The 54,127-nt window shown below is 73.3% G+C and carries 59 protein-coding genes, 1 tRNA gene and 2 pseudogenes (2 of these 62 only partly in view); 32 read left to right on the forward strand and 30 right to left on the reverse strand.

Annotation, left to right across the window (positions count from 1 at the left end; genetic code table 11):
• On the forward strand, positions 1-535 hold the end of the coding sequence (locus tag OG767_RS25955; protein WP_405090899.1) for a transglycosylase domain-containing protein. It extends 1,598 nt beyond the left edge of the window; 535 of the gene's 2,133 nt are visible here — the last part of the coding sequence; the start codon falls outside the window, past its left edge; the stop codon is at positions 533-535.
• A 128-nt stretch (positions 536-663) separates the two neighbouring features.
• Here the strand turns inward: OG767_RS25955 and OG767_RS25960 are convergent, their stop codons facing one another.
• Positions 664-1,233, reverse strand: a complete 570-nt coding sequence (locus OG767_RS25960) for a GNAT family N-acetyltransferase (protein ID WP_107162677.1) — start codon at positions 1,231-1,233, stop codon at positions 664-666.
• Positions 1,230-2,600, reverse strand: a complete 1,371-nt coding sequence (locus OG767_RS25965) for a cobyrinate a,c-diamide synthase (RefSeq protein ID WP_405090900.1) — start codon at positions 2,598-2,600, stop codon at positions 1,230-1,232. Before OG767_RS25965 ends, OG767_RS25960 begins: the two co-directional genes overlap by 4 nt.
• Before the next feature lie 139 nt (positions 2,601-2,739).
• Here OG767_RS25965 and OG767_RS25970 point away from each other — a divergent pair, with 139 nt between their 5' ends.
• Positions 2,740-3,570 (forward strand): SURF1 family protein, encoded by an 831-nt coding sequence (locus OG767_RS25970; protein ID WP_405094313.1) that lies wholly within the window; start codon positions 2,740-2,742, stop codon positions 3,568-3,570.
• A 16-nt stretch (positions 3,571-3,586) separates the two neighbouring features.
• On the opposite strand, the gene OG767_RS25975 is transcribed toward OG767_RS25970, so the two are convergent.
• From OG767_RS25975 to OG767_RS25990, 4 genes and pseudogenes are all read right to left on the reverse strand, one after another.
• Positions 3,587-5,170 carry an ATP-dependent DNA ligase gene (locus OG767_RS25975; protein ID WP_396777430.1) on the reverse strand — a complete coding sequence of 528 codons (1,584 nt, stop codon included), beginning with the start codon at positions 5,168-5,170 and terminating at the stop codon, positions 3,587-3,589.
• A gap of 234 nt (positions 5,171-5,404) precedes the next feature.
• On the reverse strand, positions 5,405-5,611 hold the full coding sequence (locus OG767_RS25980; protein WP_091571646.1) for a hypothetical protein: 207 nt from the start codon (positions 5,609-5,611) through the stop codon (positions 5,405-5,407).
• A 316-nt stretch (positions 5,612-5,927) separates the two neighbouring features.
• Complete coding sequence (locus OG767_RS25985) at positions 5,928-7,289, reverse strand: dipeptidase (protein WP_405090901.1); 1,362 nt, start codon at positions 7,287-7,289, stop codon at positions 5,928-5,930.
• Positions 7,264-7,964, reverse strand: a pseudogene (locus OG767_RS25990) (uridine kinase); the annotation flags it as partial. The pseudogene OG767_RS25990 and the gene OG767_RS25985, both read right to left, overlap by 26 nt.
• A 110-nt stretch (positions 7,965-8,074) precedes the next feature.
• Between OG767_RS25990 and OG767_RS25995 the strand changes: the two are divergent.
• Positions 8,075-8,476: a rhodanese-like domain-containing protein gene (locus tag OG767_RS25995; protein ID WP_405094314.1), complete on the forward strand. Its 402-nt coding sequence runs from the start codon at positions 8,075-8,077 to the stop codon at positions 8,474-8,476.
• Positions 8,477-8,562: 86 nt separating this feature from the next.
• Here OG767_RS25995 and OG767_RS26000 read toward each other — a convergent pair whose 3' ends face one another.
• The 3 genes from OG767_RS26000 to ssb form a co-directional block, all read right to left on the reverse strand.
• Positions 8,563-10,107, reverse strand: coding sequence for a cobyric acid synthase (locus OG767_RS26000; protein WP_405090902.1), 1,545 nt, complete (start codon positions 10,105-10,107; stop codon positions 8,563-8,565).
• Positions 10,104-11,174, reverse strand: a complete 1,071-nt coding sequence (locus tag OG767_RS26005) for a cobalamin biosynthesis protein (protein ID WP_405090903.1) — start codon at positions 11,172-11,174, stop codon at positions 10,104-10,106. The genes OG767_RS26000 and OG767_RS26005 overlap by 4 nt, the downstream gene beginning before the upstream one ends.
• Positions 11,175-11,288: 114 nt before the next feature.
• Positions 11,289-12,137, reverse strand: coding sequence for a single-stranded DNA-binding protein (gene ssb, locus OG767_RS26010; RefSeq protein WP_405090904.1), 849 nt, complete (start codon positions 12,135-12,137; stop codon positions 11,289-11,291).
• Positions 12,138-12,422: 285 nt separating this feature from the next.
• On the opposite strand from ssb, the gene OG767_RS26015 reads away from it, so the two are divergent.
• Positions 12,423-12,833 (forward strand): HPF/RaiA family ribosome-associated protein, encoded by a 411-nt coding sequence (locus OG767_RS26015; RefSeq protein ID WP_107162685.1) that lies wholly within the window; start codon positions 12,423-12,425, stop codon positions 12,831-12,833.
• Between the two features lie 171 nt (positions 12,834-13,004).
• Complete coding sequence (locus tag OG767_RS26020) at positions 13,005-14,030, forward strand: alpha/beta hydrolase (protein WP_405090905.1); 1,026 nt, start codon at positions 13,005-13,007, stop codon at positions 14,028-14,030.
• 57 nt (positions 14,031-14,087) lie between these two features.
• Here the strand turns inward: OG767_RS26020 and OG767_RS26025 are convergent, their stop codons facing one another.
• Positions 14,088-14,822: a hypothetical protein gene (locus OG767_RS26025; RefSeq protein ID WP_405090906.1), complete on the reverse strand. Its 735-nt coding sequence runs from the start codon at positions 14,820-14,822 to the stop codon at positions 14,088-14,090.
• Between the two features lie 169 nt (positions 14,823-14,991).
• Between OG767_RS26025 and OG767_RS26030 the strand changes: the two genes are divergently transcribed.
• A tRNA-Arg gene (locus OG767_RS26030) sits at positions 14,992-15,064 on the forward strand.
• Between the two features lie 107 nt (positions 15,065-15,171).
• Here OG767_RS26030 and OG767_RS26035 read toward each other — a convergent pair.
• Complete coding sequence (locus tag OG767_RS26035; RefSeq protein ID WP_405090907.1) at positions 15,172-15,948, reverse strand: hypothetical protein; 777 nt, start codon at positions 15,946-15,948, stop codon at positions 15,172-15,174.
• Positions 15,949-16,681: 733 nt separating this feature from the next.
• On the opposite strand from OG767_RS26035, the gene OG767_RS26040 reads away from it, so the two are divergent.
• The 3 genes from OG767_RS26040 to OG767_RS26050 all read left to right on the forward strand — a co-directional run bounded on the left by OG767_RS26040 (position 16,682) and on the right by OG767_RS26050 (position 19,932).
• Complete coding sequence (locus OG767_RS26040) at positions 16,682-17,497, forward strand: superoxide dismutase (protein ID WP_405090908.1); 816 nt, start codon at positions 16,682-16,684, stop codon at positions 17,495-17,497.
• Positions 17,498-19,022: 1,525 nt separating this feature from the next.
• The gene (locus OG767_RS26045) at positions 19,023-19,385 is read left to right on the forward strand and encodes a hypothetical protein (RefSeq protein ID WP_405090909.1); all 363 of its coding nucleotides are present in this window, start codon (positions 19,023-19,025) and stop codon (positions 19,383-19,385) included.
• A 160-nt stretch (positions 19,386-19,545) separates the two neighbouring features.
• Complete coding sequence (locus tag OG767_RS26050) at positions 19,546-19,932, forward strand: hypothetical protein (RefSeq protein ID WP_405090910.1); 387 nt, start codon at positions 19,546-19,548, stop codon at positions 19,930-19,932.
• 4 nt (positions 19,933-19,936) lie between these two features.
• On the opposite strand, the gene OG767_RS26055 is transcribed toward OG767_RS26050, so the two are convergent.
• A complete protein-coding gene (locus OG767_RS26055; protein WP_405090911.1) occupies positions 19,937-20,335 on the reverse strand; it encodes a pyridoxamine 5'-phosphate oxidase family protein in 399 nt (132 codons plus the stop codon).
• A gap of 79 nt (positions 20,336-20,414) precedes the next feature.
• Between OG767_RS26055 and OG767_RS26060 the strand changes: the two genes are divergently transcribed.
• The 5 genes from OG767_RS26060 (at position 20,415) to OG767_RS26080 (ending at position 25,291) form a co-directional block, all read left to right on the forward strand.
• On the forward strand, positions 20,415-21,248 hold the full coding sequence (locus tag OG767_RS26060) for an alpha/beta fold hydrolase (RefSeq protein ID WP_405090912.1): 834 nt from the start codon (positions 20,415-20,417) through the stop codon (positions 21,246-21,248).
• 154 nt (positions 21,249-21,402) lie between these two features.
• Positions 21,403-22,581, forward strand: a complete 1,179-nt coding sequence (locus OG767_RS26065; RefSeq protein WP_405090913.1) for a sensor histidine kinase — start codon at positions 21,403-21,405, stop codon at positions 22,579-22,581.
• On the forward strand, positions 22,571-23,791 hold the full coding sequence (locus OG767_RS26070) for a hypothetical protein (RefSeq protein WP_405090914.1): 1,221 nt from the start codon (positions 22,571-22,573) through the stop codon (positions 23,789-23,791). Before OG767_RS26065 ends, OG767_RS26070 begins: the two co-directional genes overlap by 11 nt.
• Positions 23,761-24,477 (forward strand): response regulator transcription factor, encoded by a 717-nt coding sequence (locus OG767_RS26075; protein ID WP_107157094.1) that lies wholly within the window; start codon positions 23,761-23,763, stop codon positions 24,475-24,477. Before OG767_RS26070 ends, OG767_RS26075 begins: the two co-directional genes overlap by 31 nt.
• Positions 24,478-24,550: 73 nt before the next feature.
• The gene (locus tag OG767_RS26080) at positions 24,551-25,291 is read left to right on the forward strand and encodes a hypothetical protein (protein WP_405090915.1); all 741 of its coding nucleotides are present in this window, start codon (positions 24,551-24,553) and stop codon (positions 25,289-25,291) included.
• A 614-nt stretch (positions 25,292-25,905) separates the two neighbouring features.
• Here the strand turns inward: OG767_RS26080 and OG767_RS26085 are convergent.
• Positions 25,906-26,658 (reverse strand): lysophospholipid acyltransferase family protein, encoded by a 753-nt coding sequence (locus OG767_RS26085; RefSeq protein ID WP_405090916.1) that lies wholly within the window; start codon positions 26,656-26,658, stop codon positions 25,906-25,908.
• 99 nt (positions 26,659-26,757) lie between these two features.
• Here OG767_RS26085 and OG767_RS26090 point away from each other — a divergent pair, with 99 nt between their 5' ends.
• Together OG767_RS26090 and OG767_RS26095 are read left to right on the forward strand one after the other, a co-directional pair.
• Positions 26,758-27,417: an alpha/beta hydrolase gene (locus OG767_RS26090; protein WP_405090917.1), complete on the forward strand. Its 660-nt coding sequence runs from the start codon at positions 26,758-26,760 to the stop codon at positions 27,415-27,417.
• A gap of 10 nt (positions 27,418-27,427) precedes the next feature.
• Entirely contained in the window at positions 27,428-27,820 is a 393-nt protein-coding gene (locus OG767_RS26095) for a VOC family protein (RefSeq protein ID WP_405090918.1), read from the forward strand.
• 11 nt (positions 27,821-27,831) lie between these two features.
• Here OG767_RS26095 and OG767_RS26100 read toward each other — a convergent pair whose 3' ends face one another.
• From OG767_RS26100 to OG767_RS26130, 7 genes are all read right to left on the reverse strand, one after another.
• Positions 27,832-29,892 carry a glycogen debranching N-terminal domain-containing protein gene (locus tag OG767_RS26100; protein ID WP_405090919.1) on the reverse strand — a complete coding sequence of 687 codons (2,061 nt, stop codon included), beginning with the start codon at positions 29,890-29,892 and terminating at the stop codon, positions 27,832-27,834.
• Positions 29,892-30,263, reverse strand: coding sequence for an SCP2 sterol-binding domain-containing protein (locus OG767_RS26105; protein ID WP_405090920.1), 372 nt, complete (start codon positions 30,261-30,263; stop codon positions 29,892-29,894). The genes OG767_RS26100 and OG767_RS26105 overlap by 1 nt, the downstream gene beginning before the upstream one ends.
• Before the next feature lie 156 nt (positions 30,264-30,419).
• A complete protein-coding gene (locus OG767_RS26110) occupies positions 30,420-30,836 on the reverse strand; it encodes a CBS domain-containing protein (protein WP_107157087.1) in 417 nt (138 codons plus the stop codon).
• Between the two features lie 66 nt (positions 30,837-30,902).
• On the reverse strand, positions 30,903-31,586 hold the full coding sequence (locus tag OG767_RS26115; protein WP_281937444.1) for a TMEM175 family protein: 684 nt from the start codon (positions 31,584-31,586) through the stop codon (positions 30,903-30,905).
• A gap of 108 nt (positions 31,587-31,694) precedes the next feature.
• The gene (locus tag OG767_RS26120) at positions 31,695-32,717 is read right to left on the reverse strand and encodes an aspartate-semialdehyde dehydrogenase (RefSeq protein ID WP_405090921.1); all 1,023 of its coding nucleotides are present in this window, start codon (positions 32,715-32,717) and stop codon (positions 31,695-31,697) included.
• 97 nt (positions 32,718-32,814) lie between these two features.
• On the reverse strand, positions 32,815-34,158 hold the full coding sequence (locus OG767_RS26125; RefSeq protein WP_405090922.1) for a M16 family metallopeptidase: 1,344 nt from the start codon (positions 34,156-34,158) through the stop codon (positions 32,815-32,817).
• Complete coding sequence (locus OG767_RS26130) at positions 34,155-35,447, reverse strand: M16 family metallopeptidase (protein ID WP_405090923.1); 1,293 nt, start codon at positions 35,445-35,447, stop codon at positions 34,155-34,157. The genes OG767_RS26125 and OG767_RS26130 overlap by 4 nt, the downstream gene beginning before the upstream one ends.
• A gap of 80 nt (positions 35,448-35,527) precedes the next feature.
• Between OG767_RS26130 and OG767_RS26135 the strand changes: the two genes are divergently transcribed.
• Positions 35,528-36,238, forward strand: a complete 711-nt coding sequence (locus tag OG767_RS26135; RefSeq protein WP_405090924.1) for a phosphodiesterase — start codon at positions 35,528-35,530, stop codon at positions 36,236-36,238.
• Here OG767_RS26135 and OG767_RS26140 read toward each other — a convergent pair.
• Positions 36,213-36,428 carry a hypothetical protein gene (locus tag OG767_RS26140; RefSeq protein WP_281937453.1) on the reverse strand — a complete coding sequence of 72 codons (216 nt, stop codon included), beginning with the start codon at positions 36,426-36,428 and terminating at the stop codon, positions 36,213-36,215. The two genes, OG767_RS26135 and OG767_RS26140, sit on opposite strands and share 26 nt — an antisense overlap.
• A gap of 252 nt (positions 36,429-36,680) precedes the next feature.
• On the opposite strand from OG767_RS26140, the gene OG767_RS26145 reads away from it, so the two are divergent.
• Genes OG767_RS26145 through OG767_RS26155 form a run of 3 tightly spaced genes read left to right on the forward strand, consistent with a single transcriptional unit; the run spans position 36,681 to position 38,281 of the window.
• The gene (locus tag OG767_RS26145; RefSeq protein ID WP_405094315.1) at positions 36,681-37,778 is read left to right on the forward strand and encodes a 3-deoxy-7-phosphoheptulonate synthase; all 1,098 of its coding nucleotides are present in this window, start codon (positions 36,681-36,683) and stop codon (positions 37,776-37,778) included.
• Between the two features lie 40 nt (positions 37,779-37,818).
• The gene (locus OG767_RS26150; protein WP_374709203.1) at positions 37,819-38,052 is read left to right on the forward strand and encodes a hypothetical protein; all 234 of its coding nucleotides are present in this window, start codon (positions 37,819-37,821) and stop codon (positions 38,050-38,052) included.
• A gap of 25 nt (positions 38,053-38,077) precedes the next feature.
• On the forward strand, positions 38,078-38,281 hold the full coding sequence (locus OG767_RS26155) for a hypothetical protein (protein WP_107157081.1): 204 nt from the start codon (positions 38,078-38,080) through the stop codon (positions 38,279-38,281).
• A gap of 56 nt (positions 38,282-38,337) precedes the next feature.
• Here the strand turns inward: OG767_RS26155 and OG767_RS26160 are convergent, their stop codons facing one another.
• From OG767_RS26160 to OG767_RS26170, 3 genes are read right to left on the reverse strand one after another with little or no spacing between them, the layout of a single operon-like run.
• Positions 38,338-38,898, reverse strand: coding sequence for a DUF1360 domain-containing protein (locus OG767_RS26160; protein WP_405090925.1), 561 nt, complete (start codon positions 38,896-38,898; stop codon positions 38,338-38,340).
• An 11-nt stretch (positions 38,899-38,909) separates the two neighbouring features.
• Positions 38,910-39,227 (reverse strand): SRPBCC family protein, encoded by a 318-nt coding sequence (locus OG767_RS26165; protein WP_281937457.1) that lies wholly within the window; start codon positions 39,225-39,227, stop codon positions 38,910-38,912.
• Entirely contained in the window at positions 39,227-39,526 is a 300-nt protein-coding gene (locus OG767_RS26170) for a DUF6158 family protein (RefSeq protein ID WP_405090926.1), read from the reverse strand. The genes OG767_RS26165 and OG767_RS26170 overlap by 1 nt, the downstream gene beginning before the upstream one ends.
• Before the next feature lie 122 nt (positions 39,527-39,648).
• Between OG767_RS26170 and OG767_RS26175 the strand changes: the two genes are divergently transcribed.
• Positions 39,649-40,068, forward strand: a complete 420-nt coding sequence (locus OG767_RS26175) for a hypothetical protein (RefSeq protein WP_405090927.1) — start codon at positions 39,649-39,651, stop codon at positions 40,066-40,068.
• Between the two features lie 25 nt (positions 40,069-40,093).
• Positions 40,094-40,423 (forward strand): DUF3817 domain-containing protein, encoded by a 330-nt coding sequence (locus tag OG767_RS26180; RefSeq protein WP_343445474.1) that lies wholly within the window; start codon positions 40,094-40,096, stop codon positions 40,421-40,423.
• A 7-nt stretch (positions 40,424-40,430) separates the two neighbouring features.
• Here the strand turns inward: OG767_RS26180 and OG767_RS26185 are convergent, their stop codons facing one another.
• Positions 40,431-40,940, reverse strand: a complete 510-nt coding sequence (locus OG767_RS26185) for a DUF6232 family protein (RefSeq protein WP_405090928.1) — start codon at positions 40,938-40,940, stop codon at positions 40,431-40,433.
• Between the two features lie 285 nt (positions 40,941-41,225).
• On the opposite strand from OG767_RS26185, the gene OG767_RS26190 reads away from it, so the two are divergent.
• A complete protein-coding gene (locus tag OG767_RS26190; RefSeq protein ID WP_405090929.1) occupies positions 41,226-42,191 on the forward strand; it encodes an NlpC/P60 family protein in 966 nt (321 codons plus the stop codon).
• A 69-nt stretch (positions 42,192-42,260) separates the two neighbouring features.
• Here the strand turns inward: OG767_RS26190 and OG767_RS26195 are convergent, their stop codons facing one another.
• The 3 genes from OG767_RS26195 to OG767_RS26205 form a co-directional block, all read right to left on the reverse strand.
• Positions 42,261-43,250 carry an RNA polymerase sigma factor RpoD/SigA gene (locus OG767_RS26195; RefSeq protein ID WP_405094316.1) on the reverse strand — a complete coding sequence of 330 codons (990 nt, stop codon included), beginning with the start codon at positions 43,248-43,250 and terminating at the stop codon, positions 42,261-42,263.
• A 454-nt stretch (positions 43,251-43,704) separates the two neighbouring features.
• Positions 43,705-44,652, reverse strand: a complete 948-nt coding sequence (murQ, locus tag OG767_RS26200; RefSeq protein WP_405090930.1) for an N-acetylmuramic acid 6-phosphate etherase — start codon at positions 44,650-44,652, stop codon at positions 43,705-43,707.
• The gene (locus OG767_RS26205) at positions 44,649-45,563 is read right to left on the reverse strand and encodes a MurR/RpiR family transcriptional regulator (protein ID WP_107157071.1); all 915 of its coding nucleotides are present in this window, start codon (positions 45,561-45,563) and stop codon (positions 44,649-44,651) included. The genes murQ and OG767_RS26205 overlap by 4 nt, the downstream gene beginning before the upstream one ends.
• A gap of 591 nt (positions 45,564-46,154) precedes the next feature.
• On the opposite strand from OG767_RS26205, the gene OG767_RS26210 reads away from it, so the two are divergent.
• Entirely contained in the window at positions 46,155-46,844 is a 690-nt protein-coding gene (locus OG767_RS26210) for an SDR family NAD(P)-dependent oxidoreductase (RefSeq protein WP_405090931.1), read from the forward strand.
• Here OG767_RS26210 and OG767_RS26215 read toward each other — a convergent pair.
• Positions 46,829-47,557 (reverse strand): dTMP kinase, encoded by a 729-nt coding sequence (locus OG767_RS26215; protein ID WP_405090932.1) that lies wholly within the window; start codon positions 47,555-47,557, stop codon positions 46,829-46,831. The two genes, OG767_RS26210 and OG767_RS26215, sit on opposite strands and share 16 nt — an antisense overlap.
• A 73-nt stretch (positions 47,558-47,630) precedes the next feature.
• On the opposite strand from OG767_RS26215, the gene OG767_RS26220 reads away from it, so the two are divergent.
• The 5 genes and pseudogenes from OG767_RS26220 to OG767_RS26240 all read left to right on the forward strand — a co-directional run bounded on the left by OG767_RS26220 (position 47,631) and on the right by OG767_RS26240 (position 50,113).
• Positions 47,631-48,278 carry a nucleotidyltransferase gene (locus OG767_RS26220; RefSeq protein ID WP_405090933.1) on the forward strand — a complete coding sequence of 216 codons (648 nt, stop codon included), beginning with the start codon at positions 47,631-47,633 and terminating at the stop codon, positions 48,276-48,278.
• A gap of 56 nt (positions 48,279-48,334) precedes the next feature.
• On the forward strand, positions 48,335-48,544 hold the full coding sequence (locus OG767_RS26225; protein WP_281938565.1) for a hypothetical protein: 210 nt from the start codon (positions 48,335-48,337) through the stop codon (positions 48,542-48,544).
• Positions 48,545-48,554: 10 nt separating this feature from the next.
• Positions 48,555-49,332 (forward strand): annotated as a pseudogene (locus OG767_RS26230) (metallophosphoesterase).
• Positions 49,323-49,469: a GPGG-motif small membrane protein gene (locus tag OG767_RS26235; RefSeq protein WP_013288160.1), complete on the forward strand. Its 147-nt coding sequence runs from the start codon at positions 49,323-49,325 to the stop codon at positions 49,467-49,469. Before OG767_RS26230 ends, OG767_RS26235 begins: the two are co-directional and overlap by 10 nt.
• Before the next feature lie 146 nt (positions 49,470-49,615).
• A complete protein-coding gene (locus OG767_RS26240; RefSeq protein WP_405090934.1) occupies positions 49,616-50,113 on the forward strand; it encodes a TspO/MBR family protein in 498 nt (165 codons plus the stop codon).
• A 42-nt stretch (positions 50,114-50,155) separates the two neighbouring features.
• On the opposite strand, the gene OG767_RS26245 is transcribed toward OG767_RS26240, so the two are convergent.
• The gene (locus tag OG767_RS26245; RefSeq protein WP_405090935.1) at positions 50,156-50,932 is read right to left on the reverse strand and encodes a peptidoglycan DD-metalloendopeptidase family protein; all 777 of its coding nucleotides are present in this window, start codon (positions 50,930-50,932) and stop codon (positions 50,156-50,158) included.
• Positions 50,933-51,169: 237 nt separating this feature from the next.
• Between OG767_RS26245 and OG767_RS26250 the strand changes: the two genes are divergently transcribed.
• The 3 genes from OG767_RS26250 to OG767_RS26260 form a co-directional block, all read left to right on the forward strand.
• Positions 51,170-52,510 carry an ABC transporter substrate-binding protein gene (locus OG767_RS26250; protein ID WP_396777355.1) on the forward strand — a complete coding sequence of 447 codons (1,341 nt, stop codon included), beginning with the start codon at positions 51,170-51,172 and terminating at the stop codon, positions 52,508-52,510.
• Between the two features lie 73 nt (positions 52,511-52,583).
• Positions 52,584-53,633, forward strand: coding sequence for a carbohydrate ABC transporter permease (locus OG767_RS26255; protein WP_405090936.1), 1,050 nt, complete (start codon positions 52,584-52,586; stop codon positions 53,631-53,633).
• A gap of 1 nt (position 53,634) precedes the next feature.
• Positions 53,635-54,127, forward strand: partial view of a carbohydrate ABC transporter permease gene (locus tag OG767_RS26260; protein WP_405090937.1) — the 5' portion only. Its footprint extends 467 nt past the window's final position; 493 of the gene's 960 nt are visible here — the first part of the coding sequence; its start codon is at positions 53,635-53,637; the stop codon falls past the right edge of the window.

Genomic DNA, 54,127 nt, shown 5'->3' on the forward strand with positions numbered 1-54,127 from the left:
CGTCTCCGACGCCACCCCGCTGGAGATGGCGAACGCGTACGCGGCCGTCGCCGCCGACGGACGTTACTGCGAGGCGATCCCGGTCAACGCGATCATGAACCGGGACGGCACGCCGACCACCTGGTCCACGCCGGGCGGGGTGCAGCGCGAGGTGGCCAAGCCCCGGTGCCGCCAGGTGGTCAACGCGGACGCGGCCCGGGCCGCCACCGACGCGGCCCGCTGCCCGACCGGCGACACCCCGGCCAAGGGGAGCTGCGGCGGCTGGTCGACGGCGGACAGCGTACGGAAGACGGTCGGCCGGCCGGTCGCCGGGAAGACGGGCACCACGGACAGCACCCGGTCGGCGTGGTTCGTCGGCTACACCCCGGAGCTGGCCGCGGCGAGCTTCATCGCCGATCCGGACAACCCGTTCAACGCGGTGGGTGACGGGCAGTCCCAGATCCCGGTGAACGCGGTCGCCGAGACGCTGCGCGACGCCCTGAAGGGCCAACCGACGCGCCAGTTCACCCCGCCCTCCGACCAGATCGTCGGCTGACCGCCCCACCGACCGCCCGGGGGTGCGCCCGGGTTAGTTGATCAAGGAGTTTGCGCCCGGGATCGCCCGATCCCCGACGCGAACTCCTTGATCGACGTCGGGCGTGCGGGGCGGGGGCGGGTGGGGGCTCAGTGGAGGTCGGCGGCCACGAAGGACCACAGTTCCAGGTCGACGCGGGCGCCCCGGACGAAACCCGCGTTGCGGAGCAGGCCCTCGTAGCTGAAGCCGGCCTTCTCGGCGACCCGCCGGGAGGCGACGTTGCCCGGTGCCACCCGCAGCTCCACCCGCTGGAAGCCGTGCTCCAGGATCAACGCGATCGCCACCGCGTCCACCGCCTCCACCGCCAGGCCGAAGCCCCGGGCGTGCGGCGCGAGCGCGTACGACACCTCGGTGAGCCGGGCGCCCCAGTCGGTGCGCCGGGTCCAGAGGCAGCCGACCACCCGCTGGTCCTCCCGCCGCACCACCGCCCAGTGGTCACCGTCGCCGCTGTCCCGCCGCTGCCGGGCCAGCTCGGTGCACCAGGCCCGCCCGTCGATCTGCCCGGCCGCCTCGGCCAGCGGCAGCCAACGCTGGGTCTGCCGGTCGGCGAACACCTCGTCCACCGCCTCCGCGTCCGCCGCGACCAGCCGGCGCACCTCGATCCGCGGGGTGGAGACGGTCAGCGCCGGGAACCGGCGTACCGCCACCTGACCGATCACGCCGGAGCCGCCACGGACGCCCGGGCGGCGGCCACCAGCCGCTCGGCGACACCGGGAAGCGCGGCCCAGTGCGGCACGAGCTGCGAGGCGTGCACCCCGTGACGGACGAAGCCCTCCGGCGTGCCTCCGCCCCACTGCCAGGCCGGCCGGTCACCGGCCCGCGGCGTGAGCACCGCCGCGTGCTGCTTGTGCCCGGTCACCGTCACGCCGGCCGACGCCACCACACTGCCGGTGACCGCGGTGGCCTCCCGGTAGCCGACCACCAGGCCGTCCCGGACCGTGCCGACCGCGTCGAGCACCCCGCACATGGGCAGACCGTCCAGCTCACGGGCCAGCCAGAGCAGGCCGGCCCCCTCGGCGACCACCGGCCGGCCGGAGCGGGCCAGCTCGGCCACCGCGATGCAGAGCCGCCGATTGGCGGAGAGCTGCTCCGCGTACGTCTCCGGGAGCGCGCCGCCGACGACCAGCGCGCGGGCCCCGGCGGGCAGCGCCTCGTCGCGCAGCGGATCGAGCGTGACCACCTCGGCGCCGGCGGCGCGCAGCAGCTCGACGGTCTCCGGATGGCTGTAGCTGCCGGCCGGGCCACCGGCCAGCGCGACCACCGGCCGCTCCGCGGCGTCCGACGGCCCGTCCGCCGGGTTGGGCGACCAGGGCTCGACGGTGAGCGCGGGGGCGGAGCGGGCCAGCGTGAGCAGCCGGTCGAGGTCGACGGTGGCGGCCACCGCCTCACCGAGCCGGCGCACCCCACGCTCGGCCTCGGCGTCGCCGCGCACCACCGGCGCGGCCCCGTGCCGGCGGGCGGGCAGTACCGGGGGCAGCTCGTGCCGGCGCAACGCGCCGTAGACCGGCACCCCGACGTCGTCCAGCGCCTCCCGCAACAGCGTCTCGTGCCGGGGCGAGGCCACCCGGTTGAGGATCACGCCGCCCAACCAGAGCTGCTCGTCGTACGCCCGGAAGCCGTGCACCAGCGCGGCCACCGACTGGCCCATCGCAGCCACGTCCACCACCAGCACCACCGGGCTGCGCAGCGCGGTGGCGACCGCGGCGGTGGACTCACTCTCCGGCCGGCCGGCGACCGAGTCGTAGAGCCCCATGGTGCCCTGCACCAGCGCGAACCCGGCCCCGGCCGCCCCGTGCGCGAAGAGCGGGCCGACCCGCTCCGGGCCGACCAGCCGCGGATCCAGCGTGCGCCCCGGCCGGCCGGCGGCCAGCCCGAGGTACGCGGCGTCCACCTGGTCCGGGCCGACCTTGAACCCGGCCACCGCAAGCCCTCGGTCGGCGAGGGCCGCGAGCAGGCCGAGGGAGAGGGCACCGGTGCCGTGCCCCGAGGAGGGCGCGCTCAGCACGACGCGCGGCACGTCGGTCATTATCGACTCCTGGATCCTCCGGGGTGATTTCCGCCCGCGTGACCATACCCGTCCGGTCCGCTCCACGACGGCCGCCCGCCGCCCCGATCACGGCCGGCAACCGCGAGTGGCCCCGCTCATACGGGTAGCCTTGACCACCGTGTACCGGTTCCTGCTGACCCCGCGCTGGCTGGGCTACCTGGCGCTGACCCTGGTGGCCGCCGCGGTGATGGTGTTCCTGGGCAACTGGCAGCTGGACCGCTACCACGGGCGGACGGCGGTCAACGAACGGATCGACGCCGGCGCCACCATGACGCCCGCGCCGCTGCGGAACGCTCTGCCCGCGCCGACCGGCGGCCCGGGCAGCGTGGGTCCGGCCCCGGCGGGGCGCCTCACCTGGAGCCGGGTCACCGCCACCGGCCGCTACGACACCGCCAACGTCGTCCTGATCCGCGGCCGGACCGTCGACAACACGGTCGGCTTCGAGGTGCTCACCCCACTGTTGCTCGCCGACGGCACCGCGGTGCTCGTCGACCGCGGCTGGATCCCGCCCGTCCCGGGCGCCGGCGCGACCGTCCAGCCCCCGGTGCCGGTGGCGCCGACCGGCGAGGTGACCGTCACCGGCCGGGTGGTCGGCAGCGAGAGCGGCGGCGGTGGGGTGGCCCGCCGCGACGGCAAGCTGGAGGCCCGTCGCATCGACATCTCCCGCCTGGCGAAGCAACTGCCCTACCCGGTGACCGGCGGATACGTGCTGCTGGACGGTCAGACGCCGGCCGCCGACCCGGCGTTCCAGGCGGTGCCGATCGGGCACACCAACAACTGGCAGAACTTCGGCTACGTGTGGCAGTGGTGGATCTTCGCGGTGATGAGCCTGGTCGGCTACGGCTGGGTGGCGCGCCGGGAGGCCCGGCGACGGGCCGGCCTGGACGGCCCGCGCATGCCGGTGGACCGGGCTGCCGAACCGGCAGCCGCCGGGCCCGCCGCCCCCTGAGCCCCGGCCGGCCGGCTCAGCCGGTGACCCGGCCGGCGTGGATCGCCCGGACCGCGTCGATCGTGTCCGCCTCGGCGGCGGTCTTGTCGTCCCGGTAGCGCACCACGCGGGCGAAGCGCAGCGCCATCCCGCCCGGGTAGCGGCTGCTGGTCTGCACCCCGTCGAACGCGATCTCGACCACCTGCTCCGGCCGCACCCGGACCACCCAGTCGCCCTTCTCCACGGCCAGTGCCAGGAACCGCTCGGTCTGCCAGCGCAGCAGCTCGTCGGTCAGCCCCTTGAACGTCTTGCCGAGCATGACGAACTCGCCGGTGCCCGGATCGCGGGCGCCGAGGTGCAGGTTGGACAGCCAGCCCTGGCGCCGACCGCTGCCCCACTCCACCGCCAGCACCACCAGGTCGAGCGTGTGCCGGGGCTTGACCTTGACCCAGGCCGCGCCGCGCCGCCCGGCGTCGTAGGGCGCGGCCGGGTCCTTGACCACCACACCCTCCTGACCGGCGTCGACCGCCGCGGCGAACGCCGCCGCGGCCTGCGCCGCGTCGTCCACCTCCACCCGGCCGACCAGCAGCGCCGGGTCGACCGCGCGGGCCAGCGTCGCCCACCGCTCCCGCCCGGGCAGGTCGATCAGGTCGGCGCCGTCGAGGTGCAGCAGATCGAAGAAGTACGGCGTGAGCACCGGCTCGCCGGCACGCTCGGCGGCGGCGAGCACGGCCGGCGCGACCGGGGTGCGGCCGGTGGTGCTGGGCGTGGTGCGCCGGGCCGCGTGGCTCGACGTCTGCTGGAACGGCAGCGGTCGCCCGGCCGCGTCCAACCCGATCGCCTCGCCGTCGAGCACCAGCTCCCGGGCGGGCAGCGCGCGGACGGCGGCCACCACCTCGGGCAGCCGGCCGGTGATCTCGTCGAGGCTGCGGGTGAACACCGCGATGTCCTGACCGGAGCGGTGCACCTGGATGCGGATGCCGTCAAGCTTGACGTCGACCACCGCCGGCGTGCCGGTGGCGGTGAGCGCCTCGTCGACCGAGGGCGCGCTCTGGGCCAGCATCGGCGCGAGCGGGCGGCCCACCTGGAGCCCGAACCCGGCCAGCGCGGCGGCGCCGCCGGTGAGCGCCGCGACCGCCACCGCCCGCAGGTCGCCGGCGAGCAGCAGGGCCCGGCGGACGACCGTGACCGGCACCTCGGCGGCCCGGGCCACCGCCTCGGCGAGCAGGCCGGCCTGGGCGCCCTGACGCAGCTCCCCCCGGAACAGCCCGACCAGCAGGCGTTGCTCGTCGGCGGTCGCGGCGGCGAAGAGCCGGCCGACCAGCTCCCGCCGCCGGGCCTGGGAGCCGGTGCCGCCCACCCGGGAGATCTCCTCGATCGCCGCGTCGACGCCGGACACGGTCAGCGTCGGGGCGGCGGCCGGCGGCGGCAGGTCACGCAGCCCCGCCCAACCGACGCCGGTCTGCCGTTGGCGCAGCTCACCGGCGAGATAGCCGGCGCCGGCCGCGATCTCGGCCGGGTCGAGCCCGCGCAGCGCGGCGGCCAGCAGCTCCACCTTGGCCCGTCGACCACCGGTGGCACCGACCGCGGCCGAGGTGGCCGCCAGCTCCGCGAAACGCACGCCCACATCCTGCCAGTCACCTGCGACAGCGGGGCGCTTCCGGCGGCCCGGCCCACCGCATCGGGTGCGCCGGGCCGGCCGGATCGTCCCGCCGAGCCGATCGCGCGGTCGGTCGGATCGCGCGGTTCGCGCAGCCGGCCGGATCGCGCGGTTCGCGCAGCCGGCCGGATCGCGGGGATTGCCCAGCCGGTCGGATCGCGCCACGCGGGCGGATCGCGCGGCCGGGCGGGAGGATCAGGCCGAGACCGGCTCCTCCACGCGCAGGCCGCGCCCGCGCACGCCGTCGGCGACCCGGGTGAGCAGCGCGTCGAGCGTGACCAGCGTGGCGGAGAGCTCACCGAGCTGTTCCTTGAGCGTGGCCTCGGGCCACGCGGAGACGTCAACGTCCCCCAGAGCACGGACGGCGGCCTGGAGCCGCGCCATCTCGTCGTTCGTACGCATGTTCGAAAGGCTATAACACCCGGCCTCCCGACACACCGCAAACTCCGACATCCGTCCCGAAGTTACGGTTTCGACACCGGGCGCGGCGCGACCGGGCGATGAGGTTGGTCGGAGGCGATATACCGCAGAGGCATAATTATGACCGTCAGGCATATCGCTTCCGACCGCATCGCCCCACCTTCCCGTCACCCACCGTGACGGAGTCGGGCGCCGTGAGTCAACCGGGTGCCGTGACCGAGGGCGCCGTGACCGGGCCAGGCACCCCGACGGCGCCGGCCACCGTGCCGACACCGGCCGCCGTGGCGACGGCCGCCGGTCAGGCGCGGCCCGCCTCGGCCACCTTGGCCAGCAGCAGCGCCTCGGCCAGGCAGACCCGGGCGAACTCGCCCAGGTGCAGGCTCTCGTTCGGGCCGTGCGCCCGGGCGTGCGGGTCCTCCACGCCGGTCACCAGGATCGCCGCCCGCGGGAACATCTCCTGGAACGTGGCGATGAACGGGATCGAGCCACCCACCCCGATGTCGACCGGGTCGGTGCCGTCCCAGGCGCCCCGGAACGCGGCCCGCGCCGCGTCGAACATCGGCCCGCTGGCGTCGATCACGCACGGCGCGCCGTCGTGCTCGAACGTCACCGTCACCTGCGCGCCCCACGGCGCGTTCCGCTCCAGGTGCGCGGTCAGCGCGGCGTACGCCTTCTTCGGGTCGTCGCCCGGCGCCAGCCGTACGCTCAGCTTCGCCTTCGCGGCCGGGACCAGCGCGTTCGGTGCCTCGCCGGTGGCCGGCGCGTCGATGCCGAGGATCGCCAGCGCCGGCTTCGTCCAGAGCCGGTCGGTGATCCGGCCGGTGCCGAACAACCGCGCGCCGTCGACCAGGCCGACCTCCGCGCGGAACCGGTCCTCCGGGTAGTCGACGACGGCGCCCTCGCGGCCGGCCAGGCCGTCCACCGCGACGTCGCCGGCGTCGTCGTGCAGCGTGCCGAGCAGCTTCACCAGCGCGGTCAGCGCGTCCGGCACGGCGCCGCCGAACATGCCGCTGTGCACCGCGTGGTCGAGCGTGCGCACCTCCACGAAGCAGTTGACGATGCCGCGCAGCGAGGTGGTCAGCGCCGGCACACCGACGTCCCAGTTGGTGGAGTCGGCGATCACGATGACGTCCGAGGCGAGGTCGTCCCGGTGCTCGGCGAGCAGCCGCTCCAGCGAGTCCGAGCCGTACTCCTCCTCGCCCTCGATGAACAGCACCACGCCCACCGGGAGCCGGTCGCCGAACGCGCGCAGCGCGGCCACGTGCGCCATGATGCCGGCCTTGTCGTCGGCGGCGCCCCGACCGTAGAGGCGGCCGTCGCGCTCCACCGGCTCGAACGGGTCGGACTCCCACAGCGACAGGTCCCCGACCGGCTGCACGTCGTGGTGGGCGTAGAGCAGCACGGTGGGCGCGCCGGGCGGGGCCGCCTTCGTCCCGATCACCGCCGGCTGGCCGCCGGAGCGGACGATCCGGGTGTCGAGGCCGCAGCCGCGCAGCAGCTCCGCCACCGCCTCGGCGGAGCGCTCCACGTGCGAGTGGTCGAAGCCCTCGAAGGCGATGCCCGGAATGCGGACGAGTCGGTCCAGGTCGGCACGGACACCGGGCAGTTCCCGCTCGACGGCGGCCCGCACGTCGGACTCGGAGATGATCGGAGTGGTCATGACCGGAATCGTATGCCGGCCTTACCCGGCCACGCCCTCCCAGCCCGGTCGCCGGCCGAAGCGCACGTAGTAGCGGTCCGCGTCGTGCGGCAGGTCGGGCGCACCGTTCACCACCAGGTCCACCGCCGCCGCGGTGCCGTCCGCGGTGAAGTGCGCCCGCTCCCCGGCGTGCCAACGACGCAGCTCCGGCAGCACCTGGGCGCCGTCGCGGGCCAGCGCCCGGGCCAGCCGCAGCTCGGCCGGCGCGGTCACCAGCACCGACAGCGTCAGCTCGGGGCGCACCGCGGCACGCGCCGCGCTCACCCCCTCGATGATCAGCACCGCCCCGGCCGGCACCGGCACCACCCGGTCCAGGAAGCGACGGCGGACCCAGCTGTACCGGCGGTGGCCGCCCGCCCGCCCGGCCCGTACCGGGCCGAGCACCCACTCCTCCAGACGGGGCCAGAACGTGAGCTGGTCGTCCCAGCCGTCGAGCAGGTCGTCGGTGCGGACCAACGGCGGCCGGACGCCGCCCGCAGCCGCCGCGAACGCGTCCGCGAGGCGCGTCGCGAACACGCTCTTGCCCGCGCCGCTCGGCCCGTCGACCGCCACCAGCCGGGTACGCCCCAACCGCGCCGGCCCGGCCAGCACCCGGCGAGCCAACCCGGCGTACGCCTCGACCACCTCGACGTTCACCCGACCGACGCTAACGTTCCCCCGTCCGCTGGATCCTGCGACCCGGCGGGCCGTTTCACCGGGCGGCGCGGCGGCCCGGTGGGCATGATCTGGGGGTGCTCCATGACGTGATGTGTCCGGGCGTCGACGCCCTCCTGGAACAGGCCCGCGCCGGTCTCCGCCGGCTCACCCCGCACGAGACCGTCGAGGCGGTCCGCAACGGGGCGCTGCTGATCGACACCCGCACCGAGACGCAACGTCGCGAGGAGGGCGAGCTGCCCGGCGCGATCGTCATCGACCGCACGGTGCTGGAATGGCGGCTCGACCCGGCCAGCGCGTGGCGCATCCCGGAAGCCACCGGGTACGACCGCGAGATCGTGGTCGTGTGCCGCCAGGGCTACAGCTCCAGCCTGGCCGCCGCCAGCCTCCAGACGCTCGGGCTGCGTCAGGCGACCGACATGATCGGCGGCGTGCAGGGCTGGCGGGAGGCCGGGCTGCCGATGTCCGACCATCCGGCCGACGTACGCGTCTGAGTCACCCCGCCGCCCGTTCGCGGCGGCCGGCTGCCGTTGTGGTCGCCCGTTCGCGACGGCCGGTTCCGGCGGCCCGACGCGGCGGTTCAGTCGGGTGCGCCGGGTGGCACGAACGGCAGGCCCGGCGGCGGGCCGGACTCGATCAGTCGCCACAGCGCGCCGGTGTCCAGGTGCTCCTCCACCAGGTCGCCGAGCAGGTCCAGGGTCCGTTCCCGGGCCGCCGCGAACGACGTGTCCGGGGCGACCTTGAAGCCGGTCCGGCCGGCCACGCCGGCGACGTCGGTGAGGAACCGGCGGCGGAACGCGTCGGATTCGAACGCGCCGTGCCAGTGCGTGCCGTACACCGCGCCGAGCCGGGCGCCCTCGCCAGTCCCGTCGGCGTACCGCAGCAGCGGCGGCAGGCCCGGGTCGGCGGCGGAGACCCGACCGTGGTGGATCTCGTACCCGTCCACCGGCACGTCCGTGTCGCCGGCCGCCGTGCCCTCGGCCCGGCGGACCGTCTTGCGCCTGTCGAACGTGACCTCGACCGGCAGCAGGCCGAGGCCGGGGACGCTGCCCCGACGACTCTCCACCGGGTCGTGGATCGCCCGGCCGAGCATCTGGAACCCGCCGCAGATGCCGAGCAGCGGACGGCCGGCGGCGGCGTGCCCGAGGACCGCGTCGGCCAGGCCGGTCTCCCGCAGCCAGGCCAGGTCGGCGACCGTCGACTTCGAGCCGGGCAGCACCACCAGGTCCGCGGCGGCCAGCTCGGCCGGTTCGACGGTCAGCCGCACCCGGACCCCGGGCTCGGTGGCGAGCGCCTCCACGTCGGTGGCGTTGCTGACCCGGGGCAGCCGGACCACTGCCACGTCGAGCCACTCGGTGCCGCGCGGCGCCGCCGGCCGCCCGAGCACCCGCCCGTACGCGAGCGAGTCCTCCGCGTCCAGCCACAGGTCCAGCGCCCAGGGCAGCACCCCGTACGTGGGGCGGCCGGTGACCCGGTGCAGCATGTCCAGCCCGGGGCGGAGCAGCCCCAGATCGCCCCGGAACTTGTTGATCACGAAGCCGGCGACGAGCGCCTGGTCGGCGGCGTCCAGCAGCGCCACGGTGCCGAACATCGAGGCGAACACGCCACCCCGGTCGATGTCGCCCACCACGATCGCCGGCAGGCCGGCCTGTCGGGCCAGCCCCATGTTGACGTAGTCGCCGGCCCGCAGGTTGATCTCCGCCGGGCTGCCCGCGCCCTCGCAGATCACCACGTCGTACTCGGCGCGCAGCTCGGCCAGCGCCGCGTACGCCGTGGCGGCGAGCCGGGGGCGCAACGCGTGGTAGTTGCCGGCGGTGACCGTGTCGACCGCCTCGCCGAGCAGCACCACCTGACTGGCGAGGTCGCTGCCCGGCTTGAGCAGCACCGGATTGAAACGCAGGTCGGGGGCGAGCCCGGCGGCGGCGGCCTGCATCGCCTGCGCCCGGCCCAGCTCGCCGCCCCGGCCGTCCGGGCCGACCACCACCGCCGAGTTGTTGGACATGTTCTGCGCCTTGAACGGGGCGACCCGGACGCCCCGGCGGCGCAGCCAGCGACAGATGCCGGCGGTGAGCACGCTCTTGCCGGCGTCGGAGGTGGTGCCGGCGACCAGCAGCCCGCCGCTCACCGCCCACTCCCCCGGTCGGCGACCGATCCCGCCGGCGAAGCCTCGGCCACCGCCCGGCAACCGGCCACCGCCCAACAGCCGGCCGCCGCACGCAGCGCGGCCCGGCCGGCGGCGCCGGCCAGCCGGCCCACCGTCACCGGGTAGAGCGCGGCCAGACCGAGCGCGGCCAACCCCACCGCGCCGGAGACCCGGGCGGCCCGCTTCAGGTGCCGCGCCTCCGGTCGAGGCCCGTCACCGAGGAACGGCCGCGTCTCCGAGCGGCCGAAGTACACGTTGCGCCCGCCCAGCCGGACGCCGAGCGCGCCGGCCATCGCCGCCTCGCACTGCCCGGCGTTCGGGCTCGGATGGTCGGCCCGGTCCCGCCGCCACACGTGCCACGCGGTGGCGCGGTTCCCGTGCGCCACCGGCGCGACGGCCACGGTGAGCAGCCCGGTCAGCCGGGACGGCACCAGGTTGAGCAGATCGTCCAGCCGGGCGGCCGGGGTGCCGAAGCGGGCGTACCGGGGCGAGCGGTGGCCGACCATGGCGTCGAGCGTGTTCGCCGCCCGGTAGCCGAGCAGACCGGGAAGCCCCGCGACCGCGCCCCAGACCAGCGGCGCGACCACCGCGTCGGAGGTGTTCTCGGCGACCGACTCGACGGTGGCCCGGGCCAGCTCCGGTTCGTCGAGCGTCGACGGGTCCCGTCCGCAGAGATGACCGAGGCGGGCCCGCGCGGCGGGCAGGTCGGCCCGGCGCAGCGCCCGCGCCATCACCCGGGACTCGTGCCGCAGCGTCCGCCCGCCGAGCACCGTCCAGGTGCCGGCGGCCACCAGCGCGGCCCGTGCCACCGGATGCCGTCGGGTGACGCGCCCGGCGGCGGCCCCGAGCAGCACCGGCGTGCCGACCGCGAGCGCGGTGAACACGACGCCGGCCGTGCGGTCCGGGCGGTAGACCCGCCGCTCCAGGGCACCGGCGGCGCGGCCGAAGCCGGCCACCGGATGCCACCGGCGCGGGTCGCCGAGCAGCGCGTCGAGCGCGTAGCCCGCCACCAACCCGGTCGCGTTCGCCATGGCGGTCGCCTGCCGCACCCGTCACCACCTCCGGCCGGCCAGCCTAGCCGTACCGGCGGTTCGGAGGGGGCCGTGCCGCGGGGTGGCAGCGCCGACGCCGCCACCCCGCACCCCCGTTGCCCGGCCGGCCGCTCAGGCAGGCACCGGCGTGCGCCGTCGGCCGCGACGGCCCGGGGCAGCCCCGCCGCCGGACGCCGCGCCGGCCGACCCCGCACCGCTCGACCCGTCCTCGGTCGGCAGCTCGATCTCGGCCAACTCGTCGTCCTCGGCCGGGGCCGGTCCGTCCCCCTCCTCGGCGGCCAGCTCGTCGTCCTCGCCCATCTCCGGTCCACCGAGCCGGGTGTCCCAGCCGCCGGTCGGGCCGCCGCCCTGCCGCGTCCCGCCGCCGGTCCCCGGACCGGCGGGCCGGTCGTCGAACGGATCGAGTTCGATCACCCGGTCCGGCGCGCCGGTGAGACCGACCCGTGCCGACCCGAACTCCGGCGGCGGAAAGTCGTCGTCGAGCGGCCGGTCGTCGAACCTGGCCGGCACCTGCTCGTCGGGCACCGGCTCGGTCGCCTCGCCGTGCACCCGCTGCTCCGCCTCGGCGTCCTCGACCGAGCTGGTGGCCGCGCGCGGCTGGTTGCGCAGGAAGCGCGACCGGCCCCGGGACAGGTCGTGCCCGACCGCGACCGCCTCCAGTTCGTAGAGCGTGCGGTGGTTACCGGCCTCGTCGGTCCAGTCCCGGGTGTAGAGGCGGCCGGCGACGATCACCGGATCTCCCACCGCCACCGAGGCGGCCACCCCCTCGGCCAGGCGTCGCCAGCAGTTGACGCGGACCCGCAGGCTGTTGCCGTCGACCCAGCGGCCGCTGTCCCGGTCGAGCCGGCGGGCGGTCGAGGCGACCTTGAAGTTGGCCACCAGCGTTCCGCTCTGCGTGGTCCGCCGCCACTCCGGCGCGGTCAGCACGTTGCCGACGATCGTGACGTAGGTATCGAACATCGCCCCTCCCAGGGATCGGCTTGTCCGGGAGAGCGTGGGCCGGGACGACCCGCCCGGGCCACCCGCCGGCTCCCGCCTGTGGATGACGGACCGCCTTGTGGACAACCGCCTGATCAAGGTCCCGATCTGCTAGGCCGATGGCCTCTACGGCGTCGACCTGCGGGGACACATGGTCGGAAAGTGACCGGCGCGAGGCGTTCCGGAAACACGCCGGCTGGGTAAGTAATGATCAACCGAGAGAAAGGGAGCGCCGATGCTTCTCCGAGACGTCCGCGAGGCAGCGCGATGAGCGCCGTGGCGAACCCCGCGACCGTGGCCGAGTGCCTGCGGGTCGGCGCCGGGTTCTCCCAGGGTGACCGCAACTGGATCGCCGAGCAGTTCGGGACGCTTGACGCCCGACTCGCCAGCTTCCACGCCGACGCCACCGAGCTGGAGGTGTCGGTCAAGGACCGCGAGGCCCGGGGCCAGAAGGTGACGCTGGAGTGCTGGGTCGCCGGCCGGCAGAAGATCGTGACCACCTCGACCGAGGAGGACCTGCACGCCGCGCTCAACGACGTCCGGGACGATCTGCGCCGCAAGCTCAACGACGCGAAGACCCGGCAGGAGCCGCGCAGCAACAAGCACCTGCGCCCGACGGAGCAGCCCGCGGCCGTCCCGCTCCAGGTGGGCGAGCGCGAGGACGCCGAAACCGCCTGATTCCGCTACGCCCGCCCGCACGGTGCCGCCAGGCGGACCCCCGGTGTAAGGAAGGGCCCCCTCTTAACAGGTCTCTGTTAAGAGGGGGCCCTTCCTCTACCGAATGCGTTAAGAAGGGCCCCCTCCTTACACCCCTACCGCCGGGTAGCTCGGCGGCGTACCGTCGCGGTCGTGGAACCGGACGTGCTGGGGGCGCCCTACGAGCGGCGCACCATCGAGTTGGGCACCGACGACGAGGGGCCGGTGGTCGCGACCCTGGTCCGGCGGCGGGCCGACCGGCCGACCGGCCGCGCCGTGCTCTACGTGCACGGCTTCGTCGACTACTTCTTCCAGACCCACGTGGCCGACTTCTTCGCCGAGCGCGGCTGGGACTTCTACGCTCTCGACCTGCGGAAATACGGTCGCAGCCTGCTGCCGCACCAGACCCCGAACTTCTGCCGCGACCTGAGCGACTACTTCCCCGAGCTGGACGCCGCCGCGGAGATCATCCGCGCCGAGGAGGGGCACGAGACGCTGCTCGCCATGGGCCACTCCACCGGCGGGCTGATCATCTCGCTCTGGGCGGACGCCCGCCGCGACGCCGGCCTGGTCGACGGCATCGTGCTGAACAGTCCCTTCTTCGACATCAACGCCCCCTGGGTGGTCCGTCGACCCCTCGCCGCCGCCGTCTCCCGCCTGGGCCGTCGGGCGCCGCAGCGCATCCTGCCGTTCGGGCTCGGCACCGTGTACGGCGAGAGCCTGCACGCCGACCACCGCGGCGAGTGGCGCTACGACCTGGAGTGGAAGCCGCTCGCCGGGTTCCCGGTCCGGGCCGGCTGGCTCAACGCGATCCGCACCGGCCAGCGCCGGCTGCGCGCCGGCCTGGACATTCCCGTGCCGGTGCTGCTGGCCTGCTCCACCCGCACCTTCCGGGGCACGAAGTGGCACGACAGCGCCACCGGGGCCGACGCGGTGCTCGACGTGGAGCACATGGTCCGCTGGGCGCCCCGGCTCGGCCGGCACGTCACCCTGGCCCGCTTCGACGGCGGGTTGCACGACCTCACGCTGTCCAGTCCCGCCGTACGCGAAAAGGTCTTCGCGGAGGTCGGGCGCTGGGCGGAGGGTTTCCTCCGGGTGGGCCCGACCGAGCCGGAGGCCGCGCCGCCGGCCCCGCGCCGGCCGGCCGACGAACCGGCCGGCGCCACCGCCGAGGGCTGAACCGGCGGCCGACCCGACAATCCTGTCGCCGGCTCGGCGCGGGCCCGGCCGTACCGGTCAGCCGTCGACGACCTCGACGAGCGCGGACCGGATCCGGTCGAACGTGGCGACCGGGTGCCCGCCGTCGCGGGCCGGCAGCAGCACGCCCAGGCAGTGCGGCACCGGCTCGCCGTCCGGCCCGGCCTCGACCGCGAAGACGGGCGCCCCCACGTACCCGGCCGGCAGTTCGGTGGTCACCCGCACCGCGTCGTCGTGCCGGGCGACCCGCTCGGCCACCGCCTCCAACGGCCGTGACCCGTCCTCGGCGACGCCCAGAGCCAGCACGAACGCCGAGCCGGGCGTCGCGCCGACCCGGGCCACCGCGTCGGCCGGCGCGGCGATTGCCTCGGTCACCTGCTGGGTACGCCAGCGCCAGCCCCGGTCGTCGGCGTAGCCGTGCAGCCCACCGGTGGGCATCGCGGCCAGCCCCAACTCCGGCAGGTGCAGCCAGTGGTCGGCGAAGCCGGCCAGCTCGATCGGCTCGTCCGCGCCCTCGGCCGGCTCGGTGACGCTGGGCCGCAACCCGATCTCCCCGTACGCCCGGTCGGTGAGCGCGTCGGCGGTGAGCAGCCACTCGTGCGCGATCTCCCCGTCGTCTGTCGCGCCGACCAGCTCGCTGTAGAAGAACGCGGTACCGACCGTGCCGGCCGGAGCCCCCGGGCCTGTCGCCCCGGAGACGGGCAGGATGGCCCGCCCGAGGTGCTGGCACAGCGCGAAGATGATCTCGTTTTCGGTGTCCTGGTCGAGCAGCATCCGCCGAGGGTACGGATCGGGATGCGGTCGCCGGGCCGGGACCCGCCGGAACGGGGATGCCGGTCCGGGCACCGGCGTGGCACGCTGGGCGGCGACGTGGACGCGCCGACCCGTACCCCCGGGCGGGCCAGGGCCGGCGGTACCCTCTTGGCGCGACGATCGTCGACGCGCGCCCGTAGCTCAGCGGATAGAGCAGGGGACTTCTAATCCCAAGGCCGCAGGTTCGAATCCTGCCGGGCGCACAGGCACTTTGCCCTCCTGAGCGGCTCGCGTGGGGCTATTCGTGGAGCCATCGGGCTGCTGTCGGCCTCGTGGCAGGTGTGAAGCGGTTGCCTGCCCCTTGGCCGCCTTAACGATTGGCCCGAGCCAGAAGAGACACCCCAAGGCCGACGAACGTGCCGACACAGGCGGCTGCGGCATGTCCGAAAAGTGAAGAATCCTGCACCTTGAAGGCTAGGCCGAACAGGCAGGAGAACTCACCGGCAGCAGCTACGGCAATAAATAAGAGAAGATTTTTGGTGGTCGAATCACTTGTTCGCTTGAGGTCGACCAGCGCAGCCAGTAGCAGCACCGGAAGCACCTGCCCAACGGTTGAGAAGAAATCTGTCTCGATATCCCTGTCCGAAAGTACGGCATACCAGTACCAGTACGGGAAGGACAGCACGTAGGCAATTGCGGCGAGAACGCCGAAATGAGGTGAGGCGAATTTCCAAAAACTGTAGGGCAGGAAGAAGCTGCCAACTCCAACAGTTGCAGCCAGCTCTATCGCCATAAAAACGGCTACCGAAGGGACCGCTCGGCCAATCGGCACCGCGCCCGGTGGGAACTGCCGGCTGACCCACCCCCACAGGACAAGGGAGAAAGAAGCCGCCACAACAAGAGAGAGAAATAAGTAGCAGCCGCCGGCAACGGCAAGGTCTCTTCTCACCCCCTGCCATGAAAGAGCTCTTATTGCCGCAGCCGGATTGCGTCTCGCGAGGATTCCAAAGCGCAGCGTCAGCCGAAGCGCAGCTCGGATCCTACCGGCCATCAGAAGCATCCCCGCCACCCGCGAACTGCAGATCGATACAGCATGAGGTAGCTGCTGACGAAGCACGGTCGAATGTAGACAGTCATAGCTGATCATTATTGCTCGGCGACAGCCCTTCGCCTAGAGCTTCCTTCTGGCCGACTCACATCGTGCGGAGGGAGCCAGCGTCAGGGGCAACAAGGGGAAGAACCCCACCGGAAGATTCTCAACCGCGATTGTCCCTGATCAGCCCGCCTTTCGTTGTCGGGCAGCATCGGTGCCAATGGGTGGCGTGGGCTGTACGGATATCTGCACCCGGGCGGATGGCGCCAGCGCGCCGTCGTCGCCTCGGACCTCCACTGGAACGCCGCTGTCCGGTTGCTGACATCATCACGGCCCGTCCCACTCATCGAAGTGGCATGGACGTCGACGCGGTGCAGACAGCAGCGATGATGCCGTACGTCACCGCTGCGCTAGCCGCGTATGGCAAAGACACGGTGGACAGGATCCGCGACTTGGCCATCGGCCGGACCTCCGACGCAACCGTCGACCCCTGTTGCCTCGGCGCGACCACGCCGGGACGCAGGTTCGAATCCCGCCGGGCGCACGAGAGGCATCGCCGCCGATCTGCGGGGTCGACAGGCGGGCTCGCTGCGGCCACCTGTCGAGCAACGGTGAGGTGGCCGTACACCTGATCCACAGACTTCCATATATGTGTTCGCTCGCCTAGCGAAGGAGCACGACAGTGCACAGACGAACGCTCTTGGCCGCGGCCGTTGCCGCGCCCGTCGGGGTCGCCATCGGCGCGGCGCCGGCCTCGGCCCACCATCGGAACGGCCGATATCCCTCGGTGATCAACCTGCCGAACGGGTTCTGCCCGGAGGGCATCGCCCGCGGCGCCGGCACGAAGATCTACGTCAGCTCCATGGCCGACGGTTGTGTCTGGTGCGCCGACCTGCGCACCGGCCACGGGATGCTGCTCGTGCCGCCGGTGGCCGGCACCCAGGCGACGGGATTGGCCGTCGAACGGGGCCGGATCTGGGCGGCCTGCGGCAACATGGGCGGCGCGGCCGTCTACCGCGAGTCGACAGGCGAATGCCTGGCGACGTACGACTTCGGCGGTGGGTTCATCGACGGCGTGGCCGCCACGGACAAGGCCGTATTCTTCACCGACTCGGAGAAGGCCAAGGTCTACTGCGTCGAGTTCGGCCGCCACGGGTCGCTGCCCGGGCAGTCGGCCGTACGCGCGCTGCCGCTGCCGGCCGGGCTCGGTGACCCCGACGCCTGCAACACCGGCATCGTCGCCGCCTGGGCGGGCAAGCTCATCGTGGTGCAGGCCAGGACCGGCCGGCTCTACTGCTTCGATCCCCGCGCGGGCATGGCCGCCCGGATCAGCACGGGCGGAGTGTCGGTCGCCAACGGCGACGGTCTCCTGCTCAGGGGGCGCACGCTGTACGTGGTGCGCAACCGGAACAACGTGATCGCCAAGTTCCGTCTCAACGAGCAGCTCACCCGGGCCACGCCGGTCGACGTGATCCGTGACTGCGACCTCGACGAGCCGTCGGCTGTGGTTTCCTTCGGCTCGAGCCTGTACGCGGTCAACGCGCGGTTGTCCGTACCGGCGACTCCCGACACCACGTACTGCGTCGTACGGGTGCGCGACTGATCATTCCTTTGGACATCCGGCCGGGCCATCCCCGGCCGGATTAAAGGTGCGTATCCCGCCGGCAACGGGGAGCCCGTGGCGACGGGACAGCGCCAGGCACTGACGCATGCGGTCTATTCAGGGCGGCCTTGAAGACATCTGGAAGGCTGGCACGGCGGGTCAAGTCGGTGTGCCTTCTTCGAACCACGCCCACCGACGCAGCAAGGACATTTCTCCGCCAGAAGTGACGCATCCCGTTGGCTAGGCCGAGCCCGAAGGCTTACGCCGACCTCCGCTATGGTGGATCGGCAGTCCACCGCTACGACCACCCCTGATCGAGGATCAGATGTGCCAGCCGAGGACGCATCTGAGGAGCCAAAGCGGAATTGTCACGGGACACCAAGATTTCCTAGTCGGCGGAGCGTCCCCAGAAGTCGGCAATAACACCGGCGAGACGAATCCAACGCGCGCTCACAAGAGGGTTACGCGACCCTTTCGCTGACTACGTATGCGCTTGTCTTGTAAGGCCGACTGAACAGGCCGAGCACCAGGGCCGCCAGTCGGTGGACTTTGCCCGGGCGGAACGAGCGAGTGGCAGCCAGAAACGTACCCGGCCTGCGGCGGCGGATGGCGGGCACGAGTGCCCACCATCCGCCGCCGCCAGCCAACCTGGGCGACGTCGAGGGGTCGAGGCCGCGAGGTGGTCCGGGTCATTCAGACGACGGGATGCCCACCTTGTCACCCTGGCCTCGACCAGATCCATGGCTTGAGGGCGCGACGGCAAATAGCTGACGCCGACTGGCGAAGCAGTGAGCTTTACCGCCTGCTATCGATCCTCAGCAGTCCGCCGCACCATCCGCATTCGGCTCGTAGAACAAACCGACCCGCACAGTTCCATAACCATACCCAGCAACAGTGATACAGCTCGAGTCGGGGTAGTTGTTGACCACGGCCCTCATACTCCGGGCACCGGAGCACGGGTTGTACAGCTGCGCCCAGTTATACCCACCGCTGGTATACGTCTTGTTGAGCGTGGCGCAGCCCAGAGTGTGGAAATCATCACTCGAAGCGGACGCCGGAGACGCCACGACGACCGACATGGAGCCGACGAGCGCGACTACCGACAGAGCTTTGGCTACCTTGCTTTGCAAGATGTTCCTCCCCGATCCGATTAGGTGCAGATGACATTAGACGAGCTATTCAAACCCTTCAACGTCTTGGCGTGTCAGGAAGCTGACAGTGAAAGATATTTGCTTGCGCGGGAAGCAGTGCTACCCACGAGAACCAAATCGGGAAAGCCGTCCGCGTGTTCAACCGCTGCGACGGCTGGTGGGGCTGCGTCCCTTCGACGACACCGACGGGAACGACCTCTTCGCGCTGCATAGCAACGCTCACTTCCGGTGCTGCTGGGACTCGCCGCCGTGGCGCGAGCCCCGCGCGCCGAACGGTTCGTCGCGGCGTGCCGGCGGATGGCGGAGGAGGGCACCGACCACGACGGACGCGCTAATCGGATGCACGCCCATGGATCCGCCGACATACTGCCCGGATGAGCTTTGATGCCGCCCGGGACGAGTGGCTGAGCCACGGATTCGTCACCCTGCCCGGCTACCTCCCGGCGGCGGACCTGGCACCGGCGCTCGGCGAGCTGGACACCATGTTTCCGTCCGCCGACGGCTTCCAGGACGGGACCGACCCGCGACGGGATCGCTACCTCGGAGACGAGTTCGCCGGCATCCGGGGCTTTCCCTTCGAGAGCTTGGAACTCAGCCTACTGGCGGTGGGCGACCGCCTGGTCCGGCTGGCCCGCGAGTTGCTCGGCGAGGAGATCTGCGGATCTCCTCGGCCAAGGCGTGGGCGAAGTTCACCGGAGCGGCCGACTACGACCAGGAGCTGCACCGCGACTACCTGAACCACACCCTGCTGGTGCCGACGGACGCTCCCGGGTACCGGCAGGTGGAGATGTTCGTCTACCTCGTCGACGTGCCCGAGGCCTCGGCCCGCCGCACCTGCTGTCCACGCGGCACACCCGGGACCTGCCGGCCAAGCCGAACTGGTACCCCCGGACGGACGTGGGCGGAGGGTTCGGCGACTTCGTCGCGCCGACCGGCAGCCCGCATCTCTACGAGGCGGAGGTGTCCGGCGCCGGTCCGGCGGGCACGGTGGTCGCGTTCCGGCCCGGCACGTTCCATCGGGGCACCGCCACGACCACGCCACGCGGGGCGCGCTACACCATGCATCTCTGCTTCCGGCCGGCCGCCGTCGGGTGGGGCGACCGGCACGCCTGGGCCGGGCGGAGTCACGAGCCCGGCTGGTACGGCTTCGTGAGCCGGGCGACCCCGACGCAGCTCGCGTTGTTCGGTTTCCCGCCACCGGGTCACCCCTACTGGACCGCCGAGACCGTCGGCGGTGTGGCCCAGCGTTACCCGCACCTGGACATGACGCCCTGGCGGGTCTGAGGCGCTAGCGTGCCGTGCCGGCGAGCAGCCACCGCCGGACCGGGATCTCCAGCAGGACCCGTGCCCCGTCCGGCGTGACGGGTTTCCGGATGTCCCAGCCCGCGTACTTGTCGGCGAAGGCGGCGACGACGGCGGGTGGGAAGTCGCCGTGGTGCAGCCGGGCGGCGCCTTCCGCGACGACCGGGTGGTCGCCACCCTCCAGCGCCAGCGAGACGCGCGGGTCCGCCGCCACGTTCCGGGCCTTGACGCTGCCGGCCTCGCAGCCGACCCACCAGACGCCGTCGGCGTGGACGAACCAGACCGGCGTCAGGTGCGGGGAGCCGTCCGGGCGCAGCGTGCACAGCCAGACGTTCCGCTCGTGGGCGAGTCGCGCCTCGACGTCGGGCGGAAGAGGTGCCGGCATCGGTCGGGCCATCCGGGAAGTTCACCACATCCGCATCCACGCGGGCGGGAGTGTCGGCGGTCGCCGCTAGGGTCCGTCCATGGTGACCGAGACGGATGTCCGCCTGCCCGACGGCCGCGTCCTGCACGTCTACGACACCGGCGGGGCGGGCCGGCTGCCCGTGTTCTGGCACCACGGCACGCCGAACGTCGGCGCCCCACCGGCCCCGCTGTTCGCCACCGCCGACCGCCTCGGCCTGCGCTGGGTGTCGCACGACCGGCCCGGCTACGGCGGCTCCACCCCGCTGCCGGATCGCGACGTCGCGTCGGCGGCGTCCGACGTGGCCGCGGTGGCCGACGCGTTGGGTCTCGACCGGTTCGCCGTGATGGGTCACTCCGGCGGTGGCCCGCACGCGCTGGCCTGCGGCGCGCTGCTGCCGGAGCGGGTGGTCGCGGTGGTGGCCGGCGCCGGGCTGGCGCCATACGGCGCGGCCGGGCTGGACTGGTTCGCCGGCATGGCGCCGTCCGGGGCGGCGTCGCTGCGCGCCGCCGCCGCGGGACGGGCGGCCAAGGAGGCGCACGAGGCCGCCGACGAGTCGTACGATTTCGGGTTCACCGACACCGACCTGGCCGCGCTGCGCGCCGAGTGGTCCTGGTTCGACAGCGTGGTCGGCCCGGCGGTCGCGTCCGGCCCGGGCGGGCTGATCGACGACGATCTGGCGTACGTGCGGCCGTGGGGTTTCGATCCGGCTGACGTCGCGCAGCCGGTGCTGCTGCTGCACGGCGACCGCGACGGCATCGCGCCGGTGGCGCACTCCGAGTGGCTGGCCGGCCGCTGCCCGTCGGCCGAGTTGCGCCGTTTCCCCGAGGACGGGCACATCTCCGTGCTCCGGCACGCCGGGTCGGCCCTGGAGTGGCTGCGCCGGCACGGCTGACCCGAAAACCGGACGGTCCAGCTCCGCTTTCACCGTCCGGGTAGCGACGCACCGCGTACCGAGGGTGACGGTTTCTGACAAAGCGTGTTATTCTCCGGCGTCAATCTTTGCCGCGCGGACCCGGACGGGTCGCTGCCGGAAGGACACCTCCCCGATGCCGGTGGCTGCCGCCACGACCCTGCCACGGTCCCCGTTGGACCGTCCGGCCGGCGGCGCGTTCACGCTGATCTTCACCACGCTGCCGGCGCTGCTCCGGCTCACCTGCGGGCTGGTCGGCGCGGTGGTCGCCCTGTCCGTGCGGACGGCGCCGGTGCGGGTGGCGCTGCTGGTCCCGGCCGTCGTCGCGCTCACCGCATGGTCCGGCTGGTACGCGGTCCGCGCGTTCCGGCACGGCGTCGGCGGCGCGTTGGTGGCCGGCGACGTGGCGCTGACCACCGCCACCGCGCTGGCCGTGCCGTGGCTGGTCGCGCCGGAGGTGCTGCCCGGCGAGGCGAGCTGGGTGGCGGTGCTGGCCAGCACCACCGTGATCAACGCGCAGGCCACCGCGCCGGCCCGCTGGTCGGTGCCGGCCGGCCTGCTGGTCACCGCCGCCTACGCGACCGGCGCCACGCTGGCCGGGAACCCGGTCGAGGCCCGCGCGCACACCGGCACGCTGCTGGTGCAGACCGGCTGCGCGGCGGTGATGACCGCGGTGATGCGCGGCTGGCTCGGCCGGGCCGACGCCGCGTTCGCCGGCTACCAGCGGCTGTCCCGCGAGGCGGTGGTGGCACGCGCCGCCCGCGAGGCGGAGCGGCGGCACAACCGGGACCTGCACGACACCGTGCTCGGCACGCTGACCATGGTCGGGCTGGGCGCGGTCGGAGGCAGTTCCGTGGCGCTGCGCGAGCGGTGCGCGGCGGATCTGCGTACGCTCAGCGCCCTGGCCGGGGCGCGGACCGGGACCGCACCCGGCGAGGTGGACCTCGACGAGCGGCTGCGCACGGTGCTGGCCGGGCTGCCGGATCTGGCGGTGACCGCGACGCTGCCGCCGTGCCGGCTGCCGGCGGAGGTCGCCGCGGCACTCGCCGACAGCGCCGCCGCCGCGCTGGCCAACGTGGCCCGGCACGCGCCGGGCGCGGCCACCACGCTGCGCCTGGCCCGCGCCGGCGGCGCCGTGGTGGTCGAGGTGGCCGACGACGGTCCCGGCTTCGACCCGACCACGGTCCCGGCCCACCGGTACGGGCTGCGCGAGTCGATCCACGGGCGGATGGCCACCGTGGACGGCCGGGCGGTGGTGACTTCCGCCCCTGGCGCCGGCACCCGGGTCCGGCTGGAGTGGTCCGATGGCGACTGAGTCGGGGACGACCCTGACCGGCGGGACCGCGGTGCACACCGGCCCGGCGGTGGACGCGGCCCCCCGGTTCCGGCCGGTGGCACGCGCCGGGACGGCCGGGGCGGCGCCCCAGGCGCACGCCGTGGCGGACGCGTCGGACCGGGGCGCCCGGCTCGTGGCGGTCGGCATCGCGTTGGCCTGGCACCTGGCGGTCAGCCTGCCTGCGGTGCTGGCGGCGGGGCCCGGCATGGCCGCTCCGGCGGTGGTGGCGGCCGGCTGGCTGGTGACCGCGCTGGTCGGCGTCGCCACCGGCGTACGTCTGCTGGGTGGTGGGTTGCCCCCGGCCCGGCGGCTGGCCGCGGTGCTGCTGGCGGTCGACGCGGCGGTCTTCGCGGCGGCCGGTGAGCGGTTCCTGTTCACCACCGCCAACTGGGTGTGGGGCGGGCTGGCCTGGTTCTTCCTGCTGGTGCTCTGGCAGCGGCCGGTGCGCTGGCTGCTGGCGCTGCTCGCCGCGCACGCGACGATCGCGCTGGTGGCGGTGGTGCTGCACGGCACGACCGCGCCGACTGACCTGAGCCGGTACGCGATGTACGTCTACGGCACCTCCACGTTGCCGGTGGCGGTCTTCGCCGGCGCGGCGGCGCTCACCGCGCTGGCCCGGGACCGGGCCGGCGCCGCCGCGGCGACGCTGGCCGTGGCCGCCGAACGGGAGGCCGCCGAGCGGGCCCGGAGCGAACGGCAGGCCCGGCTCGCCCTGGTCAGCGGCACCGCCGAGGAGGTGCTGGCGGCGCTGGCGACCGGCGACGCCGACCCGGCCGACCCGGCGGTACGCCGCCGCGCGGTGCTGGCCGCGGCTCGGCTGCGCCGACTGATCGCCGAGTCCGACGACGTGCCCGACCCGCTGCTGCACGAGTTGCGGGCCGCCGCCGACCTGGCCGAGCGGAACGGTCTGCCGATCGAGCTGGTGGCGGTCGGCACGCCGCCGGAACTGCCGGTCGACGTGCGCCGGGCCCTGGCCGACCCGCTCACGGCGGCGCTCGCCGGTGCCCGCGGCGGGGCGCGGCTGACGGTGGTCGCCGGCCCGGACGAGGTGGTGGTCAGCCTGGTGACACCGGATCACGACGGCCCGGACGATCCGCTGCCGCCGCCCGACGGGGACGGACCGGTGGCGTACCTGCACGAGCGGGACGGGGAGATCAGATGGACGCAGACCCGCTGGCGGCAGGCGTGAACGCCGGGCAGCCGGTCGGGGTGGCGATCGTCGACGACCACCCCGTGGTGATCGACGGGGTGCGCGCCTGGCTCTCCTCGGAGCCGCGGTTGCGGGTGCTGGCGACCGGCGACGATCCCGACACGGTGCTGCGGGCCGCGCCGGGGGCCGAGGTGGTGCTGCTCGACCTGCGGCTGCACGGGCGGATGGTGCTCGACAAGCTGGCCGAGTTGAGCGCCGCCGGGCGGCGGGTGGTGGTCTACTCCGAGCACACCGACCCGCAGACCATGCTGGCCGCGCTGGACGCGGGCGCGGTCGCGTTCCTCGCCAAGCACGAGGGGCGGGAACACTGCGTGGCCACCGTGCTGGCGGCGGCGAGCGACCGCCCGTACGTGCCGCCGGCACTGGCCGGCGCGATGGTCGGCGACGCCCGGCCGGACCGGCCGTCCCTGTCGGACAAGGAGCGTGAGGCGTTGCTGCTGTGGTTCCAGTCGATGTCGAAGGCGTCGGTGGCGCGCCGGATGCAGATCAGCGAGCACACCGTGAAGCAGTACGTGGACCGGGCCCGGATCAAGTACACCCGGGCCGGGCGTCCGGCGGCCACCAAGGCGGCGCTGCTCGCCCGCGCGATCGAGGACGGCCTCGTCCGACCGGAAGAGATCGGCATCTACCGGTCACAGGCGTCGGCCGACCGGCCGACCCCCTAACGGGTGTCATGACAGCCGCCCCGGTGATCGGTCAGGCTCACCGGTACCGCCAACCGTCCCGGGAGGTCGTACCGTGCCGGAGGACGCCGCACCCTTCTTCATCGGGCCACACCGCTTCGACACCGACGACGACCCCAGCCGTCCCCTGCTCGACCGGCGCTACGCGCTGGTGCTCGACCCCGGTGAGCGGCTGCTCGCCCAGCACCGGCTGCCGGTCACCGGTCACCTGCTCGGCCCCACCGAGGACGTCCGCTGCTGGGCGTTGCCCGACGCGGCGTCGGTCACCGTGACCGACCGGCGGCTGGCGTACCTCTGCACCGGCTCCGAGCTGTCCCTGGTCCCCGGGCGGGACAGCCCGACCGGCGCCCGGCACCGGCGTCCGGTCCGGCTGTCCCGCCTGGTCAGCGGTCAGATCCGCTGGCAGTGGCCGTCCCGGCTGGAGCTGGTCGAGATCGACGACGACACGGCGGAGCTGCGGGTGGTCTGCGACGCGCTGCGCACCATCCGGCAGCCGGCGCTGGCACTCACCGGCCCGGTCGCCCTGGTCACCGCGCTGGCCCGGCAGGTACGCCGCGCGGTGGCCGGGTTCCGGCTGGCCCACTCCGATCTGGTCGACCTGTCCCCGCCGGAGCGGGACGCGCTCGCCACCCGGGTCGCTGCCTCCCCCGGCCCGACGGTGGGGGTGGTGACGCTGCCCGGTTCGCTGCCGGTGGAGTTCCTGTCCCGCGAGGACTACTACCGTCAGCCGGCGGCGGAGGCGCTGGGGCCCCGGTTCGACTTTCTGGCCCGGGACCGACCCGGCTCCGCCTGCTGACCCTCGCCGGTCGTCGTGCCCCCGATGCGGCCCGGGGCCGCGCAGGGCCGCCCGACCGCAGGGCGGCCCAACCGCCGGGCCGCCCGACCGCAGGGCGGCCCGACCGCCGGGCCGCCCGACCGCAGGGCCGCCCGACCGCAGCCGCCCGCCTGGTCCTGCCGATCGGCGCCCGGGTAGACCCGACGCGGCCCAGTCAACGTGTTCGGGCGGCCTACGAACTTGATGGCATGGATGACTCATGAGCCTCGCGCCGCGAAGCCGGGACCGGGGCCGGGGCCGGAGGGCAGGCCCGCGCGAAGCCGGAGCCGGGGCCGGAAGGCAGGTCCACACGCGAAGCCCTGACCGGAGTCGACGCGCGAAAGCCCGGGCCGGGAAGCGAGCCGGGCTCGGCGCGGCCTCGTCCGGTCCGGCCCGCCGTGCTTTCGCCCCACCGAACACCGCGGGCCGTGACCCATTCTCGCCATCAAGTTCGTAGGCTGCCGGGATTGCTCTCCCCCGCCCGCGCGGCAAGCGTGGCCCGACCCGCGCGGCAAGCGTGGCCCGACCCGCGCCGCAAGGCGTGGCCCGACCCGCGCGGCAAGGCAGGCCACCTGCCCGCCGCGCGGGCGGCGCGGTCAGGAGGTGCTGCGGGAGCGGCGGTCGGACCGGTCCAGCTCGACGGCCTGCTCCGGGGTGGGCGCGCCGCCGCCCAGGTGGGCCGGCTGCCACCAGGCGTCGTCCGGGCCGGCCGGCTGGTCCGGGTAGTCCCGCTGGGCGCGGTCGACGAGCGCCGACAGCCGGGTGCGCAGGTCGGCGGTGAGGGCGGTGGCGTCCGGGTAGGCGGCCGGGTCCATCGGCTCGCCGACCAGGATGGTGATCGGGGTGTGCCGGCGGGTCAGGGTGCGCGGGCGCCCCTTGGTCCAGAGCCGCTGGGTGCCCCAGAGCGCGACCGGCAACAGCGGCACGCCGGCCTCCTGCGCCATCCGGGCCGCGCCGTTCTTGAGGTCCTTGACGGTGAAGGACCGGCTGATCGTCGCCTCCGGGAAGACGCCGACCACCTCGCCCCGGCGCAACGCGCCGACCGCGCTGGCGTACGACCCGGCGCCGGCGGCGCGGTTGACCGGGATGTGCTTCATGCCGCGCATCAGCGGGCCGGAGACCCGGTGCCGGAAGACGCTCTCCTTGGCCATGAAGCGGACCAGCCGGCGGGACTCGTGCGCGCCGTAGCCGCAGAAGATGAAGTCGAGGTAGCTCACGTGGTTGGACGCGAGCACCACCCCGCCGGTGCGCGGCACGTGGTGGCTGCCCCGCACGTCCAGGCGCAGGTCGAGGGCGCGGAACATCGTCTTGGCGGCGGTGATCACGGGCGGGTACACGAGTTCCGGCATCCGGCAACTTTACCGCGCGTAGGTTACCCGACCGTAGCGCCACTCTGCCCTGGGCAGAGCCGGGTCGCGGAGCGGTCCGGCCGCGACCACGATGGGGGGATGACCGAACGCGGCGTGCTGCTCTGGATCCACGGCGGCGGCTGGCGGGCCCGCTCCTCGGAGGACGGCGCCGCGCTGGCGTCGCTCGGCCTCCGGGTGGTCGCCGCCGACTACCGCTTCTCGCACGAGGCCCGCTGGCCGGCCCAGCTCGACGACGTACGCGCCGCCGCGCGGGCGGCCCGGGCCTCCGCGGGCGGCCGGCCGCTGCTGGTCGGCGGCGACTCGGCCGGCGGGACGCTCGCCCTGCACCTGGCCCTGCGCGGGGTGGACCGGCCGGGCGACGTGACGGCCGCGCTGGCGTACTGGGCGCCTGTCGACCCGCTCGACGACGAGCAGCGGCGCCGCCGGCCCTCGGGCGACGACCCGTGGGCCGACCTGCTGGGGCACCCGCCGGCCGCCGGTGATCCGGCCACCGCCGACGCCACCGTCGCCAGTCATCTCGGCGCCGGCGTGCCGGTGCTGCTGGTGCAGGGCCGGGACGACGTGCCGGTGCCGGCCGCGCAGGCGGTCGAGCTGGCCGGCCGGCTGCTCGCCGCCGGCCACCCGACGCACCTCTGGCTCACCCACGGCGGTCACGCGCTCGACCTGGCCCGCCCCGACCTGCGCGCGGTCACCGCCGCGTTCCTGGACAACGTCCTGCCGGCGGCCCGGGCCGACTAGGTTCGGTGGTATGCCCGATCTCGCCGCGATCGTCATCCACTGCCGCGATCCGTACCTGCTCGCCCCGTTCTGGAGCGCGGTCAGCGGGCTGCCGGTGGCGGAGGCGGACCGGGAGAAGCTCGCCGGCCGGACACTGGGACCGGCCGAGGCGGTGCTGCTGCGCGACCCGCACGGGCGGCGGCCGGACCTGTGGATCAGCCCGGCCGGTGAGCTGCCCGCGCCCGGCCGGATCCACCTGGACCTGGTCGGCGACGCCGAGGAACGCGCCGCCGTGCTGGAGGCCGGCGCGACGGTGGTCCGCGAGCTGCCCCGGTGGACCGTGCTGGCCGACCCGGAGGGCAACGAGTTCTGCCTGCTGCCGCCGAACGAGGCGCACGCCGAGGGGCCACCCGCCGGCCACTGAGCCGGCCGGCGTCACCCGGCCGGGTTGTGCAGGTCCAGCCGGCCCCGGGCGAACGCGTCCACCCGGCCCCAGCGACCCGGGATGTCCAGCACCTCGATCCGCCCCATGCCCACCGGCAGCTGCGGGTCCACCGCCAGGTGCCCCTCGTGCGGCTCCAACCCCAGCATGGTCCGGATCAGCAGCAGCGGCGCCCCGGTCGACCACGCCTGCGGGCTGCAGGCGGTCGGGTACTCCACCGGGAACTTGGTCAGCTCCCGCTGGTAGCCGCCGAACGCCTCCGGCAGCCGGCCGTCGAAGTAGCTGGCCGCGTCCAGGATGCCGTTGGCCACCGTGGCCGCCTCGTCGGCGAAGCCGTACCGGCGCAGGCCCCAGGCGACGAACGAGTTGTCGAACGGCCAGATCGTGCCGTTGTGGTAGCCGATCGGGTTGTAGCGGACCTCGCCCTCGGCCAGCGTCCGCACCCCCCAGCCGGACCAGAGCCGCGGCCCGACCAGGTGCGCGGCGATCTGCGGCGCCCGCTCGTCGTCGACGATGCCGCTCCACAGCAGGTGGCCGATGTTGGAGCTGAGCACGTCGCACTGCCGCCCCTCCGGGTCCAGCGCGAGCGCGTAGAAGCCGCCGTCGGCGACCCACCAGTCGCGGTTGAACCGCGCCTTCAGCTCCGCCGCCTCGCGTTCCAACTGATCGGCGTACGCGGGGTCGCCCCAGAACTCCCGGGCCAGGCGGGCGGCGCGCGTCTTCGCGTCGTACGCGTACCCCTGCACCTCGCAGCTCGCCCGGGGGAACGGCGGCAGCGTGCCGTCGGCGTAGGAGATGGAGTCCCAGGAGTCCTTCCAGCACTGGTTCTCGAGGCCGGTGTCGATGTTGCGCCGCTCGTACCAGATGTACCCGTTGCCGACCAGGTCGGCGTAGTCGTCGATCCACTTCAGCGCGGCGCGGCACTCCCGTTCCAGCTCCTTGACCAGCGCGACGTCCCCGCTCCACCGCTCGTACTCGTCGAGCAGCACCACGAACAGCGGGGTCGCGTCCACCGAGCCGTAGTAGGGCGAGTGCGGCTGCTCCTCGAACGCGGCGGTCTCGCCGTACCGCATCTCGTGCAGGATCCGGCCCGGGTCCTCGTCCCGGAAGTCGTCGAACCGGGTGCCCTGGAGCGCGCCGAGGATGCGCAGCGTGGTCTTCGACATCTCGGGCGCGAACGGCAGCACCTGGAGGCAGGTGAGGATGCTGTCCCGGCCGAACATGGTCATGAACCAGGGCAGGCCGGCGGCGGGCAGCGTCTGCCCGCCGAGCGACAGCGGTGAGAAGCGCAGTGCGGCGAGGTCGACCAGGCTCCGCTGGTAGGTCGCGGAGACCCCGCCGTGCTCACTGTTGACCTTGGGGGCCTGGTCGATCCACTCCTCCAGGTCGTGCTGGAGCGCGAGCCGCTCGGTGCCGTGCGCGCGTAGTCCCATCCGCAGGTCCCGGCCACCCGGGCCGATGGCGAACGTCTGCACATCGATGAGGACGTCCCACTGTTCGTTGGGCTCCAGGTGGATGCTCCAGGCGAAGCCCCGGCTGTCGTAGCGGGCCGGCTGGTTCGCGGAGAGGACCGTCTCCCGCTTGAAGTTGCCCCGCCGGTAGCCCAGCCGCAGCCGGTCCGACTCCGCCTCGGCGTACAGTTCGCCCTTCTTGTTGAGGATCTCGTCCTTGACCTGGAAGAGGTCGGCGAAGTCGGCGCCGGCGTCGATCCGGATCTCCAGGTCCACCGCGTTCTCGTCGTGGTTGAGCACGGTCAGCGTCTCCCGGAAGCTGCCGCCCACCGCCCGTTCCCGGATGACCGACAGCTTCGCGTCGACGTAGTGCGTGGCCATGCCGGGCACCAGGAAGAAGCGCGCCTCGTAGTACTGGAGGTCGTCGTAGGAGAGCGCGTTGAGCCGCTCGCCGTCGACCGTGAGCACCCACTTCGACAGGTACCGCGTGTCGAGGGAGAACAGCCCGGTCGGTTCCGTCGGCGTGGCCTCGATGTCCCCGGTGTCCTCGGAGACCACGAACGTGTTGCCGTCCAGGATCCGGACGGTGTTGTTCCCGGCCATCAGGCGGCCCTCCTGGCGAATGCGTGGCGCGGCCCGCGGGAGTCCGGCGGGCCCGGAAAGACGCGCTCGATCTGCAACACGAGTCGGAGGTCGCCGACGACCGTCATGTCGCCGCGCAGCAACGCCGCGATGGCGTTCTCCTCACCACCGACCAGCTCGGCGAAGAGCCGGGGCTCGGTCCCGACCACGGTGTCCGCCTCGCCGTCCTCCTGCCGGACCCGCAGGTTGCCCCGGTCGATCTCCAGCAGCCAGTGCGTGGTCCGCGCGCCTTCGTGCAGGTCGAACCGGAGCGTCCCGGACGTCTTGACCAGCAGCGGCTCGAACCCGCGCCGGTCCAGGTCCTCGAAGAATCTCGTGGTCGTGTCCACCATCGAAGGTGACTCCTCCCGCGCTCGGCGGCCTCCTCGTCGACCGGACGGGTCCCCGCCACGCCCCCGGGTCAACCTCGCCCGGATCGGGTGAGGCGACCGGACCGGACATGCGGAACGCCGCCCCCGAACCGGGGGCGGCGTCACCACGTCGGCAGGTCAGTTGTTGGGGTCGTCGGCGCTGATGTCCGCGAGCACCGACTGGGGTTCCCGCTCCACCGCCAGGTCACCCATCGACACCAGGCCGACCAGCTTCCCGTCCTCGATGACCGGGAGCCGGCGGACCGCGTACGTGCGCATCAGGTCGGCGGCGGCCACCGCGTCGTCGTACTGGCTCACCGTCACCACGTCCTTGCTGGTGATCTCGTTGAGCCGGGTGGTGGCGGGGTTACGGTCCTCGGCCACGCCCCGGACCGTGATGTCCCGGTCCGTGACGATGCCGACCACGTTGTCGCCGTCGGTCACCACCACGTCGCCGATGGCGCTGTCGCGCATCTCCTGCGCCGCCGCGGTGAGCGTGTCGTTGCCGTCCATCGTCACCAACCGGGTCGTCATGAACTCTCCGACCGTTGTCATGGTGCTCCCCTCTCGGTGTCGGCACCGCGGTCTACCCGCCGCCGCAGGCGGGGTAACTCGGGCGGTTCACCCCCGGCGCCGGATCCGCCGGCGGATCTCGTAGGAGCCGTTGCTGGACAGCCCGTAGAAGAGCGGCAGCAGCAGGAACACCACAAGCGCCACCGGCACGCTCACCCACCACCCCACCAGACCGGCGATCGCGTACGCGGCCACGCCGAACAGCGCGCGGAGCCGCTCGGCGGCGAAGAACCGGCGTGGCACACCGGCCTGGCGCAGCTCCGGGCGCCGGTGCAGGTAGTGGTACAGCCACAACCAGGTGGCCGAGAGGAGGACGCCGAGCAGCGCGTAGGCGCCGATCGCGACCCGTTCGTCGGACACGTCGCCCTTCTCCACCGCGCGGGAGACCAGCGCGGTCACGAACGGCAGCAGGGCCACGCCGAACAGCACCCCCAGGTTGGCCCAGTCCAACCCACGGTCGGCGCACCGGACCCGGAGGAACGTGCCCTTGTGGTTCAGCCAGTTGACCGCCACGTAGAGGAAGGACGTGCCGAAGGCGAGGTAGACCGGCCACTGTTCGAGCAGGGCGTGCGGCATCCTGCCCGGCGTCACCTCGGGCACGCTCAGGTCGAGCACCAGCAGCGTGATGACGATGGCGAAGACCGCGTCGCTGAATCCGATCACCCGGGCCGTGTCCGAGCGCAGCCCGGCCTCGACCTCCTCGACGTCCCCGGTGTCGCGTCCGGCCGCCATCGGTGCCTCCGCCCGCCGGCGCGGGTCGCCGGCAACCGGCCCCGCATACCCGCTGCGGAGGCGTCCGTGCCGGCACGGACGCCTCCCGCGGTGCGGTCCCGGGCGGGGTCAGCGCTCGGCGGCGACCAGCTCGGCGAGCTGTACGGCGTTGAGCGCCGCGCCCTTGCGCAGGTTGTCGTTCGAGCAGAACAGCGCCAGCCCGTGCTCAACCGTCTCGTCCACCCGGATCCGTCCGACGAACGTCGGGTCCTGGCCGGCCGCCACCAGCGGGGTGGGCACGTCACGCAGCGCCACCCCGGGCGCGCCGTCGAGCAGCTCGCGGGCGCGGGCCGGGTCGATCGGCCGGGCGAACCGGGCGTTGATCTGCAACGAGTGACCGGTGAACACGGGCACCCGTACGCAGGTGCCGGAGACCTTCAGCCCGGGGATCTCCAGGATCTTGCGGCTCTCGTTGCGCAGCTTCTGCTCCTCGTCGGTCTCGTCGGAGCCGTCGTCGACGATCGAGCCGGCCAGCGGCAGCACGTTGAACGCGATCGGCGCGGCGAACATCCGCGGCGCGGGGAACTCGACGGCGGTGCCGTCGAAGGCGAGCGCGCTCGCGCCCTCGGCCACCTTGCGGACCTGGTCGTCCAGCTCGGCCACACCGGCCAGGCCGGCGCCGGAGACCGCCTGGTAGGTGGCGACGACCAGGCTGACCAGCCCGGCCTCGGCGTGCAGCGGGCGCAGCACCGGCATGGCGGCCATCGTGGTGCAGTTCGGGTTGGCCACGATGCCCTTGGGTCGGTCGGCGAGGGCGTGCGGGTTGACCTCGGCGACCACCAGCGGCACCGCCGGATCCATCCGGTACGCCGACGAGTTGTCGATCACCACGGCGCCGGCCTCGGCGACCCGGGGCGCCAGCTCCTTCGAGGTGCTCTTGCCGGCCGAGAAGAGCACGATGTCCAGGCCGCGGTAGTCCGCGGTGGCCGCGTCCTCGACCGTGACCTCGCCGTCGCGCCACGGCAGCGCCCGCCCGGCCGACCGCGCCGAGGCGAACAACCGCACCTGCTCCGCCGGGAACTCGCGTTCCGCCAGCACCTGCCGCATCACGCCACCGACCTGGCCGGTGGCACCCACAATGCCGATCCTCATGCCCGCGAGGCTACCCAGCCGGGCCGGGCGGGCGGGAAGCGTTTCCCAGCGCGCGGGCCGGGGCGACGGGAATCACACACCCCGCCGCCCCCACCGGTCACGCGTGGTCGACCACCTCGCCGAGGTCGGCGGCCACCAGTTCGTCCCGGATCACCGCCGCGTCGCCCTCGACCACCAGGGTCAGCGCCTCCGGGTGCAGATGCGTCGCGGCGGCCGCGGAGACCTCCTCGACGGTGGCCGCGAGCAGCGCCTCGCGCAGCGTGGCGTGGTAGTCGTCCGGCAGGTCGTGCACCACCAGCGTGGTGAGCGCCGACGCGATCGCCCGCGGGCTCTGCAACTCGACCGAGAGCTGCCCGGCCCGCCAGGAACGGGCCACCTCCAGCTCCTCCTCGGTCACCCCGGCCTCCCGGGTACGCGAGACCTCCCCCACCGACTCGACGAGCGCCGGCGCGGTCACCGCGGTCTGCACGCCGGAGCTGACCGCGAACCGGCCGAACCGCCGCGACGAGGCGAAGTCGCCCCGGATCCCGTACGTGTAGCCGCGCACCTCACGGATCAGGTGGTTGAGGCGGGAGGTGAACGCGCCGCCGAGCACGGTGCCGGCGAGCGTCATCGGCACGTGGTCGGGGTGGCCGCGGTGCGGGGACGGGTGGCCCAGCCGCAGCGTGGACTGCACCGAGCCGGGCCGGTCGACCAGGATGATCCGCCGCCGGTCGGCGAGCGGCACGTCGATCGGGCCGCCCCGGTCGACCGGGCCGCCACCGGTGCCGACGAACGCCGCCGCGCCGAGCGCGTCCAGGTCGATCCGTTCCAGGTCGCCGGCGACGATCAGCGTGCCGGGGCGGATGAACCACTCCGAGTGGAAGACCGTGACGTCGTCCGCCTCCAGCGCGGCCACGCTGCCCGGGTCGCCGTAGAGCGGGCGGCCCCACCGGTGTTCCACGCCGAACAGGTCGGCGCGCAGCACCGCGTCGGCGCGCGGGCCCGGGTTGGCCCAGTCCATCCGCAGCGCGGTCGCCTCGTCGTCGCGGACCCGCAGCACGTCGGCCGGATCGAGCCGCGGCGTGCGGACCGCCTCGGCCATCAGCTCCACCGCGGCGCTCAGCCGCTCCACCGGGACCTGCACGCTGACCTGGAACGAGTCCCAGTCGAGCCCGGCCACCAGCTCGGTGCCGAGCGCCTCGATGGCCAGCGCGTACGCGGTGGCGTCCCGGTGCGCGGTGCCCTCCTCCAGCGCCTTGGCCAGCACCGCGCCGAGGCCCTCCTTGCCGACCGGCTCCCGGCCGGCGCCGCCGTCGAGCAGCAGCAACGCGACGGCGAGGTTCTGCCCGGGCAGGTGCGCGGCGACCACCTGACCACCGGCCACCGTCCGCCGGACCACCTGGGGGAACCGGTAGGCGCGGGCGGCGCCCGAGCCGGGACGGGTGGCGATCAGCGTCATGAGGTCTCCTCGGGCAGGTAGGTCAGGATCACCCGGTCGGCGGCGCCGAGCAGCTCGGCGGCCTGCTCGGCGATCTGCTCGGCGGTGACGGCGAGCCAGCCGGGCAGCCGGTCGGCGGCGCGGGCCGGGTCGCCGAACTGGGTGGCGTAGCGGCCGAGCGTGTCGGCGCGGCCGTCCACCGTGGACATCTGCCGCCACCACGAGGTGCTCAGCAGCGCCTTGGCGCGGTCCAGCTCGGCGGCGGTCACCGGCACGGTGGCCAGCTCGTCGACCACCTCGGCCAGCCCGTCGCGCAGCCGCTCGGCGGTCACGCCGGGGCGGGCGGTGGCGGTGGCGATCAGCGGGGCCGGCGCGTGCGCCAGGTCGACCCCGTACGCCCCGACCAGGTCCGGCTGGGCGATCCGTTCCCCGTCGGCGAGCCGCTGGTAGAGCCGGCTGCCCCGGCCGCTGCCCAGCACGGTGGCGAGGACCGTGGTCACGTCGTACCCGGTGGCGCCGAACGGGTGGGTGCGGTGCGCGAGGTAGACGCGGGGGGCGGGCACGTCGGCGGTGACCGTCTCCACCGCCGGCCGGCCGGTGGCCGGCACGGTGCGGCCGTCCGGGGCGGCCGGGATGTCCGGGCGCGGCGCGAGGCCGCCGAAGTACTTGTCGGCCAGCGCGAACACCTCCGCGGCGGGGGCGTCGCCGACCACGGTGAGCACCGCGTTGTTCGGCGCGTAGTAGGTGGCGTGGAACGCCTGGAAGGTGGCCAGGTCGGCGGCGTTCAGGTCGGCCATCGACCCGATCGTGGCGTGGTGGTAGGGGTGGCCGGGCGGGTAGAGCAGCGGCAGCAGCCGCAGCCAGGCGTCGCCGTAGGGGACGTTCTCGTAGCGCTGCCGCCGTTCGTTCTTCACCACGTCGCGCTGGTTGTCGAGCGTCTCCTGGGTGAGCGCCGGCACCAGGCCGCCCATCCGGTCGGCCTCCAGCCAGAGCGCCAGCTCCAGGTGTTCGGCCGGAACGGTCTCGAAGTAGTTGGTCCGGTCCGGGTTGGTGGTCGCGTTGAGTGAGCCGCCGGCGCCCTGGATCAGCTTCATGTGCTCGGTCTTCGCCACGTTCACCGAGCCCTCGAACATCAGGTGCTCGAAGAGGTGGGCGAAGCCGGTCTGGCCCGCCGGTTCGTGGCGGGACCCCACGTCGTACCAGAGGTTGACCGCCACGGCCGGGGCGGTGCGGTCCTCGCTCACCACCACACGCAGGCCGTTGTCCAGTCGGGTCGTCTCGATCGGCCAGGGGAAACCGCTGTCGGGCATGGCACGACGCTATCCGATCCGGTGGGCGGAAAGGGGAGCCGCGCCCGCGTCGTCGCCGCGCGACGGGGTATCAGCTCGGCATGACCCCCGCACCGTCCGCCGTCGAGCGGGCCGCCGCCGCGCTGGCCCGGCTCCGGCACGCCCGGCTGCTGCATCCCGCCGGTCGCGTGTTCGCCGCCGAGGCGATGATCTGGGGTACGCCGGGACCACCGACCGGGGTGCCGCTGCTGGACCTGCCCGGCCGGTGGCCGGCCACGGTCCGGCTCTCCAAGGGCACGCCGACGCCGCCCGGCTGGCCGGACGTGCTGGGCGTGGCGGTCCGGCTGCACCGGGACCCGGAACCGCCGATCGATCTGCTGGTCAGTTCCAGCGGCGCCGCGCCGGTGCTGCGGAACCTGCCGCTGCCCCGGCGGCGCTTCACCGGGACGTACACCTCGATCATGTCGTTCCGGGCCGGGGCCCGGCGGCTGTTCCTGGCCGTGCTGGCCGACCCGGACTCACCCGACCTGGGTCGCTCGCTGGCCGAGGCCGGCGCGGCGGTGGCCGGCGACGAGCCCCGGCTGGTGCTCGCGGTGGCCTCGGCGGTGGGTCCGTGGCGGCCGTTCGGCGAGGTGCGCCTGGGTGGCCGGCACGGCGACCCGGAGGACGCCGTGCCGGCCTTCGACCCGATCGGCAACGTGCCGCCGGGGCTGCGGCTGGCCGGCCCGCTGGCCCGGTTGCGGGACGCCAGTTACCGGGGGTCCCGCCGCGGCCGGGGCGCGCCGCTCAGTCGGGAGGCTCGACGGGGGTGACGGTCTCGGCGGACGTGCGGTGCTCCAGCACCGTGTCCGGGGCGGCGTTCTGGTCCTCCTCCCGGAGATCCGACTCGGCGAGGATCGCGTCGGCCTGGGCCTGCGCGTCGTCGCTGCCCGCCGCCGCCTCCTCGGGCAGCAGGTGCGCGCGGGATTCGATCCGGTCCTGGTCGCTCTGATGGTGGCTCATGGGTTCCCCCATACCCCGCGTCCCGCTTGGCGGAACGGCACGGGCATTCCCGGGCGCGTCGGGTACGCTGGCTGACGTGACGCGGTCGTATCGATGGTTTAGGCAGCCGGCTGGAGGAGCCGGTGACTCGACCGTGAGCTGACGTCACCTCCTCTTCGAGCCGGCCGGGCAGGGATGATTCCCTGCCCTTTCGCATGCGAGCAGCCGGCTCGACACCCTGGGCGCCGGCCCCGGGGCGCGGTCGGCGGAAGGATTCCCACCGTGACCACGTCTCCGGACGCCCGCCGGGTCATCGACCAGCGGATCGACCGCGTCGTGCCGTTGACCACCCCGGCCCTGCTCCACCACCACCTGCCGCTCGACGCGCCGCTCGCCGAGGCCGTGATAGCCGGCCGGCGCACGGTCGCCCGGGTGCTGGACCGCGCCGACGACCGGCTGCTGGTGGTGGTCGGCCCGTGCTCGGTGCACGACCCGGCCGCCGCGCTGGAGTACGCCGGACGGCTGCGTGAGGCGGCCGACCGGGTCGCCGACGACCTGCTCGTGGTGATGCGGGTCTACTTCGAGAAGCCGCGCTCGACCGTGGGCTGGAAGGGCCTGATCAACGACCCGGCGCTGGACGGTTCGGGCGACGTGAACACCGGTCTGCGGACCGCGCGGGCGCTCCTGCTCGACGTGCTGCGGTTGGGCCTGCCGGTGGGCTGCGAGTTCCTCGACCCGATCACCCCGCAGTACATCGCCGACACGGTGGCCTGGGGCGCGATCGGCGCCCGGACCGTGGAGAGCCAGGTGCACCGGCAGCTCGCCTCCGGCCTGTCCATGCCGATCGGCATGAAGAACCGCCCCGACGGCAGCATCGGCACGGCTGTCGACGCGATCCGGGCGGCCGGCGTACCGCACGTCTTCCCCGGCATCGACGTCTCCGGCATCCCGGCGATCATGCACACCCGGGGCAACGCCGACGGGCACCTGGTGCTGCGCGGCGGCGGTGGCCGGCCCAACTACGACGCGGAGTCGGTGGCCGGGGCGCTGGACCTGCTGCGCGCCGCCGGGCTGCCCGAACGCGTGGTGATCGACGCCAGTCACGCGAACAGCGGCAAGGACCACCGCAACCAGCCGCTGGTCGCCGCGGACGTGGCCGGGCAGCTCGCCGCCGGGCAGCGCGGCATCGTGGGGATCATGTTGGAGAGCTTCCTGCACGAAGGCCGGCAGGACCTGGACCCGACCCGGGAGCTGGAGTACGGCCGCTCGATCACCGACGCCTGCATCGGCTGGGACACCACCGACGAGGTGCTCGACCACCTGGCCCAGGCGGTCCGCGCCCGCCGCGCCGCGCTGCCCACCCCCGCCTGAGCTCCGTTGGGCGGCGTTTGACCGGTTCGGGGCCGGGTAGGTGGTCGGCGTGACCGATGACGCGCCCGTGACCGAGCAGCCGGACACCAGGCCGCTCGACGACCTGCTCGACGACCTCTACCACGGCCAGGAGCGGATCAGTCAGACCGACATCTACCGCCGCGCGGTGGCCGCCGAGCTTCCGGCGGAGCTGCTCACCCGGATCGCCGCGCTCCCCCAGGGCGAGTACGCGGTGGACGAGGTGGCGGACCTGCTGGGCGGCACGGTCGCCTGAGCCCCCGCCGACGAGAGGACCCGACATGACCGACCGCGAACCCGAGCACGAGCACCTGGCGGCGCTCGGCCAGCCCCCGGAGGGCGTGGACACGCTGCCGGAGCCGGACTTCGCCAACGAGCACGACCGCACCGCGGTGGACCGGGACATCGTCACCGGGGAGGACGAGCGGGAGCCGGAGACGTCGCGCGGCTGGGCCGGCGAGGACCACGGCACCACGCCCACCTGATCGGGCGGCACGACGAGGGGGCCGGCGCGTACGCGCCGGCCCCCTCGTCGTCGTGGTCACTCCTCGTGGTGTCCGCCCTCGGCGGCCCGCTGGGCCACCGCGTACCCCATCTGGAGGAAGTCGGACGCGGCGACCGCGGTCAGCGCGGTGGCCACCAGCCGGGTCAGCCGGGGGGCCAGCACCAGGCCGCCGGTGAGCCCGGTGGCCACCCACACCGCCAGGCAGAACGGGCAGCTCACCAACTCGCCGAGCGCGTGCCGGGTGGGGCTGCCCTCGTCCCGGACCTGCTCCATCACCTCGCCGCTGCCGATCGGGTGGTCGTAGCGGGTGAACGGCGCCCGCAGCGGACTGGTGATGGCGTCCTTGGACAGCAGCCGGCTCAGCTTGTGCGTGGCGATCGAGAGCAGCACCACGTCACCGGGCGAGGGCCGCTCCGGCACCGGTCGGCCGGTGACCCGGACCAGCCCGACCAGCGCGCCGGTCACGCCGGCGTAGGTGCCCATCGCCTTCAGGTAGCCCTCCAGCGGCCGGTGCTCGTGCGGCGCGTACGCCTGGCGCAGACGCGCCACCTTCTGCTTCAGGCCACTCCCGGTCAACCCGGTCTCCCTCGTCGTCATGACAGCCGGGCTCAGCCGGCGGTCAGGTTGTCGCCGACCTCGCGGTCGAGGTTGGCCAGGATCTCGTCGGCCAGGCCGTGGTCCGGGCCGGCCAGGTCCAGCCGGACGCGGGCGCCGCCGGCGTCGGCCGGTTCCACGTCGATCTCCGCGGACCAGTCGGCGCTGCTCCACCGCGCCCGCATGTCGTCGGCGTCGAGCACCTCCACCCGGCAGGCGCCGGAGCCGCGCAGCTCCTCGGGCAGCCAGGCGGCGGACCGGTCCGGGTCGGTGGCGGTGTTGAACACCACCTCGGGCGGCGCGGACATGCCGCGCTCGGCGTGGCTGGCCATCAGGCGTCCCGCAGCCGGTGCGGGTCGATCTCCCGGCCGGGGTGCCGGGCCAGGTACTCGGTCTCCAGCTCGGCGGTGCGGCGCAGGTGGTTGGCGAGCGCGGAGTCGGTGGCGTGCCGCAGCGTGTCCAGCCGGGTCCGGTGCAGGCTCCGCACCTCCCGGATCAGGTCCTCGTCGCTCAGCTCGGCGGGATCCACGCCGGGCAGGTCGCCGTCGGTGGCCCCGGCGCGGGCGTGGTCCCCGTCCCACTCGGTGACGCGCTGCTCCGGGCTGGTGTCCCGGCGTACCGATTCGGTCATCGTCGCCCCCTCGTCTCGTTCGGGCTGGCGACTAGACGGATGCCCAACCGCTGTGCCACCAAACCCACGCCACCTACGACGCCGCGTCGGAGACGGCCGCCGGCCCCGGTACCCTCGATGGCATGCAGCGGCTCCGGACACCGGCGTGGATCGCCCGCCACGTGGCCATGGTCGTGCTGGTGGTGGGTTTCCTCGGGCTGGGCTGGTGGCAGGTCACCCGCGCCGCCGGGGGCAACGCGCTGAGCTTCGGGTACGCGATCGAGTGGCCGGTCTTCGCCGGCTTCGTGGTCTTCGTCTGGTGGCGCGAGGTGCGGCAGGCGCTGCGGGCCGCGCCCGGTCCGTCGGCGGAGGACGCGCCGCCGGCGACCGCCGGCGACGAGCCGGTCGCGCCGACCCTGGCGGTACGCCGGCCGGTGCGCGTCGCCCGGGTGCCGTCGACGCCGACCGAGGGCGCGGACGACGGCGAGCTGGCCGCGTACAACCGCTACCTTTCCTGGTTGAACGCCAATCCGGGCGCCCGGCCCGGCGACTATCCCGGCTGAGGCCGGTGCGGAAGGACGGACGACGGTGGGCGGAGCCCTTACCCGGTACCGCGTGATCGCCTGGATCGTGGGCGTGGCGCTGGTGGTGCTGGTCCTGATCGGCATGCCGCTGAAGTACGGCTTCGACAACCCGAGCGTGGTCGCCGTGGTGGGTGTCGCGCACGGCTGGCTCTACATGCTCTATCTGGCGCTGACGTTCGACCTGTCCCGCCGGGCCGACTGGCCGCTGAAGCGGATGCTGCTGGTGATGCTGGCCGGCACCGTGCCGTTCGTCTCGTTCTACGCGGAGCGGCGGGTGAGCCACTGGGTGGCCGCCGAGCGCCGGGCGCGCACCCCGGAGCCGGTCGCCGGCTGACCGGGGTTCAGCGCGCCGGGCGCCACGGGCCGGTGCCCGGCGGGTCGGTCCGGCCGTCGTGGCGGGCCCGCTCCCGGGCCTGGCGCAGCGCGTCGGCGACCTGACCGAACTGCCGTTCGTCGTCGCTGGTGAACAGCAGTTCCTCGGTGCCCCGGATCCGGCCCCACAGTTCGTACGCGGGGGGCCGCCAGCGGTCACCGACCAGCACGAGCAGCAGCGGCAGCAGCCCGACCGCGCCGAGCGTGAGGTACGCCCCGGCGGTGAGCCGTTGCAGGCCGCCGGTGAAGCCGAGCAGCAGCCCGGCCGACGCGATGAGCGCGGCGGTGCCGGCGACCGCCCGGACGGCGAGCCGGTCGTGCGGGCCGCGGGCGGTCCGGAGCTGGGTGATCTCGGCGACCGGCCAGCTCGTGCGGCCGACGGTGAAGCGTTCGGCGGTGACGACGATGCCGGGCCGGGCGTAGAGCAGGCCGGGCGCGGTGCTGCGGGGCGGGTGGGTGGCGGAGCGGTCGGTCTGCACGGTGGCCTCCCGAGGGGATGGATTCCGGGGTGGGAATCCCGGATCCGGGTCCCATTGTGTGGCGCATTCGCCATGCCGGAAACGGTCACCGATCGTGAACGTCATCATTGTCACTTTCCGACACTTTGCCAACTTTCGCCCCTGCTTGAACTCCCGTTCACTCCGATCACGGGTTAGGTTGTGCAGGTCGGTCCGGTCGACCGCCATCCGCCCGGATGGCGCCGGTCCGGCGTCGACGGGTCGTTCAGACGCGGCCCGCCGACCGTGGAGAGGAGCTTTACGCTCTTGTCGTCCTTACGGATGCTGCTCCGCTCGCTGGCGGTGGCCGGCCTGTCGGCCGCGCTGCTCGCCCCGGCGTCGGTGGCTCGGGCCGAGCCCACCCCCGCCGAGCTGACGAAGCAGATCGAGAAGTCCTCGACTGAGCTGGAGCGAATCGTCGAGTCCTACAACAAGCTCAACGAGGACATCAAGGCCAACAAGGCCACCGCGGCCACGTTGGAGGCGAAGATCGGCCCGTTGCAGGAGCGGGCCGAGCAGAGCCGCGCCGACGTGGGCATGCTGGCCGCCACGGCGTACAAGACCGGTGGCATGCGCACCGCGGCGGCGCTGCTGGAGCCGGGCGGCACCGCCGCGCTGCCGGAGCGGCTGGGCACGCTCGACCTGCTCACCCGCCAGCGGCAGCGCACCATCACCGGCTTCACCGCCGACCAGCGCCGGCTGATCGACCAGAAGACCAAGCTGGACGTCACGCTGGCCCGGGAGGCGGCGCAGGCCAAGCAGCTCGCCGCCGGTAAGAAGCGGATCGAGGGGGACCTGTCCCGCCTCTACGAGATGCGCCGCCAGGCGTACGGGCGGGCCACCGAGGCGCCGGCCAAGGCGAGTTCGGCGGGTAAGCCGCCGGCCGTCTCCGGCAAGGCCGGGGTGGCGGTGCGGTACGCCTACGGCGCGGTCGGCAAGCCGTACGGGTGGGGCGCCGAGGGCCCCGGCAGCTACGACTGCTCGGGCCTGACGCTGGCCGCCTGGCGGGCCGCCGGGAAGTCGCTGCCGCACAACGCGGCGGCCCAGTGGAGCGCCACGACCAGGATCAGCCGGAGCGCGCTGCAACCGGGTGACCTGGTGTTCTACTCCGGGCTCGGGCACGTCGCCCTCTACGTCGGGGGCGGTCAGATCATCGACGCGCCCAGCGCGGGCCGCAACGTCAGCAAGCGCGGCATGAACATCATGTCGATCGCCGGTTACGGCCGGGTCTGATCCACGGCAGCGAAACGGCCGGCGTCCCCCTGTCGGACGCCGGCCGTTTCGTCGTTCATTACTACCAGGTCAGGCCGCCTGCAGCCCCTCGGCGCGGGCCAGCTCGCGGAGCCGGCCGAGGGCCTGGATCTCGAGCTGGCGGATCCGCTCCCGGGAGAGCGAGAACCGGGAGGCGACCTCGGTCAGCGAGTGCTCCCGCCCGTCCTCCAGGCCGTAGCGGGCCCGCATGATGCCGGCGGACCGGTCGTCGAGGTGGTTGAGCAGCCCCTCGATCCGCTGCCGCTCCAGGCCGGTGAGCACGATCTCCTCCGGCGACGGGGCGTCGCTGTCGGCGACCAGGTCACCGAGGTTGGTGTCACCGTCGTCGCCCACCGGGGTGTCCAGCGAGACGGTGTCCTGCGACCAGCGGACCAGCTCGTTGACCCGTTCGACGGTGACGCCGAGCGAGGCCGCGATCTGCTCCGGCTCCGGGTCGGCGCCCAGCTCGCGGGTGAGCTGCCGGGCCACGTTGCGCATCCGGTTGACGTCCTCCACCAGGTGCACGGGCAGCCGTACGGTCCGCTCCTGCTGGGCGATCGCCCGGCTGATGGCCTGCCGGATCCACCAGGTCGCGTAGGTGGAGAACTTGAAGCCCCGCTCGTAGTCGAACTTCTCGACCGCCCGGACCAGGCCGGTGTTGCCCTCCTGGATCAGGTCCAGCATGGGCATGCCGGAGCGCACGTAGCGGCGGGCGATGGAGACGACCAGCCGCAGGTTCGCGCGGATGAACAGGTCCTTCGCCCGCTCACCGTCGGCGACCACGCGCTCCAGCTCGTCCCGGGTGACCCCGTCCGGGATCCGGTCGGAGTCGAGCAGGTGCTCGGCGTAGAGGCCCCCCTCGATCGCCTTGGAGAGATCCACCTCCCGGGCGGCGTCCAGCAGCGGCGTCCGGGAGATCTCGTGCAGGTAGACGCCGACCAGGTCCCGCTCCTCGGCGACCTCGTCGGTACGCATGCCGATCTTCTTGTCCACGATTGCCACGGTCCCCTCGCTCGCGCCGGTTGCCCGGTTCCTTGCCATCCCCACGTTCATCAGCCCTCCCCGTAACCTCCGCTGTGCCCGTAGGTGCTGACACCTACACAACAGATGAGACGTGTCGGGGATTCCATGTCGTGAGTCGAAACTGTCACGAATGCCTGAGTGCTACCTGAGAGCCCGGTCCATGTTTCCTGTCAGGACCCCTGCTCGACGGCCGGCGGACCCCCTGGTGAACGGGGTCCGGAACAGCGAAATCGCCGTCCGCCCATGGAATGGCACCATTGCCTGTTCCATGAACGCAGCGAGCCGCGTCACCGCCGCATTGGGATCCTGGTCACTGCCTGATACGCGCCCGTGGACCAGTCGGTTCAGCCACGGGGAAGGATTACCCTCCGCCTCGTTGAACAATCCGCACCGGGAGAGCCGTCCCCTCCCACCCCGTGATACGCGTCGCACCCGCCGGGCGGATGCGCCCGGCGGGTGGGATCGGGTGGGATCAGGAGGCGAGCAGGGCCAACGCGCCGCGGACCTGGTCGGCGGCGCGGGCCAGGGCGGCCCGGGCGGCGGGCACCTCGGCGCCGGAGACCAGCGAGACGAGGGCGGTCTTGAGGTCGCCGTCGGCCTCCCGCAACGCGACGGCGCAGACCTCCTCGGCGCAGCCGGTGGCCTCCATCAGGATCGAGATCATCCGGCCGCGCAGCTTGGCGTTGGTGGCCACCATGTCGATCATGAGGTTCGAGTAGACCCGGCCGAGACGCACCATCACGGCCGTGGAGAACGTGTTGAGCACCAGCTTCTGCGCGGTGCCGGCCTTCATCCGGGTCGACCCGGTGACCACCTCGGGTCCGGTGTCCACCCCGATGAACACGTCCACCGACGTGGCGGCCTCGGCCTCCGGATTCGCGCAGAGCAGCACCGTCCCGGCACCCTGGGACCGGGACGCGGCGAGCGCCCCGAGGACGTACGGGGTGCGCCCGCTGGCCGCCAGGCCGACCACCAGGTCCCCGGCGCGGACACACTTGGCGGCCTCGGCTCCGCCGCCACGCTCGTCGTCCTCGGCGTCCTCGACGGCCCGCCACATGGCCTCCGGGCCGCCCGCCAGGTGGGCGCAGAACCAGTGCCGCGGCGAGTTGAACGTGGGGGCCAGCTCGGCCGCGTCCAGCACGCCCAGGCGGCCGGAGGTGCCGGCGCCGAAGTAGTGCACCCGGCGTCCGCCGCGCAGCGCGGCCACGGCCAGGTCGACGGTCTCGGCGATCTCGTCCAGCACGGCGGCCACCGCGGCCGGCACCCGCCGGTCGGCCTCGTTGATCACGGTGAGCACGTCCCGGGTCGACATCAGGTCGAGGTCGACGCTGTGCGGGTTACGCCGTTCGGTCGGCGCGCCGACACGCACCACCGGGCGCACCGCGGTCACCTCGTCCCGCTCCACCCGACCCGCCGTCATGCCCGCCTCCGCCCGGGACCCACCCGACGCGACTGGACCGCCTCGGCGGTGGCCTCGAGGGCCTTCTTGGTGCGGGCCCGGCTCCGGGCGGCCACCCCGACGAAGAGGCAGTCGACCACGGTGAGCTGGGCCAGCCGGCTGGCCGTCGCGCCGGACCGGTAGGTCGTCTCCCGGGCGGCGGTGGTGAGCACGTGGTCCGCGACCTCGGTGATCGGTGAGCGGGGGAAGTTGGTGAGCGCCACCGTGGTGGCGCCGCGCGCCCGGGCCTGCTCCAGGACCTCGATCACGTCGGACGTGGTGCCGGTGTGGGAGATGCCGACCGCGACGTCGCCGCGGCCCAGCAGCGCGGCGGAGGTGAGCGCGGTGTGCACGTCCGGGAAGTAGAACGCGATGCGGCCGATGCGGTGCAGCTTCTGCTGGAAGTCCGAGGCGACGAAGCCGCTGGCGCCCGCGCCGTAGACGTCGATCCGGCCGGCCGCGCCGATCGCCTCGACCACCCGCTCGCAGACCGCCGGGTCGAGCTGCTCGGCGGTTTCCTCGACGGCCCGTGCGTCGTTGAACGCGATGGTGGCGATGATCTGGGCCAGGTCGGCGCCGGGCGGGATGTCGCCGCCGACGACCCGCGCGTCCGGCGGCTCGACCCGGCGGGCGGCCTCGGCGGCGAGTCGGATCCGCAGCTGGGGGTAGCCGTTCATGCCGACCGAGCGGCAGAACCGGATCACGGTCGCCTCGGATGTCTCGGCGGCGGTGGCAAGGTCGGTGATCGTGCGCCGGGCCGCGTCCGCCGGATCGGCGACGACCAGCCGGGCCACCCGCTGCTCGGCCGGGGACAGCGAGGGCAGGAGGCCGCTGATGTGGACGATCAGTCCACCGGGCTCGTGACTCGCAGAAATCTTCGGACTCTTCGCCACGGATGAAACTTACTTTCACTGGGCGTAAGCGTCAACCATGACGCCGCGTATCGGGAAATTTACCGCCATCCGCGCCTGTTCCCCGTGCCCCAGGGTCCCATTACCGCAGCCCGGCCGCCTCCTCCGGTCCGGTCGACTCGCGCCCGCCGGAGGATCGTCCGATCGACCGCACGCCGGCCCTTCGGCCCGGACGGCCGCCACCGGACCACCGGTCAGCCGGGCGGGCCTCCCGCGCGCGTCGGCGACGTCACGAACAGTGACGAGGGAGTTGGTTTCTCAGCGTGACTGCGGCCGAGGGGCGGAGAGACGCCCCTCCGCCGCCTTTGCTCTGCACCCCTATGCGCAGCAGCTCCTCCACCTGGGCAGGGGTGAGCGGGACCGGCGCGGGCCGGCAGTTCGGGTGGTTGCTCTCGGTTTCTGCTGCGGGGATGGCTGCAGAGCAAAGGCGACGGCGGCCCATCCGGCCGCCGTGCCTCCGTCTCGCTCTCCGTGACCAGCGAGTGCGGCCGGCGGCGGACGGCCGGCGGACCGGTCCGCCGGCGGGGTCGGCGTGCCCGGCGTCCCGTCCTTCCCGGCGGCTAACGTGTGGCCATGGCGGATCGCACGGTGCTGGTGACCGGAGGCACGGGTGGGCTCGGCGGCGCGGTCACCGCCGCGTTCCTGCGGGACGGCTGGCGGGTGGTCGTACCCGGTCGGGAGGGCGGCACGACGACGCCCGAGCCGTCCGGTCCGGTCCCGGTGGTGGCGGACCTGCTCACTCCCGAGGGGGCCGCGCGAGCGGTGACGACAGCCACCGCCGAGCCCGCGGCGCCGCTACGCGCCGTGGTCAACCTCGTCGGCGGGTACGCCAGCGGCGGGCTGGTGCACGAGACGCCGGTCGAGGAGTTCGAGCGGATGCTGCGGATCAACCTGCGCCCCACCTACCTGGTCACCCAGGCGGCGCTGCCGCACCTGGTCGCGGCCGGCGGCGGCGCGGTGGTCTGCGTGTCGGCGCGGGCGGCGGTGGCCCCGTTCCCCGGCGCGGCCGGCTACGCCACCGCCAAGGCCGCGGTGCAGGCGTTCGCGAACGCGATCGCGGTGGAGTACCGACCGCGTGGGGTGCGCTGCAACACGGTGCTGCCCAGCGTCATCGACACCCCGGCCAACCGGGCCGCCCAGCCCGAGGCGGACCACCGGCGGTGGGTGCCGCCGGCCGAGATCGCGGCGGTGATCCGCTTCCTGGCCGGCGCGGAGTCCGCCCCGACGAGCGGCGCGAGCGTCCCGGTCTACGGGCGGGCCTGAGCCGGCACCGGGCCGTCCCGGCCGCCGCCCGACGGGCGCGGGGTGCCGTCCGGCGACGGGCCGGCGACCGTGGACGGGTCGTCCGGCAGCCACTCGCTCAGGTGCGCCCGGATCCGGCGGGACACCTCCTCCGGCGGGCCGCTGCCGTCCACCACCACGAAGCCGGCGTACTCCGGCAGCGCCCGGTAGGCCGCGTCGGCGGCGGTGAGCCACCGCATGCTCTCGTGGTCGGTGCCGCGCCGCTCGATCCGCCGGTACGCCTCGGCCGGGTCCACGGTCAGCAGGATGGTGACCCGGGGCGGCGGGAAGATCCGGTAGCCGGCCCGGGCCAGCCGCTCCCAGCGCTGCCCACCGTGCGCCCGGATGCTGGCGTACTGGCAGACGGACCACCGGTCCATCACCGCCGTGCGGCCGGTCGCCAGGCAGCTCAGCAGCGCGAGCGCGATCGCCAGCCAACGCAGCACGGACTCGACCACGAGCAGGCCGTCGCGCCCGACGAGGCGTTGCGCGTCCGGGCGGCCGACCCGCTGGGCGAGCCGGCCGAGCCAGCGTCGACCGCCGGCGTTGCGGTGGTAGGTGGCCCGGTGGCCGGCCGCGGTCAGCGCCTCGGCGAGCAGGTGGGCCTGGGTGGTCTTGCCCGAGCCGTCGATACCGATCAGGGCGACGGTGCGCAGTCGGGCTCCGCCGCGCCGCGTCCGCAGTGAGCTGGCCACCTCCCCGAGGTTATCCGACGGGTGCTCGCGAGCGGCTTTTTGTCGCGTTCCTCCCCAGGTGGATGCGGAAGGTGTGACCGGAGCGTCCGCCGGGTACGCAACTCAATCTCACCGCCCACGACGACGACGGGAGACCCAGATGGCCGAGCGCGGGGACGAGACCCTGGTGCACACGCTCAAGAAGGTCGCCGCCGTGCTCAAGCAGTCCGAGATCCCGTTCGCCCTGGGCGGCAGCTTCGCCGTGTACGCCCACGGCGGCCACTCCAGTGACCACGACGTCGACTTCCTGCTCCGCGAGGCCGACGTCGACCGGGCGCTGGAGGCGTTGGTCGAGGCCGGCTTCACGGCCGAGCGTCCGCCGGAGGACTGGCTGGTCAAGGTCTACGACGAGGGCCGGATGGTGGACCTGATCCACCGGCCGATCGAGACCCCGGTGACCGAGGAGACGTTCGCCGACACCATCGTGCGGCCGGTCGACGCGATCCACATGCCGGTGCTCTCGGCCAGCCAGCTCATGGTGCACAAGCTGCTCAGCTTCTCCCAGCACTACTGCGACTTCGCCCGTGCCCTGCCGCTCGCCCGCTCGCTGCGGGAACAGATCGACTGGGACCGGGTACGCAAGGAAACGCAGCACTCGCCGTACGCGGAGGCGTTCCTGGTGCTGCTCGACCGGCTGGACGTGCTGCCCAGCGGCGTGCCCGGCGGAAGGGAGACCCCGTGACCGGACAGCCCGGCGACGTGCCGCCCGACGAGTACGTCGAGGCGGAGATCCAGAACATGCTGGCGGAGGACCCGTCCGTGGCCGAGCAGGGCATCACGGTGCTGCGCCGCGAGCGCGGGCTGGTGCTCTCCGGCGAGGTGGAGAGCCCGCACCGGCGCGAGGAGATCCTGCGGCGGGTGGCCGAGCGCTTCCCGGACACGCCGGTGACCAGCGACATCGGTGTGATCCGTACGCAGGCGCCCACCCAGGTGGAGGAACTGCCGTGAGGGAGGTTCGATGGTGATCCGGATCGCCGCCGTCGGCGACGTGCACGTGGACGAGGACGTGGTGGGCCGGTTCCGTCCGGCGCTGGAGGAGCTGCCGGACTGCGCCGACGTGCTGCTGCTCGCCGGCGACCTGACCCGGCACGGCACGGAGGCCGAGGCGCGCTGCGTGGCGCGGGAGTTCGGAGACCTCGGCGTGCCGGTGATCACCGTGCTCGGCAACCACGACCACCAGTGCGACCAGGTGCCGCAGGTGGTCAAGGTGCTGGAGGACGCGGGGATCACCGTGCTGGAGGGCACCGGCACGGTGCTGGAGTGCCCCGGGGGGCGGCTCGGCGTGGCCGGTGTGAAGGGCTTCGGCGGCGGGTTCGCCGGGCGCTGCGCCAGCGACTTCGGCGAGCCGGAGATGAAATCGTTCGTGCGGACCACCCGGGAGAGCGCCGACGCGCTGGCGGCCGCGCTGCTCGCGCTGGAGTGTGACGCGCTGGTCGCGCTCACCCACTACTCCCCCGTGCCGGACACGCTCGCGGGCGAGCCGCTGGAGATCTACCCGTTCCTCGGCTGTTACCAGCTCGGGCAGGCGATCGACTCGGCGCCCACCGCGCTGGCCCTGCACGGGCACGCCCACCACGGCACCGAGCGCGGCACCACGCCGGGCGGGGTGCGGGTCCGTAACGTCGCGCACCCCGTGATCAAGCAGGCCTACAGCGTCTTCCACCTCGGGGATCAGGTCGACTGAGAGGGAGGTTTCCGGGATCGGGCCGCCGGGTATCCAGCCGCCATGGAGCTGATTCTCTGGATTCTCGCAGTCGTACTCGTGGTCGCCGGAATTCTTGCCCTCTTCCGCCGACAGATCCTCTGGGGCATCGTCCTCATCGTGGTGGGCCTGCTGGTCGGCCCGGGTGGTGTCAGCATCTTCAACACGTAACCACCTGTCCGCAGCACCCGAGACCCGCCGGGGTCGTCGGGCCCGGCGCTCTGTCCTCCCAGACCGGAGCGTCCGGACCCGACGATCCCGGCGTTTTCCGTATCCGGCGGGGTTTGCCTCCCCCGGCCAGCGGCAATATCTCGACCATGGAGATGTCGCAACGCGCCGGCCGGCGTACCGCCGGGGCCCGGAAGTGGTGGGCCCTGCTCGGCTTCGGCGCCGCCACGTTCGCCGCCGCCGCCATCGGCGGGCTGGGCGTCCGGGGCACCTCCACGGAGTACCAGAGCCTGGAACAGCCCGCCTGGGCACCGCCGTCGTGGCTGTTCGGCCCGGTGTGGACCGTGCTGTACGCGCTGATCGCGATCGCCGGCTGGCTGGTCTGGCGCCGGGTCGGGTTCGGCCCCGCGCTCTGGGCCTGGTGCGTCCAACTGGTGCTCAACGCCGTCTGGACGCCGCTCTTCTTCGGCGCCGGCCGCTACGGGCTGGCGTTCGCCGAGATCGTGCTGATGTGGCTGGCGATCGGCGTGACCGTGGCGTTGTTCCGGCGGGTGTCCCGGCCGGCGACGCTGCTGATGCTGCCGTACTGGGCATGGGTCACGTTCGCCGCCGCGCTCAACTTCGCCATCTGGCGGCTGAACGCCTGACCGGGGCGGGCGCGGGAGCCGACGCCCCCGCGCCCACCGGGGTCAGCAGCGGGGCACGCCGGGGATGTACCCGTCGTAGCCGGTGTAGACGTACGCGTCGGAGATGAACCGGCCGGAGCCGATCCGGTCCCAGATGGAGCTGGTGCCGTACGTGCCGGTGACGCTGGTGCCGCTGGTCTGGCAGTAGATCGTCACCTTGGCCCCGTCGGCCACCGTGCCCACCGCGCTGTAGCCGGTGCCCGGCCCGGAGCGGACCGTCAGGGCCGCGCCGGAGGTGTTCACCGTGCCGGCCCCGGTGTCCGCGCCGGCGCAGCCGTTGTCGCTGGTGTAGGTCTTCGTACCCCAGTACAGGGCCTGCGCGCCGTTGAAATTGATCTTTACGGCGCTGCCGTTCGAGCGCTGCTCGTAGTGCAGGTGCGGGCCGGTGGAGCCGCCGGTGGTGCCGACGTATCCGATCACCCGGCCGTAGCCGACGGTCTGCCCGACCGAGACGTTGAACGCGTTGAGGTGCGCGTAGTAGGTCGTCCAGCCGCCGCCGTGGTTGATCCGGACGTACTTGCCGTAGCTCGTGTCACCGAGGTTCGTCACCACGTCGACGGTGCCGGGCGCGCTGGCCACCACCGGGTCGCCGAGGTCGTCGGTGCGGTTGAAGTCGATCGCGTTGGCCGGGCTGTGATTGGTCCGCGTCTGTCCGGACCAGGACTGGTTGCACGGGAACGGAACCTTGAACGTCGGCGCGGCCATCGCCGGCGCCGCCGGGACCAGGGTCGCGGCCAGGACCGCCACGCCGGCCGCCAGGCTGAGCCACCGCTTGCGCATCCACTACCTCCTATGTTGAAAGTCTTCAATCTGATACGGACAGCGTGGCAGAAAGTTCCGCCCAACGGAAGATTCGTGGGAGCGCGCCCAGTTCCGGTGTCCGGATTTCGGGATTGTTACCGGGCCGTGTCCGGCCGGGGGTGGACCGGACGGGATGCAAGCGCTTACATGTGTGCACGACCATCGGACCGGCGCGCATTCGATTTCCCCCACGCGCCGGCAAGGAAGGAGATCGGCATGGCGTTTGCCAGATCGCGCCAGGCTCTCGCGGTCACCGGCGTGCTGGGGCTGGCGCTCGGCGTCGCCGCCTGCGGGACCGGCAACGACAAGAAGAGCGACAAGGCGGGCTCGGCCGAGTGCGCGGCATACGAGAAGTACGAGGGGCACGACGGCAAGAAGGTCACGATCTACTCGTCGATCCGGGAGATCGAGGACGAGCGCCTCCAGCAGTCCTGGAAGGAGTTCGAGGACTGCACGGGCATCAAGATCGACCACGAGGGCTCCGGCGAGTTCGAGGCCCAGCTCCCCGTCCGGGTGGACGGCGGCAACGCCCCCGACCTCGCCTTCATCCCGCAGCCGGGCCTGCTGAAGCGGTTCGTCGACTCGGGCAAGCTCAAGCCGGCCGGCGCCGACACCAAGGCCATGGCGGAGCAGAACTACTCCCCCGACTGGCTGAAGTACAGCACCGTCAACGGCCAGTTCTACGGCGCCCCGCTGGGCTCCAACGTGAAGTCCTTCGTGTGGTACTCGCCGAAGACCTTCAAGGAGAAGGGCTGGTCGGTCCCGACCACCTGGCAGGAGCTGATCGACCTCAGCGACAAGATCGCGGGCAGCGGCACCAAGCCGTGGTGCGCCGGCATCGAGTCCCAGGACGCGACCGGTTGGCCGGCCACCGACTGGATCGAGGACGTCCTGCTGCGCACCGGCGGGCCCGAGGTCTATGACAAGTGGACCACCCACGAGATCCCGTTCAACGACCCGCAGGTCGCCACCGCCGTCAACCAGGCGGGCACCATCCTGAAGAACGAGAAGTACATGAACGGTGGCTTCGGCGGCGTGAAGAGCATCGCCACCACCGCGTTCCAGGAAGCTGGCGTGCCGATCACCACCGGCAAGTGCGCAATGCACCGCCAGGCGTCCTTCTACGCCAACAACTGGCCCGAGGGCACCAAGGTGGCCGAGGACGGTGACGTCTTCGCGTTCTACTTCCCGGCCATCGACCCGGCCAAGGGCAAGCCGGTGCTGGGCGGCGGCGAGTTCGTCGCGGCCTTCGCCGACCGTCCCGAGGTCCAGGCGGTGCAGACCTACCTGGCCTCCGGCGAGTTCGCCAACAGCCGCGCCAAGATCGGTGACTGGGTGTCCGCGAACAAGAAGCTGGACCTCAACAACGTCCCGAACCCGGTGGACAAGCTCTCCGTGGGCATCCTCCAGGACGAGAAGACCGTCTTCCGCTTCGACGGCTCGGACCTGATGCCGGCCGCGGTCGGCGCCGGCACGTTCTGGAAGGGCATGGTGGCCTGGATCAACGGCAAGGACACCACCTCCGTCCTGAACGACATCGAGGGCAGCTGGAAGTGATCCGCGTGGGTGGCCCGGTCCGTGTGCACGGGCCGGGCCACCCGCCCGCATCCGAACCCTTGAGGGAGGGTTGATGGAGTTCGACTTCGCGGCGGAACAGCCGAAGTTCCTCATGCTGATGTACGGGCTGATCGCTTTCGTCGCGGTGGTGGGCGGGCTGCTCCTGCTCCTCGACGTGGTGCCGACCTGGCTCGCCCGGCGGCGGGAGGCGCAACTGGTCGCGGCCTCGGTGGGTGGCGGACCGGCACCCCGGCGGCGCAAGCCGCGCGAGGGCGCCTTCGCGTTCTTCTTCCTGCTGCCGACGCTGCTGCTGCTGACCATCGGGCTGGTGGTCCCGGCCATCCGCACCACGCTGCTCTCCTTCATGGACGCGCGCAGCACGAACTGGGTGGGGCTGGACAACTACACCTGGATGTTCGACGAGGACTCGATCGTCCGGGTGCTGATCAACACGCTGATCTGGGTGCTGCTGGTGCCGCTGGCGGCCAGCGCGTTCGGCCTGATCTACGCGGTCCTGGTGGACAAGGCCCGGTTCGAGTCAGTCGCCAAGTCGCTGATCTTCCTGCCGATGGCGATCTCGTTCGTGGGCGCCGCCATCATCTGGCGGTTCATCTACGCCTACCGCGGTGACGAGCAGGAGCAGATCGGCCTGCTCAACCAGATCGTGGTCACTCTCGGCGGCGAGCCGAAGCAGTGGCTGCTGGACTCGCCGTTGAACACGTTCCTGCTCATCGTGATCATGGTCTGGATCCAGGCCGGCTTCGCCATGGTGGTGCTCTCCGCGGCCATCAAGGCCATCCCGGCGGACATCATCGAGGCCGCCCGGCTCGACGGCACCACCGCGTGGCAGATGTTCTGGCGGATCACCATGCCGAGTATCCGGCCGGCGCTGATCGTGGTGGTGGTGACGATCTCCATCGCCACGCTCAAGGTCTTCGACATCGTCCGGACCGCCACCAACGGCAACTACGACACCAACGTGATCGCGACCGAGATGTACAACCAGGCGTTCCGGTACGGCGAGAACGGGCAGGGCTCGGCGCTCGCGGTCTTCCTCTTCGTCCTGGTCCTGCCGCTCGTGATCTACCAGATCCGCAACCTGCGCAAGCAGCGGGAGGGCTGACATGACGACCGCCACGCCCACCGTCGGAGCCGGCGTCCAGGCCACCGGCCCGACCACCCGGGGCGCCCGGGTCCGCAAGCGGCTCAACAGCCGCACCGCCACGCTGGTCTCGATCGTGCTCGCGCTGCTCTGGACGATCCCGACCTTCGGCCTCTTCGTCTCCTCGATCCGGCCCGAGGACCAGATCAAGTCCACCGGCTGGTGGACGTTCTTCCGCGACCCCCAGTTCACCCTCCAGAACTACCAGGAGGTGCTGTTCAGCAGAGGTTCGTCGGGGCAGCTCGCCAGCTACTTCATCAACTCGCTGGCGATCACCGTCCCGTCGGTGCTGTTCCCGATCGCGTTCGCCTCGCTGGCCGCGTACGCGCTGGCCTGGATCAACTTCAGGGGCCGGGACTGGGTCTACATCGGGATCTTCGCGTTGCAGATCGTGCCGCTCCAGATGGCCCTGGTGCCGCTGCTGCGGTTCTTCTCCACCGGCGTCACCGTCGCCG

This window comes from Micromonospora sp. NBC_01392 (assembly GCF_045040125.1).
Classification (GTDB): domain Bacteria; phylum Actinomycetota; class Actinomycetes; order Mycobacteriales; family Micromonosporaceae; genus Micromonospora.

What these genes read in the sequence shown, in the direction of transcription:
- OG767_RS26120 (WP_405090921.1), bottom strand. Translation starts at nt 32,717, where the DNA reads ATGAGGATCGGCATTGTGGGTGCCACCGGCCAGGTCGGTGGCGTGATG.
- OG767_RS26085 (WP_405090916.1), bottom strand. Translation starts at nt 26,658, where the DNA reads ATGCCGGAACTCGTGTACCCGCCCGTGATCACCGCCGCCAAGACGATG.
- OG767_RS26250 (WP_396777355.1), top strand. Translation starts at nt 51,170, where the DNA reads ATGGCGTTTGCCAGATCGCGCCAGGCTCTCGCGGTCACCGGCGTGCTG.
- OG767_RS26170 (WP_405090926.1), bottom strand. Translation starts at nt 39,526, where the DNA reads ATGACCGAATCGGTACGCCGGGACACCAGCCCGGAGCAGCGCGTCACC.
- OG767_RS26160 (WP_405090925.1), bottom strand. Translation starts at nt 38,898, where the DNA reads ATGACGACGAGGGAGACCGGGTTGACCGGGAGTGGCCTGAAGCAGAAG.
- OG767_RS26045 (WP_405090909.1), top strand. Translation starts at nt 19,023, where the DNA reads ATGAGCTTTGATGCCGCCCGGGACGAGTGGCTGAGCCACGGATTCGTC.
- OG767_RS26210 (WP_405090931.1), top strand. Translation starts at nt 46,155, where the DNA reads ATGGCGGATCGCACGGTGCTGGTGACCGGAGGCACGGGTGGGCTCGGC.
- OG767_RS26130 (WP_405090923.1), bottom strand. Translation starts at nt 35,447, where the DNA reads ATGCCCGACAGCGGTTTCCCCTGGCCGATCGAGACGACCCGACTGGAC.
- OG767_RS26035 (WP_405090907.1), bottom strand. Translation starts at nt 15,948, where the DNA reads ATGATCAGCTATGACTGTCTACATTCGACCGTGCTTCGTCAGCAGCTA.
- OG767_RS26055 (WP_405090911.1), bottom strand. Translation starts at nt 20,335, where the DNA reads ATGCCGGCACCTCTTCCGCCCGACGTCGAGGCGCGACTCGCCCACGAG.
- OG767_RS26240 (WP_405090934.1), top strand. Translation starts at nt 49,616, where the DNA reads ATGGAGATGTCGCAACGCGCCGGCCGGCGTACCGCCGGGGCCCGGAAG.
- OG767_RS26065 (WP_405090913.1), top strand. Translation starts at nt 21,403, where the DNA reads ATGCCGGTGGCTGCCGCCACGACCCTGCCACGGTCCCCGTTGGACCGT.
- OG767_RS26155 (WP_107157081.1), top strand. Translation starts at nt 38,078, where the DNA reads ATGACCGACCGCGAACCCGAGCACGAGCACCTGGCGGCGCTCGGCCAG.
- OG767_RS26095 (WP_405090918.1), top strand. Translation starts at nt 27,428, where the DNA reads ATGCCCGATCTCGCCGCGATCGTCATCCACTGCCGCGATCCGTACCTG.
- murQ (WP_405090930.1), bottom strand. Translation starts at nt 44,652, where the DNA reads ATGACGGCGGGTCGGGTGGAGCGGGACGAGGTGACCGCGGTGCGCCCG.
- OG767_RS25985 (WP_405090901.1), bottom strand. Translation starts at nt 7,289, where the DNA reads ATGACCACTCCGATCATCTCCGAGTCCGACGTGCGGGCCGCCGTCGAG.
- OG767_RS26115 (WP_281937444.1), bottom strand. Translation starts at nt 31,586, where the DNA reads ATGGCGGCCGGACGCGACACCGGGGACGTCGAGGAGGTCGAGGCCGGG.
- OG767_RS26255 (WP_405090936.1), top strand. Translation starts at nt 52,584, where the DNA reads ATGGAGTTCGACTTCGCGGCGGAACAGCCGAAGTTCCTCATGCTGATG.
- OG767_RS25980 (WP_091571646.1), bottom strand. Translation starts at nt 5,611, where the DNA reads ATGCGTACGAACGACGAGATGGCGCGGCTCCAGGCCGCCGTCCGTGCT.
- ssb (WP_405090904.1), bottom strand. Translation starts at nt 12,137, where the DNA reads ATGTTCGATACCTACGTCACGATCGTCGGCAACGTGCTGACCGCGCCG.
- OG767_RS26025 (WP_405090906.1), bottom strand. Translation starts at nt 14,822, where the DNA reads ATGCTGCTCGACCAGGACACCGAAAACGAGATCATCTTCGCGCTGTGC.
- OG767_RS26135 (WP_405090924.1), top strand. Translation starts at nt 35,528, where the DNA reads ATGACCCCCGCACCGTCCGCCGTCGAGCGGGCCGCCGCCGCGCTGGCC.
- OG767_RS25965 (WP_405090900.1), bottom strand. Translation starts at nt 2,600, where the DNA reads ATGACCGACGTGCCGCGCGTCGTGCTGAGCGCGCCCTCCTCGGGGCAC.
- OG767_RS26100 (WP_405090919.1), bottom strand. Translation starts at nt 29,892, where the DNA reads ATGGCCGGGAACAACACCGTCCGGATCCTGGACGGCAACACGTTCGTG.
- OG767_RS26070 (WP_405090914.1), top strand. Translation starts at nt 22,571, where the DNA reads ATGGCGACTGAGTCGGGGACGACCCTGACCGGCGGGACCGCGGTGCAC.
- OG767_RS26235 (WP_013288160.1), top strand. Translation starts at nt 49,323, where the DNA reads ATGGAGCTGATTCTCTGGATTCTCGCAGTCGTACTCGTGGTCGCCGGA.
- OG767_RS26125 (WP_405090922.1), bottom strand. Translation starts at nt 34,158, where the DNA reads ATGACGCTGATCGCCACCCGTCCCGGCTCGGGCGCCGCCCGCGCCTAC.
- OG767_RS26110 (WP_107157087.1), bottom strand. Translation starts at nt 30,836, where the DNA reads ATGACAACGGTCGGAGAGTTCATGACGACCCGGTTGGTGACGATGGAC.
- OG767_RS26060 (WP_405090912.1), top strand. Translation starts at nt 20,415, where the DNA reads ATGGTGACCGAGACGGATGTCCGCCTGCCCGACGGCCGCGTCCTGCAC.
- OG767_RS26105 (WP_405090920.1), bottom strand. Translation starts at nt 30,263, where the DNA reads ATGGTGGACACGACCACGAGATTCTTCGAGGACCTGGACCGGCGCGGG.
- OG767_RS26140 (WP_281937453.1), bottom strand. Translation starts at nt 36,428, where the DNA reads ATGAGCCACCATCAGAGCGACCAGGACCGGATCGAATCCCGCGCGCAC.
- OG767_RS26075 (WP_107157094.1), top strand. Translation starts at nt 23,761, where the DNA reads ATGGACGCAGACCCGCTGGCGGCAGGCGTGAACGCCGGGCAGCCGGTC.
- OG767_RS26175 (WP_405090927.1), top strand. Translation starts at nt 39,649, where the DNA reads ATGCAGCGGCTCCGGACACCGGCGTGGATCGCCCGCCACGTGGCCATG.
- OG767_RS26015 (WP_107162685.1), top strand. Translation starts at nt 12,423, where the DNA reads ATGAGCGCCGTGGCGAACCCCGCGACCGTGGCCGAGTGCCTGCGGGTC.
- OG767_RS25995 (WP_405094314.1), top strand. Translation starts at nt 8,075, where the DNA reads ATGTGTCCGGGCGTCGACGCCCTCCTGGAACAGGCCCGCGCCGGTCTC.
- OG767_RS26165 (WP_281937457.1), bottom strand. Translation starts at nt 39,227, where the DNA reads ATGGCCAGCCACGCCGAGCGCGGCATGTCCGCGCCGCCCGAGGTGGTG.
- OG767_RS26245 (WP_405090935.1), bottom strand. Translation starts at nt 50,932, where the DNA reads ATGCGCAAGCGGTGGCTCAGCCTGGCGGCCGGCGTGGCGGTCCTGGCC.
- OG767_RS26225 (WP_281938565.1), top strand. Translation starts at nt 48,335, where the DNA reads ATGCTGGCGGAGGACCCGTCCGTGGCCGAGCAGGGCATCACGGTGCTG.
- OG767_RS26195 (WP_405094316.1), bottom strand. Translation starts at nt 43,250, where the DNA reads ATGGCAAGGAACCGGGCAACCGGCGCGAGCGAGGGGACCGTGGCAATC.
- OG767_RS26090 (WP_405090917.1), top strand. Translation starts at nt 26,758, where the DNA reads ATGACCGAACGCGGCGTGCTGCTCTGGATCCACGGCGGCGGCTGGCGG.